52 protein-coding genes and 1 pseudogene (1 of these 53 only partly in view) are annotated in these 57,509 nt (G+C 62.6%); 28 read left to right on the top strand and 25 right to left on the bottom strand.

All coding sequences use genetic code 11. The annotated features are described in order from the left end of the window. From EN955_RS35240 to EN955_RS02215, 4 genes and pseudogenes are all read left to right on the top strand, one after another. Positions 1–421 (top strand): annotated as a pseudogene (locus EN955_RS35240) (ornithine cyclodeaminase family protein); the annotation flags it as partial. Between the two features lie 130 nt (positions 422–551). After that, positions 552–1,730 (top strand): ectoine hydrolase DoeA, encoded by a 1,179-nt coding sequence (gene doeA, locus EN955_RS02205; protein WP_024502316.1) that lies wholly within the window; start codon positions 552–554, stop codon positions 1,728–1,730. Positions 1,731–1,735: 5 nt separating this feature from the next. After that, positions 1,736–2,734, top strand: a complete 999-nt coding sequence (doeB, locus tag EN955_RS02210; protein WP_024502317.1) for a N(2)-acetyl-L-2,4-diaminobutanoate deacetylase DoeB — start codon at positions 1,736–1,738, stop codon at positions 2,732–2,734. 414 nt (positions 2,735–3,148) lie between these two features. Beyond that, positions 3,149–3,460: a hypothetical protein gene (locus EN955_RS02215; RefSeq protein WP_224675447.1), complete on the top strand. Its 312-nt coding sequence runs from the start codon at positions 3,149–3,151 to the stop codon at positions 3,458–3,460. 70 nt (positions 3,461–3,530) lie between these two features. Here the strand turns inward: EN955_RS02215 and EN955_RS02220 are convergent, their stop codons facing one another. The 3 genes from EN955_RS02220 to EN955_RS02230 all read right to left on the bottom strand — a co-directional run bounded on the left by EN955_RS02220 (position 3,531) and on the right by EN955_RS02230 (position 7,325). Next, positions 3,531–4,649, bottom strand: a complete 1,119-nt coding sequence (locus EN955_RS02220) for a P1 family peptidase (RefSeq protein WP_024502318.1) — start codon at positions 4,647–4,649, stop codon at positions 3,531–3,533. A gap of 4 nt (positions 4,650–4,653) precedes the next feature. Next, positions 4,654–6,285: an exodeoxyribonuclease VII large subunit gene (gene xseA, locus EN955_RS02225; RefSeq protein WP_024502319.1), complete on the bottom strand. Its 1,632-nt coding sequence runs from the start codon at positions 6,283–6,285 to the stop codon at positions 4,654–4,656. Between the two features lie 83 nt (positions 6,286–6,368). Further along, entirely contained in the window at positions 6,369–7,325 is a 957-nt protein-coding gene (locus tag EN955_RS02230; protein WP_013530338.1) for a LysR substrate-binding domain-containing protein, read from the bottom strand. 178 nt (positions 7,326–7,503) lie between these two features. Between EN955_RS02230 and EN955_RS02235 the strand changes: the two genes are divergently transcribed. Then, positions 7,504–7,794, top strand: coding sequence for a DUF1127 domain-containing protein (locus EN955_RS02235; RefSeq protein ID WP_013530339.1), 291 nt, complete (start codon positions 7,504–7,506; stop codon positions 7,792–7,794). Positions 7,795–7,954: 160 nt separating this feature from the next. Here the strand turns inward: EN955_RS02235 and EN955_RS02240 are convergent, their stop codons facing one another. The 4 genes from EN955_RS02240 to EN955_RS02255 all read right to left on the bottom strand — a co-directional run bounded on the left by EN955_RS02240 (position 7,955) and on the right by EN955_RS02255 (position 12,133). Then, positions 7,955–9,001 (bottom strand): DUF937 domain-containing protein, encoded by a 1,047-nt coding sequence (locus tag EN955_RS02240; protein WP_024502320.1) that lies wholly within the window; start codon positions 8,999–9,001, stop codon positions 7,955–7,957. A 100-nt stretch (positions 9,002–9,101) separates the two neighbouring features. After that, on the bottom strand, positions 9,102–10,475 hold the full coding sequence (locus tag EN955_RS02245) for a glutamate--cysteine ligase (RefSeq protein WP_024502321.1): 1,374 nt from the start codon (positions 10,473–10,475) through the stop codon (positions 9,102–9,104). 244 nt (positions 10,476–10,719) lie between these two features. Then, positions 10,720–11,454, bottom strand: a complete 735-nt coding sequence (locus EN955_RS02250; protein ID WP_024502322.1) for a 16S rRNA (uracil(1498)-N(3))-methyltransferase — start codon at positions 11,452–11,454, stop codon at positions 10,720–10,722. A gap of 31 nt (positions 11,455–11,485) precedes the next feature. Then, positions 11,486–12,133: a hypothetical protein gene (locus tag EN955_RS02255; protein WP_024502323.1), complete on the bottom strand. Its 648-nt coding sequence runs from the start codon at positions 12,131–12,133 to the stop codon at positions 11,486–11,488. Positions 12,134–12,221: 88 nt separating this feature from the next. Between EN955_RS02255 and EN955_RS02260 the strand changes: the two genes are divergently transcribed. Then, complete coding sequence (locus EN955_RS02260) at positions 12,222–12,920, top strand: type 1 glutamine amidotransferase (protein WP_024502324.1); 699 nt, start codon at positions 12,222–12,224, stop codon at positions 12,918–12,920. A gap of 293 nt (positions 12,921–13,213) precedes the next feature. Further along, positions 13,214–13,345, top strand: coding sequence for a hypothetical protein (locus EN955_RS35835; protein ID WP_013893872.1), 132 nt, complete (start codon positions 13,214–13,216; stop codon positions 13,343–13,345). A 38-nt stretch (positions 13,346–13,383) separates the two neighbouring features. Here EN955_RS35835 and EN955_RS02270 read toward each other — a convergent pair whose 3' ends face one another. From EN955_RS02270 to EN955_RS02280, 3 genes are read right to left on the bottom strand one after another with little or no spacing between them, the layout of a single operon-like run. Further along, positions 13,384–14,157: a metallophosphoesterase family protein gene (locus EN955_RS02270; RefSeq protein WP_024502325.1), complete on the bottom strand. Its 774-nt coding sequence runs from the start codon at positions 14,155–14,157 to the stop codon at positions 13,384–13,386. Positions 14,158–14,184: 27 nt separating this feature from the next. Further along, the gene (locus EN955_RS02275; protein WP_013530347.1) at positions 14,185–15,330 is read right to left on the bottom strand and encodes an alpha-hydroxy acid oxidase; all 1,146 of its coding nucleotides are present in this window, start codon (positions 15,328–15,330) and stop codon (positions 14,185–14,187) included. A 19-nt stretch (positions 15,331–15,349) separates the two neighbouring features. Further along, the gene (locus tag EN955_RS02280) at positions 15,350–16,153 is read right to left on the bottom strand and encodes an FCD domain-containing protein (RefSeq protein WP_032808722.1); all 804 of its coding nucleotides are present in this window, start codon (positions 16,151–16,153) and stop codon (positions 15,350–15,352) included. Between the two features lie 206 nt (positions 16,154–16,359). Between EN955_RS02280 and EN955_RS02285 the strand changes: the two genes are divergently transcribed. The 4 genes from EN955_RS02285 (at position 16,360) to glcF (ending at position 22,066) form a co-directional block, all read left to right on the top strand. Then, positions 16,360–17,682 (top strand): DUF3422 family protein, encoded by a 1,323-nt coding sequence (locus EN955_RS02285; protein ID WP_024502328.1) that lies wholly within the window; start codon positions 16,360–16,362, stop codon positions 17,680–17,682. A 128-nt stretch (positions 17,683–17,810) separates the two neighbouring features. After that, on the top strand, positions 17,811–19,307 hold the full coding sequence (locus EN955_RS02290; RefSeq protein ID WP_013530350.1) for an FAD-linked oxidase C-terminal domain-containing protein: 1,497 nt from the start codon (positions 17,811–17,813) through the stop codon (positions 19,305–19,307). A gap of 217 nt (positions 19,308–19,524) precedes the next feature. Further along, the gene (locus EN955_RS02300; RefSeq protein ID WP_024502329.1) at positions 19,525–20,730 is read left to right on the top strand and encodes an FAD-binding protein; all 1,206 of its coding nucleotides are present in this window, start codon (positions 19,525–19,527) and stop codon (positions 20,728–20,730) included. A gap of 10 nt (positions 20,731–20,740) precedes the next feature. Then, on the top strand, positions 20,741–22,066 hold the full coding sequence (glcF, locus tag EN955_RS02305; protein WP_024502330.1) for a glycolate oxidase subunit GlcF: 1,326 nt from the start codon (positions 20,741–20,743) through the stop codon (positions 22,064–22,066). Between the two features lie 18 nt (positions 22,067–22,084). Here glcF and EN955_RS02310 read toward each other — a convergent pair whose 3' ends face one another. Further along, a complete protein-coding gene (locus EN955_RS02310; RefSeq protein WP_013530353.1) occupies positions 22,085–23,005 on the bottom strand; it encodes a bifunctional 5,10-methylenetetrahydrofolate dehydrogenase/5,10-methenyltetrahydrofolate cyclohydrolase in 921 nt (306 codons plus the stop codon). A 260-nt stretch (positions 23,006–23,265) separates the two neighbouring features. Further along, positions 23,266–24,012: a L,D-transpeptidase gene (locus EN955_RS02315; RefSeq protein ID WP_024502331.1), complete on the bottom strand. Its 747-nt coding sequence runs from the start codon at positions 24,010–24,012 to the stop codon at positions 23,266–23,268. A 214-nt stretch (positions 24,013–24,226) separates the two neighbouring features. Here EN955_RS02315 and EN955_RS02320 point away from each other — a divergent pair, with 214 nt between their 5' ends. Further along, positions 24,227–24,865, top strand: coding sequence for a DNA-3-methyladenine glycosylase I (locus tag EN955_RS02320; protein ID WP_013530355.1), 639 nt, complete (start codon positions 24,227–24,229; stop codon positions 24,863–24,865). 2 nt (positions 24,866–24,867) lie between these two features. Here EN955_RS02320 and EN955_RS02325 read toward each other — a convergent pair whose 3' ends face one another. Next, positions 24,868–25,119, bottom strand: coding sequence for a hypothetical protein (locus EN955_RS02325; RefSeq protein WP_024502332.1), 252 nt, complete (start codon positions 25,117–25,119; stop codon positions 24,868–24,870). Positions 25,120–25,367: 248 nt separating this feature from the next. Here EN955_RS02325 and hisS point away from each other — a divergent pair, with 248 nt between their 5' ends. The 5 genes from hisS to EN955_RS02350 all read left to right on the top strand — a co-directional run bounded on the left by hisS (position 25,368) and on the right by EN955_RS02350 (position 32,025). Further along, positions 25,368–26,870 carry a histidine--tRNA ligase gene (hisS, locus tag EN955_RS02330; RefSeq protein ID WP_024502333.1) on the top strand — a complete coding sequence of 501 codons (1,503 nt, stop codon included), beginning with the start codon at positions 25,368–25,370 and terminating at the stop codon, positions 26,868–26,870. Positions 26,871–26,930: 60 nt separating this feature from the next. Continuing rightward, positions 26,931–28,052, top strand: coding sequence for an ATP phosphoribosyltransferase regulatory subunit (locus EN955_RS02335; RefSeq protein WP_024502334.1), 1,122 nt, complete (start codon positions 26,931–26,933; stop codon positions 28,050–28,052). After that, positions 28,049–28,747: an ATP phosphoribosyltransferase gene (hisG, locus tag EN955_RS02340; RefSeq protein WP_024502335.1), complete on the top strand. Its 699-nt coding sequence runs from the start codon at positions 28,049–28,051 to the stop codon at positions 28,745–28,747. The genes EN955_RS02335 and hisG overlap by 4 nt, the downstream gene beginning before the upstream one ends. Positions 28,748–29,079: 332 nt before the next feature. Then, positions 29,080–30,852 (top strand): AMP-binding protein, encoded by a 1,773-nt coding sequence (locus EN955_RS02345; protein ID WP_024502336.1) that lies wholly within the window; start codon positions 29,080–29,082, stop codon positions 30,850–30,852. Between the two features lie 69 nt (positions 30,853–30,921). Next, positions 30,922–32,025 carry a calcium:proton antiporter gene (locus EN955_RS02350; protein ID WP_024502337.1) on the top strand — a complete coding sequence of 368 codons (1,104 nt, stop codon included), beginning with the start codon at positions 30,922–30,924 and terminating at the stop codon, positions 32,023–32,025. 65 nt (positions 32,026–32,090) lie between these two features. Here the strand turns inward: EN955_RS02350 and EN955_RS02355 are convergent, their stop codons facing one another. Together EN955_RS02355 and EN955_RS02360 are read right to left on the bottom strand one after the other, a co-directional pair. Further along, positions 32,091–32,414 carry a LysR family transcriptional regulator gene (locus EN955_RS02355; RefSeq protein ID WP_081714226.1) on the bottom strand — a complete coding sequence of 108 codons (324 nt, stop codon included), beginning with the start codon at positions 32,412–32,414 and terminating at the stop codon, positions 32,091–32,093. 316 nt (positions 32,415–32,730) lie between these two features. After that, complete coding sequence (locus EN955_RS02360; RefSeq protein ID WP_032898864.1) at positions 32,731–34,371, bottom strand: sulfatase-like hydrolase/transferase; 1,641 nt, start codon at positions 34,369–34,371, stop codon at positions 32,731–32,733. A gap of 229 nt (positions 34,372–34,600) precedes the next feature. Here EN955_RS02360 and EN955_RS02365 point away from each other — a divergent pair, with 229 nt between their 5' ends. Next, entirely contained in the window at positions 34,601–35,605 is a 1,005-nt protein-coding gene (locus EN955_RS02365; RefSeq protein WP_024502339.1) for an acyltransferase, read from the top strand. Positions 35,606–35,940: 335 nt separating this feature from the next. Here EN955_RS02365 and EN955_RS02370 read toward each other — a convergent pair whose 3' ends face one another. Beyond that, the gene (locus EN955_RS02370) at positions 35,941–36,618 is read right to left on the bottom strand and encodes an MIP family channel protein (RefSeq protein ID WP_013530368.1); all 678 of its coding nucleotides are present in this window, start codon (positions 36,616–36,618) and stop codon (positions 35,941–35,943) included. 181 nt (positions 36,619–36,799) lie between these two features. Here EN955_RS02370 and EN955_RS02375 point away from each other — a divergent pair, with 181 nt between their 5' ends. The 7 genes from EN955_RS02375 to EN955_RS02410 all read left to right on the top strand — a co-directional run bounded on the left by EN955_RS02375 (position 36,800) and on the right by EN955_RS02410 (position 42,993). Beyond that, the gene (locus EN955_RS02375; RefSeq protein WP_024502340.1) at positions 36,800–38,089 is read left to right on the top strand and encodes an RsmB/NOP family class I SAM-dependent RNA methyltransferase; all 1,290 of its coding nucleotides are present in this window, start codon (positions 36,800–36,802) and stop codon (positions 38,087–38,089) included. Positions 38,090–38,229: 140 nt separating this feature from the next. Continuing rightward, on the top strand, positions 38,230–38,688 hold the full coding sequence (locus EN955_RS02385; RefSeq protein WP_013530371.1) for a PaaI family thioesterase: 459 nt from the start codon (positions 38,230–38,232) through the stop codon (positions 38,686–38,688). A gap of 141 nt (positions 38,689–38,829) precedes the next feature. Next, entirely contained in the window at positions 38,830–39,498 is a 669-nt protein-coding gene (locus EN955_RS02390) for a 5'-methylthioadenosine/S-adenosylhomocysteine nucleosidase (RefSeq protein ID WP_024502341.1), read from the top strand. Between the two features lie 48 nt (positions 39,499–39,546). Beyond that, a complete protein-coding gene (gene guaA / locus EN955_RS02395) occupies positions 39,547–41,109 on the top strand; it encodes a glutamine-hydrolyzing GMP synthase (protein WP_024502342.1) in 1,563 nt (520 codons plus the stop codon). Between the two features lie 322 nt (positions 41,110–41,431). Then, a complete protein-coding gene (locus EN955_RS02400) occupies positions 41,432–41,635 on the top strand; it encodes a CsbD family protein (protein WP_013533227.1) in 204 nt (67 codons plus the stop codon). 538 nt (positions 41,636–42,173) lie between these two features. Next, positions 42,174–42,497, top strand: a complete 324-nt coding sequence (locus EN955_RS02405; protein ID WP_013533226.1) for a hypothetical protein — start codon at positions 42,174–42,176, stop codon at positions 42,495–42,497. 70 nt (positions 42,498–42,567) lie between these two features. Continuing rightward, the gene (locus tag EN955_RS02410; RefSeq protein WP_024502343.1) at positions 42,568–42,993 is read left to right on the top strand and encodes a c-type cytochrome; all 426 of its coding nucleotides are present in this window, start codon (positions 42,568–42,570) and stop codon (positions 42,991–42,993) included. On the opposite strand, the gene EN955_RS02415 is transcribed toward EN955_RS02410, so the two are convergent. The 8 genes from EN955_RS02415 to EN955_RS02450 all read right to left on the bottom strand — a co-directional run bounded on the left by EN955_RS02415 (position 42,965) and on the right by EN955_RS02450 (position 52,392). Then, entirely contained in the window at positions 42,965–44,203 is a 1,239-nt protein-coding gene (locus EN955_RS02415) for a cytochrome c (RefSeq protein ID WP_164753038.1), read from the bottom strand. The genes EN955_RS02410 and EN955_RS02415 overlap by 29 nt on opposite strands. Positions 44,204–44,436: 233 nt before the next feature. Continuing rightward, positions 44,437–44,778 (bottom strand): hypothetical protein, encoded by a 342-nt coding sequence (locus EN955_RS02420; RefSeq protein WP_024502345.1) that lies wholly within the window; start codon positions 44,776–44,778, stop codon positions 44,437–44,439. Position 44,779: 1 nt separating this feature from the next. Continuing rightward, on the bottom strand, positions 44,780–45,382 hold the full coding sequence (locus tag EN955_RS02425; RefSeq protein ID WP_013533222.1) for a cytochrome c oxidase subunit 3: 603 nt from the start codon (positions 45,380–45,382) through the stop codon (positions 44,780–44,782). After that, a complete protein-coding gene (gene ctaD, locus EN955_RS02430; protein ID WP_024502346.1) occupies positions 45,379–47,319 on the bottom strand; it encodes a cytochrome c oxidase subunit I in 1,941 nt (646 codons plus the stop codon). Before ctaD ends, EN955_RS02425 begins: the two co-directional genes overlap by 4 nt. After that, positions 47,316–48,359 (bottom strand): cytochrome c oxidase subunit II, encoded by a 1,044-nt coding sequence (coxB, locus tag EN955_RS02435; RefSeq protein WP_338101678.1) that lies wholly within the window; start codon positions 48,357–48,359, stop codon positions 47,316–47,318. Before coxB ends, ctaD begins: the two co-directional genes overlap by 4 nt. A 185-nt stretch (positions 48,360–48,544) precedes the next feature. After that, entirely contained in the window at positions 48,545–49,426 is an 882-nt protein-coding gene (locus tag EN955_RS02440; protein WP_024502348.1) for a cytochrome c oxidase assembly protein, read from the bottom strand. A 94-nt stretch (positions 49,427–49,520) separates the two neighbouring features. Then, the gene (locus EN955_RS02445) at positions 49,521–51,275 is read right to left on the bottom strand and encodes a thiamine pyrophosphate-dependent enzyme (protein ID WP_024502349.1); all 1,755 of its coding nucleotides are present in this window, start codon (positions 51,273–51,275) and stop codon (positions 49,521–49,523) included. Positions 51,276–51,381: 106 nt separating this feature from the next. Then, on the bottom strand, positions 51,382–52,392 hold the full coding sequence (locus EN955_RS02450; protein WP_024502350.1) for an ATP-dependent DNA ligase: 1,011 nt from the start codon (positions 52,390–52,392) through the stop codon (positions 51,382–51,384). Positions 52,393–52,615: 223 nt separating this feature from the next. Between EN955_RS02450 and EN955_RS02455 the strand changes: the two genes are divergently transcribed. The 3 genes from EN955_RS02455 to EN955_RS02465 all read left to right on the top strand — a co-directional run bounded on the left by EN955_RS02455 (position 52,616) and on the right by EN955_RS02465 (position 55,337). Then, complete coding sequence (locus tag EN955_RS02455; protein WP_127368134.1) at positions 52,616–53,206, top strand: LysE family translocator; 591 nt, start codon at positions 52,616–52,618, stop codon at positions 53,204–53,206. A 253-nt stretch (positions 53,207–53,459) separates the two neighbouring features. Further along, the gene (locus EN955_RS02460; RefSeq protein ID WP_024502351.1) at positions 53,460–54,755 is read left to right on the top strand and encodes an Nramp family divalent metal transporter; all 1,296 of its coding nucleotides are present in this window, start codon (positions 53,460–53,462) and stop codon (positions 54,753–54,755) included. Positions 54,756–54,842: 87 nt separating this feature from the next. Then, entirely contained in the window at positions 54,843–55,337 is a 495-nt protein-coding gene (locus EN955_RS02465; protein ID WP_013533214.1) for a hypothetical protein, read from the top strand. Positions 55,338–55,411: 74 nt separating this feature from the next. Here the strand turns inward: EN955_RS02465 and EN955_RS02470 are convergent, their stop codons facing one another. Then, on the bottom strand, positions 55,412–57,509 hold the 3' portion of the coding sequence (locus EN955_RS02470; protein ID WP_024502352.1) for a catalase. Its footprint extends 14 nt past the window's final position; 2,098 of the gene's 2,112 nt are visible here — the last part of the coding sequence; the start codon falls outside the window, past its right edge; it ends in the stop codon at positions 55,412–55,414.

The following is a 57,509-nucleotide window of genomic DNA, read 5'->3' on the forward strand; positions in this document are numbered from 1 at the left end:
GGCAAACGCAGTTGTCGGCGCCGACATCATCGTCACCACCACGCCTTCGACCGAGCCGCTGATCAAGGCGGGTTTCGTTTCCGCCGGCCAGCACATCACGGCGATGGGCTCCGACGCCGAGCACAAGAACGAGATCGCGCCGGCAATCCTGCGCATGGCCGACCTCTATGTCGCCGACAGCGCCCGTCAGACGCGGCGGCTGGGTGAGCTGCATCACGCCATCGCGGCGGGCGTGATGGCCGCTGAGGAAGAGGTGACCGAACTTGGCCAGATCATCGCCGGTAAACGGCATGGTCGGCGCTCGGCCAGCGACATCACCATCGCCGATCTGACCGGCACCGGCGTTCAGGATACGGCGATAGCTACGTTCGCCCGCGATCGGGCGCGGGTGGCCGGTTCCGGGGCCATTTTCGAAAGCTGATGCTGGCCAAGGCGTGATCCGGAAACGTGGGAACCGGTTTTCCGAAAAGATCACGCTCAAAAAAGAATGACGGGCCGGTTTCAACGAAGTTGAAACAGGCTCAAGGCCCAACAAACGAGGACCAAGAACAATGCAACCGAACCTGAGATTCTCGCGCGGCGAATATGCGGATCGCCTCGCCAAGACACGCAAAGCCATGGAGGTGAAGGGCGTCGATCTTCTTGTTATCAGCGACCCGTCCAATATGGCCTGGCTGACCGGCTATGACGGCTGGTCGTTCTACGTGCATCAGGCGGTTATCGTGCCGCCATCGGGCGAGCCGGTCTGGTACGGCCGTGGCCAGGACGCCAACGGTGCCAAGCGCACTGCCTATCTCGCGCATGATAACATCGTCGGCTATGCCGATCACTATGTGCAGTCGACCGAGCGCCACCCGATGGATTTTTTGGCCAGCGTGCTTGCGGATCGCGGCTGGGGCAAGCTGACAGTCGGCGTTGAGATGGACAATTACTGGTTCTCGGCCGCCGCCTTCGCATCGCTGCAGAAGCATTTGCCCAATGCCCGCTTTGTCGATGCCACCGCGCTGGTCAACTGGCAGCGCGCGATCAAGAGCCCGACCGAGATCGACTATATGCGCAAGGCGGCTCGCATCGTCGAGGCGATGCACCAGCGCATCTTCGACAAGATCGAGGTCGGCATGCGCAAATGCGATCTCGTTGCCGAAATCTATGATGCCGGCACGCGCGGCGTCGATGGCATCGGCGGCGACTATCCGGCGATCGTGCCGCTGCTGCCGTCGGGTGCCGATGCCTCGGCGCCGCATCTGACCTGGGACGACAGACCGATGAAGCGGGCCGAGGGCACCTTCTTCGAGATCGCCGGCTGCTACAACCGCTATCACTGCCCGCTGTCGCGCACCGTCTTCCTAGGCAAGCCGACGCAGGAATTCCTCGATGCCGAGAAGGCGACGCTGGAAGGTATGGAAGCGGGGCTGGCCGCGGCCAAACCCGGCAACGCCTGTGAGGACATCGCCAACGCCTTCTTCGCCGTGCTGAAGAAGTATGGCATCGTCAAGGACAACCGCACCGGCTATTCGATCGGACTGTCCTATCCGCCGGACTGGGGCGAGCGCACGATGAGCTTGCGTCCCGGCGACCGCACCGAACTCAAGCCCGGCATGACGTTCCATTTCATGACCGGCCTGTGGCTGGAAACGATGGGACTGGAGATCACCGAGTCCATCCTGATCACCGAAACCGGTGTGGAGTGCCTGGCCAATGTGCCGCGTAAGCTGGTGGTGAAGGATTGAGACCGATGTCGAATCTACGCTCATCACCGGTCGCGCCGACCGTCGATTTCGACCGCGACGGCGTCCAGCACGGCTTCCTGCGCTTGCCCTACAGCCGCGACGATTCCGCGTGGGGCTCGGTGATGATACCGATCTGCGTCATCCGCAACGGCAACGGACCGGCAGCTCTGCTGTCCGGCGCCAACCATGGCGACGAATATGAGGGGCCGCTGGCCCTCTACGATCTCGCCAGGACCCTCGATCCCAGGCAAGTCAGCGGCACGGTGATCATCGTGCCGGCAATGAACTATCCGGCCTTCCGCGCCGGCACGCGCACCTCGCCGATCGACAAGGGCAACATGAACCGCAGCTTTCCCGGCCGGCCGGACGGAACGGTGACCGAAAAGATCGCCGATTACTTTCAACGTGAGCTGCTGCCTCGCGCCGACATCGTGTTCGACTTCCACTCCGGCGGCAAGACGCTGGACTTCGTGCCGTTCTGCGCGGCGCACACTTTGCCCGACAAGGCGCTGGAACAGAAAGCCTTTGACGCGGTCGCGGCCTTTGCCGCTCCGTTCTCGATGCGCATGATCGAGATCGACGCCGTTGGCATGTACGACACGGCAGCCGAGGAGATGGGCAAGGTCTTCGTCAGCACCGAACTTGGCGGCGGCGGCACGTCGCGCGCGCAAACCGTGCGGATCGCGAGGCGCGGCATTCTCAACGTGCTGCGTCATGCCGGCATTGTAGATGGTGCGGTCGAGAAGACTCGAACCCAGTGGCTCGACATGCCGTCGGGCGATTGTTTCTCGTTCGCCGAAGACGACGGCATGATCGAAACCATGGTCGATCTCGGTGAGCCCGTCAAAGAAGGCTCGGTGCTGGCGCGCATTCATTCCACCGGCCGCACCGGCGTCGCTCCGCAGGAGATCCGGGCAAAAATGTCGGGCATGCTTGCGGCGCGGCATTTCCCCGGGCTGGTTAAGGCCGGCGACTGCGCGGCGGTGGTGGCTGTGCACGTCTGAGCGGCTCCGCCGGGGCCTGCTCCACCCGGTTCGGGTCCATCGTCACTTGTTCTGCGTCCGTCGCGGAGCCCTTCGGCGCGGCGGAAAGAAGCAGGATAGCGGGCGGAGTCGACATTGCAGGAGGATGTCACTATATAGCGGCGGCTTCGACCCGCGCGCCCGAGGGCAGCACCTCGAAGCAACTGTGAATGTGTAGTGTTTTGCGCCATCTATTGTGACGGAAATCGGCTCGGAAACCGGAAAAAAGCAAATAGAAACAGTGGCGCAGCGCTGGGTGTGACCCAGCCAACGGTACCGACCCCTCCAGAATCAGAAAATGCCCTTGACCCCTCGATTTCCTATGGCTCTGTGGACCTTGGACGGCATTGGCTTGCCGGCTGACCGCGACTCGGCTGGAATGGGGACATGCATCCTTTGCGGGATGTCGACGTTTATGATTACCAACCGGCTTTGCCGCCAGGGAACAGCAGTATGAGCGAACACGCCATCGAATTCTTGCGGGGATGGATCGGCGAAAAGGTCCATTGCCAATCCTCCCAGGCAAGGATCGACAAGCAGGCCGAAACCTTGGCCAAGGAGTGCGCCGCCGAGGCGGCCGAGGTCGGCATTCCGCTGGAGGATATCCAGGAAGAAGTCGGCGATATCCAGGAACTTATCGCATCCCGGCTTGAGGAAGCGGCCGAGGCCGAAGAAAGCCAGCAGGCCCCCAGAAAAGCCGCGGAATGATCAAAGCCGCCGAATGATCGCATAGCGGCGACATTGTTGCAGCGCGGGCTTCTGGCCCGCGTTTTTGTCTTCAGCCAAAGGTCTCCTTCAGCCACGTCTTCGGCAGCGCCGGCACGAAATTCCCGTCGCGTCCGGTCATATCGTCATTGGCAACCAGCGCGTTGAGGATTGCTTCCTCCACGGTCTGGATCACCGCATCGAAAAACGGATCGATGTCGGTATCGGGAATAAAATCGGCACTGGCGATGCGGCCGGATGGCGCCCGCGCGGCGCTCGCATTGGCGGTCGAGAAGGCGATGAAAATGTCGCCTGAACTGTGATACCCGAAGCCTCCGGTCATGGCGACGCCAAGCGGCACCCGTCGGGCCAGCCGCTTCATCTGATGCGGCAGGAACGGTGCGTCGGTGGCGATGACGGCGATGATCGAACCCTTTTCGGCGCGCGGTGTGCCTTCGCGGACAGCCGGTTCGACGAGTTGCGGCCCGGCGCGCAGGCCGCGAATGGCAATATTGCGCCGTTTGCCAAAATTGGACTGCACGAAGGCGCCGACCGTATAGGCACGGCCGTGCCATTCGACGATGCGCGATGCCGTGCCGGAGCCGGCCTTGAAGCCGAAGGTGATCATGCCGGTGCCGCCGCCGACGCTGCCTTCCTCGATCGGTCCGCCGGCGGCACCGTCGAGGACCTGTGCAACATGCTCCGACGTCAAATGGTGGCCGTTGATGTCGTTGAGGAAGCCGTCATAGGTCTCCGCCGCCACCGGCAGTCCCCAGCCGCTGTCAAGCGCCGCCGGCAGCACGCTTTGCATCCAGCGCAGCGTGCCGTCGCGGGAAACACCGCAGGAATGCGTGTTGGTGATGGTGATCGGGAAGTTGAAAGCGCCGGTTTCCTCGACGATGTGCGAGCCGGTCAGTTCGCCGTTTCCGTTCTGGCTGAAGATCCCGGCGAAGACCGGGTTGGCGAGGTCGGCAAGCGGCCTGGGCAGGATCGCGGTCACGCCGGTGCGAACCGGTCCCTCGCCGACGACAAGCGTGCCATCGCCCGAGATCAGCGTCGCATAGCCGACCGCGACGCCGGGCACATCGGTGATCGCGTTGAACGGTCCAGGCCGTCCGTCGAAGCCGATGCCGAAATTTCGCGCGCGCGGTTTGCCTGAGGGCGTTGCCAGATGATGCGGATTGTCGGTCATGGTGTCAGAATAGGGATCCCTGATTGCCAGGCTCTTTGGCCTTGGCCGCCGGCTTGGCCACGGCTTTCGGTTTTGCCGTGCCGCTGATTGCCACCGCATCGGCGGTCCCGTCGGCGAACTCGAGCGAAAGCGCCATTCCCGACGCCACGTCGGCAGCCTGCTTGACGACGGCGCCGTCCGCATCCCTCACCAGCGCAAAGCCGCGGGCCAGGACGGCCTTGTGCGACAGCGACGCCATCAACCTGTCGGCCTGGACGACGCGGCCGCGCAGGCGCTCCAGCCTGAGCACCACTGCTTGCGTGCCGCGTCTTGTCAAAGCTGTCAGCAAATCCCTCTGCACGCGTTGCCGCCGTGCCGTCGGCTCGATCGTGATGCGGCCTTGCAGCATGGCCAGTTGCTGCTTGTGCCGCTGCAGCGATGCCCTTGCACATTTTGGCAATTGATCCGCCGCCCGGTTAAGCTCCGCACGCCGGGCTCTTGCCGTCGCACGCAGTGCCCCTTGTGCTCGCAAAAGATTGCGTTCGTTGGTGCGCCGGGCCTCTGCAATGCGCTGCGACAGCATTGCCGGTGTCAGTTTCACGGCAAAAAACCTTGCACGCTTGCGTTCGGTGGAGACGAACAGGCCCCGGCCCAGCCTGGATGTCGCCTCATCGAGGCGCCGGCGCGGCAGCGCCAGCAATTGATCGGGCGAGGGCAGAGCCCGGGCGGCGGCACGGGCGGCCTGCCGCTTGCGCTCGAAATTGCGCAGCACCGCCGCTTTCAGCCGCGCACCGAGGCTGGCAAGCGTTGCTTCGAGGTCGGCCTTCACCGGCACAGCGATTTCGGCCGCGCCTGTCGGTGTCGGCGCCCGCACGTCGGCAACGAGGTCGATCAGCGTCCAGTCGGTCTCGTGGCCGACAGCCGAGATCACCGGAATGCCGGAAGCGGCAACCGCGCGGGCGAGCGCCTCGTCGTTGAACCCCCAGAGGTCTTCGAGGCTGCCGCCGCCACGCGCCACGATCAACAGATCGGGCCGCTGGATGGCGCCATCCCATGCCAGCGCGTTGAAGCCGTTGACCGCGGCAGTCACTTCCGCGCCTGACGTCTCGCCCTGAACACGCACCGGCCAAACCAGGATGTGCAGCGGAAAGCGGTCCTTGATGCGGTGGATGATGTCTCGGATGACGGACCCTGTCGGCGAGGTGACGACGCCGATGACGCGCGGCATGAACGGCAGCAGTCGCTTGCGGCCGGTGTCGAACAGACCCTCGGCCTGTAGCCGCCGCTTGCGCTCTTCCAGCAGCGCCATCAGGGCGCCGGCGCCGGCAGGCTCCAGATTGTCGATGACGATCTGGTAGTTGGATTTGCCGGGATAGGTGGTGAGCTTGCCGGTGGCGATCACCTCCATGCCCTCTTCGGGACGGAACTTCAGCCGGCTCATCGTGCCTTTCCACACCACGGCGTCGAGCCGCGCGCGGTCGTCCTTCAGCGCGAAATAGGCATGACCTGAGGAATGCGGCCCGCGATAGCCTGATATCTCGCCACGCACCCGCACATTGCCGAAAACGTCCTCGACCGTGCGCTTCAGCGCGCCGGAAATCTCGCTCACCGTATATTCGGCGGCGTTGGTGCGTGATTCGGATGCTGCTTCGCTCATCCGTCGATTGGGGAACGGTTGGGCGCCCGCGTCAAGGCGGTTGCGTCGGGCCAGCCGTTCATAACCCGCACACCTGGCCCTGCCTACCAGCCGGGCAGGATCTGGTTCGGCTTGGTTCGCCGCAGCTTGGTGAAGGCGAGCGCTGCGAAATCGAACGTTCCGGGGTCTTCGCCGACCGGCACGGAGATATTGTCCAGGCTTTCCGAAATATGGCGGGCGAGCGCATCGACGATCTCCGGCCGCGACGTCTGGCCGCGCATGATGCCGATGCGGCAATCGGGCAGGGCGCCGAAGCCGTCGGCTTCGCCCAGCACCCGCATGCCGGGCCTGAGCGCGCATTCCGGCAGCACCGAGATTGCCAGCCCGGAAAGCACCGCTGCGGTGATGACGGTGGCCGAGAAACTGGTGAACAGGATGCGATAGTCGCGGTTCTGCTGGTCGAGCACATCGACCGCGGCGCGCCGCCAGATGCAGTTCGGCCGGCCGAAGGCCATCGGCAGCGTTTCCTGCTCATGCGTGGCATGATTGGCCGAGGTGACCCACAGCAGCGGTTCACGCCGCACCACCTCCGATTGGCCTCGTACGTCGTTGTGCGTCACCAGCGCGAGGTCGAGATTGCCGCGCTTGATATGCTCGACCAGACCCGGCGTCGGCTCGCAGATGACGGTCAGTTCGACGCGCGGATTGGAGCGCGTGAACCGCGCCATGATCTCCGGCAGGAAACGGTCGGCGTAGTCGTCGGGCGTGCCGATGCGGATCGTGCCTTCGAGCCGCCGGTCGTCGAAGGCCGCCAGGGTCTCGCGGTTGAGATAGAGCAGCCGCCGCGCATAGGAGAGCAGCTTGTCGCCTTCCTCGGTCAGCCTGTTGGTGCGCCCGTCCTTTTCGAACAGCGGTTTGCCGATCCGCTCCTCCAGCCGGCGCATCTGCATCGACACCGCCGACTGGGTCCGGTGCACCTCTTCGGCTGCCCGCGTGAAGCTGCCGGTATCGGCGATCGAGATGAAGGTCTGCAATTGATCGAGATCGAGCGGCGATTTCATCGATATGATCCATCACTGGTGTTGATGTTAAAGATTAGAAACATTCGTTGGATTAATCAATCGGCCGATGGCAAATTGGCATTGTCCACATGAAGGCATGTGAATTGGGACCGGAACGGCCGCTGACGCCAGCGCCGATTGCTTGGTCTCGCCCGTTCGAGTCTGAAGGAGACCGACAATGACCACGTTTGATTTCGCCACCGAGACCTCGCGCATCACCTCGCGTCCGGCCGTTGCGACGCGCGTGGCCAACACCGTCTCCAACATCTACCGCGCCTGGAAAAACCGCCGCGCCTTCTATCGCCTTGGCGAGATGTCGGACGCCGAACTCGCCGATATCGGCCTGACGCGCGCCGACCTGCATGTCGCCATCGACGTGCCGTTTGGCCGCGACCCGACGGCGATGCTGCGCGAGATCGCCAGTGATCGCATCGAAACGATCGAGGATTTCGCTCGCAAGGTGGCCTGATCGGTTGCTTGTTGTTTAGGTTGCCGTGAACCTTTTCAGGGTTCGACGCGACTGACGAGTATGCAGGCTCCCACTCCCTGCCGGATCCCCCCGGCCCGCCTGCACTCTGCCCGGTCCTCCCAGGACCGGGCTTTTCTCTTTCTACCTCAGCGAAGACCGCCTACCGCCGGTCCATGTCCCGCTTAAACTGGTCGAAGATCGTCTCCACGCCCTTCTGGTAGTCGTCACGCTGCTGGGCGCCGGTTTCGAACATCTTGCCGAACAGGTCGTCGAACGGGTTTTTCGGACGGCCGCTCGGATTGGCCTGTGGCTGCGGTGCCTGACGTTGCGGGGGCGCTTGAGGCTGTTGCGGCGCCGGCTGTCCGCCGGGGATGCCGCCTAAGCCACCGCCACCTTGCCGCAGCATCTCCTCGAAGATTTTCCCCAGCGGATTGTCTCCGTAGGGGCTTTGCGTCTGCTGGGGCTGCGGCTGCGCCCGCCCCTGCGGCTGCGGCTGAGGCGCGCCACCGCCGAACATGTCCTGCAGCACCTTGCCGAGCGGATTGTCGCCGTAGGGATTGGGTGCCGGCTGCGTCTGGCTTTGCGGCTGTGGCTGCGCCGCGCCGCCGCCGAACATGTCCTGCAACACCTTGCCGAGCGGGTTGTCCATCGGGTTCTGGGGCGGCGGCGCCTGGCGCGGCTGCGGCGCCGGGGCCTGCATGCCGCCGCCTTGCCGCATCATCTGCTCGATGATCTCGCCGAGCGGATTGTTGCCGCCGCCGCCAAAACCACCGGCGGCCTGCATCTGGTTTGCCGTCTGCTTGAACAGCCCGCCCATGACCATCGAGGCGATCGCCGGCAGCATCTGCTGCAGGATCTGCTGATTGACGCCGCTGGCTTGCGCCGCCTGGCTGGCCACGGCGCGAGACAGATCCTTCGAACCGAACAGGTGCCCGAGAATGCCGTTGCCCTCATCGACGCCTTGCGGCGAGAAGGCCCGGGTTGCGTCCTCGAAATACTTGGCGTGCTGGCCGCTGGCCATCGCCGTCATGAAGGCGCCGAGCCCATAGGGGTCGGCGGTGTTGCGTTGCAGCCCCTGCGAAAAGGCCGGCAGCAATGCAGCGACCGCGGCTTGCGTCTGCTGCATTGAAAGCCCGTATTGCTGGGCAAGGGCCTGCATGCCGTTGCCGTTCTGGGCCTGCGTCAGCATGTCGAACAAGGTGGGCATCGGCGTCTCCTCCGGAAATCCTCGCCGAAGAAGCCTAGTTTGTTTCCACTTCCGATTGAAGCGACTTTTGCCGGCCGGTCAGCTTTGCCAAATCCGAGGGTTAATAGGCGTATTCCATGAAAACCGGCTCGATCGAGCCGCCCCAGCGCGTGTGGTAGGCCGACAGCATCTCCTCGGCGCTGGTGGTGCCCCGCGCCACCACTTCGTCCAACGTGTTGAGGAAGGAGGTCTCGTCGTAGCCGTCGCGGTTCTTCTTGCCACGGTTCTTCAGTCCCATGCGGGAAATGACCATCACGTCACGCGCGATCTCGCGCAGCGTGGTGTTGCGGAACGGTGCGGAGATGCCTTGTTCCGGCACGGCATTGCGCATCGCCAGCGTTTCTTCATACGTCCAGCTCGAGGTCAGCGCCTCGGCGGCATCGAGTGCGGCCTCATCATAAAGCAATCCGACCCAGAAGGCCGGCAGCGCGCAGATGCGCCGCCATGGCCCGCCATCGGCGCCGCGCATCTCGAGGAAGCGCTTCAGCCGCACATCCGGGAACAGCGTTGACAGATGGTTCGCCCAGTCGCCCATTGTCGGCAGCCCGTCCGGCACTTCATTGCGCGCGGCCCCGGCCATGAACTGGCGGAAGGTGATGTGGGTCATGTCGTGATAGCGCTCGTCGCGGATGACGAAATACATCGGTACGTCGAGCGCCCATTCGACATAGTCGGCGAAACCGAAATCGGGCGAGAAGCAGAATTCGAGCAGGCCCGAGCGCTGGTTGTCGGTGTCACGCCATATGTCGCCGCGCCAGCTCTGCAAGCCGTTCGGGTGGCTTTCGGTGAAAGGCGAATTGGCGAACAAGGCCGTCGACAGCGGCTGCAGCTTCAACGACACCTGCATCTTGCGGCGCATGTCGGCCTCGCTCTCGAAGTCGAGATTCACCTGGATCGTGCAGGTGCGGTACATCATGTCGAGGCCCTTGGTGCCGACCTTGGGCATGTAGCGCGTCATGATCTCGTAGCGCGATTTCGGCATTTTCGGCGTCTCGGCAAGCGACCATTTCGGGCTGCCGCCGAGGCCGAGGAAGCGGATGCCCATCGGTTCGGCGATCTCGCGCACCTGCGCCAGATGGGCATTGCCCTCGCGGCAGGTCTGGTGGATCGTCTCCAGCGGTGCGCCGGAAAGCTCGAACTGGCCGCCGGGTTCCAGCGAAATCGCACCCTGGCCGGTCGGTTCGACCAGGCCGATGATGCGGCCGTCATCGACGATCGGATCCCAGCCGAGCTTTTCCTGCATGCCTTCGAGGATGGCGCGGATGCCGCGCTCGCCGCCATAGGGGACCGGTGCATTGCCGTCGACATAGAAGGGGAATTTCTCGTGCTCGGTGCCGATGCGCCATTTGTCGCGCGGCTTGTTGCCTTCGGCCAGGTGCTCGACGAGTTCGTCGACACCTTCGATCGGGCGGAAATCGGTCGTATCGCGCGCCATTTATGAACCCTCTGCACATGGCCCCGAAAATCGGCTTTCGACTTTCGCCGGGATCATGTGCCCCAATGGAATGCTACAGTGTCCTTTGCACGTCCGAAAGGAGGCGGGCGCTGTAGGACGATCGGACGATCGCCGGCGCTAAATGGACGAAATGTCAGCATACGATCAAGCGAAAAATCCTGAGCCAGAGGTCAACAGGAATTGAACGTTACTCCGCTCTCCGTCCCTTGCAAGGGATGACGTCTCACCAGTCTCCGACCGTTGCCTGCATCACCGCGAGCGCGGCCACCGCCGCCGTATCGGCGCGCAGGATACGCGGGCCGAGCGGAATGGCGGTGACGAAGGGCAGGGCGCGCAGCATCTTACGCTCATCGTCGGAAAAGCCACCCTCCGGCCCGACCAGCAGCCCAAGTTTCTTGTCCTTGACCGCCTGCAGCGCGGCCAGCGGATTGTTGGTCGAAGCATCCTCGTCGCAGAAGATCAGCCGTCGCTCTGTGTCCCAGCCGGTCAACAGGCGGTCGAATTTTTCGGCTTCGCGCACCTGAGGCACCGCCAGGATGCCGCATTGCTCGGCGGCTTCGACGACATTGGCGCGCAGGCGATCGATCGACGGCTTGGCCACTTGCGTGTGCTGGGTAATGACCGGCTGCAGGATGCCGGCGCCCATCTCGACCGCCTTCTGCACGAGATAATCGAGCCGGCCCTGCTTCAGCGGCGCAAAGCAGTAGACGAGATCGGGCAGAGGCGGCTGCGGCCGCTGCAGCGCCGACACCTTCAGCCGCACCGCCCTTTTCGTCTTCGCCGATATGGCCGCCGACCACTCGCCGTCGCGGCCATTGAACACCAGGATTTCGGCGCCTTCGCCAAGCCGCAGCACATGCAGGAGATAGTGGCTCTGCTGTTGGCCGGCCTCGAATTCGATGTCCGGCGCGAGATCGTCGGTCACGAACAGACGTTGCATTTTGTAATTGGCGCGCATCGCCGAGGAATGAGCGAGCCGGCCGCCGGCGTCAAGCCTCGGCGGTCGGATGCCACACCGGCCGAAAGCCGTGCCGCAGCACGCAGAGCGTCGTGGCCGGCGTCAGTAGCGAGAGTGTCTTGCTTTTGAGCATGTCGAAATCGTTGGGGTGCTCATATCCCGCAAAGGACCAGCGCAGTGCCTTGCCGCTACGCAGGGCATAAACAGTGCCGCCATCCGCAACCACGACGCCGTCCGGCAGGCCGGCAAGGTCTTCAACCGCAATCACCGGCGGCTTGCCGCCTGACGCCAGCCGCTCCTTGTGCAGCCGCTTGTCGACCATCGGCGCGCGCGGTTCGGCGATGCCGAAGGCTTCGCCGAAGCGGCCGACGAAATCCCTGGCCCGTTCGCGCTGGCAAAAGAAGCAGGGGCGATGCCCGGCCGCCAGTGCGGTCACCTCGTCGAGGAAGAACAGCTCGGTCCAGCCCGCTTTACCGCCCTTCCGGTTGCGGCCCATCGGTTCGCGCCGCACATTTCGGAATTGGCAGACGCAGACGATCCAGGCTTGAAGCGCCCAGCGCTTTTTCTTGAGCGTCTTCGTCTCGGGGTCGTGGATGATGCCGCGATTGCCGGTGAACATGCCGCGATCGGGCACCGCGTGGATGATACCGAACGGATCGACCCGGTTCTGCAGTGGCATAGTTTTCTCTCCGGACACGCATCTTGGCTGCAATGCGAGCGGCATGATATCGCTCGTCGCAGCTTTTTCATGTCAGCAGGGTTTTGCGATGCGGGTGCTGGTGGTCCAGAATTACGACAATACCGGCCTCGGCCAGGTCGGCGCAGCACTTGCGGAAGCGGGCGCCGATCTCGACCTGCGTCTCCCTTACAAAGGCGATCCCCTGCCGGATGACGCGGCCGGGCATGATGCCATGGTGGTGCTCGGCGGGGGCCAGAATGCACTGGCCGACGATGAGTACCCCTATTTCCCGGCACTGCTCGAACTGACCCGCGACTTTGCCGACAAGGATCGGGCCGTGCTCGGCATCTGCCTGGGCAGCCAGCTCGTCGCTCGTGCCTTTGGTGGCGAGAACCGTATCGGCGGCGCCAATGAGTTCGGTTGGCACGGCGTGTCGCTGACGCCTGACGCCAAGGCCGATCCGGTGCTGGGCGCTCTGCCGGCAAAGTTCCCGATCTTCCAATGGCACGACGACACCTTCGTGTTGCCCGAAAACGCCGTGCGGCTTGCCGGCAACGATGTCGCCGAGAACCAGGCGTTTCGCGTCGGCCGCGCCGTGTACGGTTTCCAGTTTCACTTCGAGGCCGACCGGCCGATGGTCAAGGACTGGAGCGCGTCCTTTGCCCCGACCATCGCTGCGCGCCATCCCGACTGGGCCGGCAAGCTCGATGGCGAAATGGCCCGCAACGGGCCCGATGCGGATGCCGCTGGCCTCGCCATTGCCCGGGCCTGGGTAGCGACCATCTGAGCGTTGGTCTCTCCGTACCCTCCAGCGTGACATAATTGGCACGCGGCGGTGAAACCGCCTGGGGAAAACGGTTTCATTCTTGGCTTGTGTCCGCCCGCCATCCTAGAAGGCGCGCGCTCTGCATCTTCTGTGCAACGGCTATGAACCTTTTGTGTGACCCGCGCGACACACCGTTGATACAGAACATGCCTAGAAGCGCAAAATCGTCGAAACTTTGAAGCGAATTCTCCGTTTCAACGCATTGGTAACCGCCTGGTGCACAGATGCAGAAAGCTCAACAAGAGATGACCTCCGTGAAAGCAGCGCTTCTGTCCTTTGCCATGTTGTCCGCCATCGTGCTGTGCGGTCTCGGCATCTATGCCGCCGACGCAGCCAACAACCACAACGCCGTCGACGGTTACGGCGTCACCGCCTCGCTGCGCTAAAGCGGGAAGCGTCTTTCGCGTCCTCCGACGCGCGGCGCTCAAGCTTCCTTGATCGTCATTGTCAGGATGCGTTTGTCCGCGTCGTCGACGACGAGCGCGCTCAGCATGCCTGATTGCCAGGCAAGCGTGTCGACATTGACGCGATTTGCCATCACTTCCGCCTCCGGCACCGGCGTGTGGCCGTGCACCACGATCTTCGGATAGAGGTCGGGGTGGTTGTGGAAGACGTCGCGGATCCAGATCAGATCCTGCGGGTTTTGCTTCTCCAGAGGAATGCCCGGCCTGATGCCGGCATGGCAGAAGAAGAAGTCCCCGAAAGTCACGGAAAACGGCAGCGATCGCAGGAAGTCGATGTGGCTTTGCGGCACGGCCTCGACCAGTGCCTGATGTCCTCTGCGCACGGCCGATTCGGCCTTGCCGAACCACACGCTTGTGCCTTCACTGATCGTTACGCCGTAAGACTGTGCCGTCTGGATGCCGCCGAACCGGATGAAAAGCCCTTCCGGGTCAGGGGTCTTGAGAAAATCGAGAAAGCCGATGTCGTGGTTGCCGGCCAGCATCAGGTGACGAGGGTCTCGCTCTTGCGCTTCGATCAGGAAATCGATGACGTCCTTCGAGTCCGGCCCGCGGTCGACATAGTCGCCAAGATGGATGACGCGCCAGTCGGCAGGCGCCTCCTGCTCGATCTCGGCCCTGATGCGCAGATGCATGGCGGCCAGCAGGTCGAGCCGGCCGTGGATGTCGCCGATCGCATAGAGACGGATGCCGTCCGGCCCATGCGCGTCGAGAAAATGGATGCCGGATTCTGCCAACTTTTCGGTGTCTCCGTGGTCAGGCGGTCACGGGACCTGGCGCCGGAGCTGGTCCTTGCCCATGTCGGTGACAAGACGCTTTCCGCACAGCGCCAGCGTGATGTCCATCTCCTTGCGGATGATTTCCAACGCCTTGGTAACCCCTTCCTTGCCAAGCGCCCCCAGGCCGTAAAGAAACGGCCGGCCTATATAGGTTCCCTTGGCACCGAGGCAAAGCGCCTTCAGGACATCCTGGCCGGAGCGGATGCCGCCATCCATATGCACTTCGATCGTGTCGCCGACCGCGTCGGCAATCTCTTCCAGCACGCCGATCGACGACGACGCACCATCGAGCTGGCGCCCGCCATGGTTGGAAACGATGATCGCGTCGGCGCCGGTCTTGGCCGCCATCAGCGCGTCCTCCTTGTCGAGAATGCCCTTGAGGATCAGCTTGCCGCCCCAGCGCTCCTTGATCCAGGCGACGTCCTTCCACGACAGATGCAGGTCGAACTGCTCCGTCGTCCACGATGCCAGCGAGGCCATGTTGCCGACGCCCTTGGCGTGGCCGACAATGTTGCGGAAGGTCCGCCGCTTGGTGCCGGCCATGGCGGCGCACCAGCGCGGGCGGATGGCCATGTCGACGATGTTGGTCAGCGTCAGCTTGGGTGGCGCCGAAAGCCCGTTGCGGATGTCCTTGTGACGCTGACCGAGAATCTGCAGGTCGAGCGTCAGCACGAGCGCCGAGCATTTCGCCGCCTTTGCCCTGTCGATCAGGTTGAGCACGAAATCCTTGTCACGCAGCACATAGAGCTGAAACCAGAACGGCTTCGTGGTAACCGAGGCGACATCCTCGATCGAGCAGATGCTCATCGTCGACAAGGTAAACGGCACGCCGAATTCCTCCGCCGCCTGCGCCGCCAGCATCTCGCCATTGGCGTGCTGCATGCCGGTCATGCCGGTTGGCGCCAATGCCACCGGCATAGACACTTTTTCGCCGATCATCGTCGATGCCAGCGAACGGTTGTCCATGTCGACGAGGACGCGCTGGCGGAACTTGATCTTCTGGAAATCCTCCTCGTTGGCCCGATACGTGCTTTCGGTCCACGAACCGGAATCGGCATAGTCGAAGAACATCTTCGGCACACGCCGGCGTGCGAGGTCCTTGAGGTCGGCGATGGTCAGGATCTGGCTCATGGGCTTCCCGTTTCGATAGCTAGGAGCGTTTGCGTGCTGGTTCTGTATCGGTGGCGTCAACGCGCTGTTTCAACCTCAGCCGCGAGACGCGCTGCCAGTCGCCGCTGCGCTCGGCCTCCGCCATCGACCGTTCGACATAGGTGATGTGGTCCATCGCCGCCTGGCGGGCGGTGGCCGGGTCGCCGGCCTTCACCGCCGCATGGATCGCCCGGTGCTGCGCGAGCAGGGCGTCGCGCGCGCCGGGTACGGTGAACACCAGCAGCCGGTTCTGGAACACGCCCTCCGACAGCAGCCGATAACAGGAGCGCAGCGTGTGCAAAAGGATGATGTTGTGCGCGCATTCGCAGATCGCGTGGTGGAACTCGACGTCGATCTCGGCCTCGTCGTCGAAGTCGCCGGTCCGGTGCGCATCGTCCATGCGTGCCATGATCTTATCGAGCAGCGCCATGTCGTCTGGGGTGGCGCGCCGTGCCGCATATTCAGCCGCAACCCCTTCGATCTCGCGGCGGTATTCCAGATAGTCGGTCACTGCCTTGCGGTGCATCGAGATCAGGTCCGTCACCGGTTTGGTGAAGAGCTGGCCGATGACATCGGCGACATGCGTGCCGCCGCCGGGCCTTGTCGTCAAAAGGCCGCGTCCTTCCAGTGCCTTCAGGGCGTCACGCAGGATCGGCCGGGATACGTCGAACTGGCGTGCAAGCTCGCGCTCGCCCGGCAGCCGGTCGCCGGTGCGCAGCACGCCTTCGAGGATGAGGCTCTCGATCTGCTGCACCACCTCGTCGGCGGTGCGCGAATGCTCGATCCTGGAAAAAATGTCGCTCAACAGAATGCCTGGAAGGTGAACCGGTGCCGCAGAATAGAGCCTGCCTCGCCAACTGGTCAAATTATTTATCCAATTGACAAAAAGCTGGCCGATTTCCCGCCCGATCCCGTGATCTTCGGCTAACTTTGCCGTTTGCGTCGTCAGGCCATTGGCACTAGAGGGACGCGAGTGCAAGCGGGTTCAAGGAAACCCCCGGGGAACAAGCCGTGTCAGACGACCCGTCCGATCTCGAATTCCAGCCGCGCGCCAAGGGCAGCGTCATGGGCTTTCCCGCGCATGAGGGCCGGCCCGGCGCACTCGGCGAGGTTCATGCCCGGCCGCATCCGCTGATCGAAAAGCCACGCGTCTTGATGCAACTCGCCTTCATGACGGAGGGCGGCTCCGGCGTCGACCACGCGGTGCTTTCCGAACTGTCGCGGCGCCTCGGCATCGCCGCGCCCGACCGCCAGGCCCGCCACCATGCCATGAAATGGGGCAAGGGCTCGCTGCGCTGGGAGCGGCACACCGAATTCTCGACCTATTTGTGGGAAGGGCCGCTTTCCGAAAGCGGCAGGACGCAGGAGGACTCACCCTTCGGCAACGGGTTTTCCCCGCCGGGAACCTGCATCTCCGGCATCAGGCTCGAAATCCGCAAATGGACGCAAGCAAGCGAGCAACTGATAGCCGGTTTCGATCCGACCAGCCTGTGCTACTCGCTGGTCGAGCGCGGAAACGCCGCCATCGTCACCGATTTTCGCCAGGATGGCGATGGCCTGACGCGCATGCTGCTGCTCGATCGCGGCTTGACCCCGGCGCGCACCGGCGCGTTGTCGCAGCGGCTTATCGACATCGAGACCTATCGGACGCTGGCCATGCTCGGCCTGCCGCTGGCGTTGACCTTGTCCGGCCGCGCCCGCCGCATCGAAGACCGGCTGGCGCAGACCACGCTGGAGATGAAGGTCGCCGGGACACGGGACAGCCAGACCTTGCTGGCCGATCTGACCGAACTTGCGGCGGAGCTGGAGGCGGACGCGGCGTCGAGCCTTTACCGTTTCGGCGCCAGCCGCGCCTATGACGGCATCGTCGGCGAACGGCTGGACGCACTCGAGGAAGAGGCTGTGCCCGGCTATGACACATGGCGCGGGTTCCTGCAGCGCCGTGTGGCGCCCGCAATGCGCACCTGCCGCTCGGTCGAGGAGCGGCAGGAAAATCTATCGCGAAAACTGACCCGCGCCACGACGCTGCTGCGCACCTGGGTCGATGTCGAGGTCGAGAAGCAGAACCGCGACCTGCTTGCCTCGATGAACAACCGGGCCCGCCTGCAATTGCGCCTGCAGCAGACCGTCGAGGGGCTCTCGGTCGCCGCCGTCTCCTATTATGTGGTCGGCCTTGTCGGCTATGTCGCCAAGGGCGCCTCGATCTTCGGCCATGCCTTCGCCCCGGAGATCATTACCGCTGCTTCGGTGCCTGTCGCCATCCTGCTGGTCTGGTGGAGCGTGCGCCGCGTGCGCCGGATGCACTCCGAACCCGGCAAGCCGCCCGGCGAATAGCAGCGGCAGATTGCCGCTGCGTAAGCCTGTCTCTGCCTTGAAGTTGGATTCGCCGCCATTACAGGATTTGCACCCAACGCGCTTCACTGGTAAAAGATTTTGACCAGTCAAGCGAAATGAGGCTGCTGATGTCCGGCCTGGCCATGCCGAAACCAGACGATGCCACGATGCGCCGGCGCGACGAGATCGTCGCCGACATGCGCATCATCGTGCCGGGTGAGGGCGTTGTCGACGCCGCCAATTCCATGCGCGCCTTCGAGAGCGACGGCCTGACCGCCTATCGGCAGCTGCCGCTGGTCGTCGTGCTGCCGCAAACGGTGGCGCAGGTTTCGCGCGTGCTGAAATACTGCAACGACCGCAACATCCGCGTCGTGCCGCGCGGCTCCGGCACCTCGCTGTCGGGCGGGGCGCTGCCGCTCGAGGACGCGGTGCTGCTGGTCATGAGCCGTTTCAACCGTATCCTCGGGATCGATTTTCCCAATCGCGTCGTCGTTGCCCAGCCGGGCGTCACCAATCTCGGCATCACCACCGCCGTCGAGCAGGAGGGCTTTTACTACGCCCCCGATCCATCCTCCCAGATCGCCTGCTCGATCGGCGGCAATGTCGCGGAGAATTCCGGCGGCGTGCACTGCCTGAAATACGGCCTCACAGCCAACAATGTGCTCGGCATCGAGATGGTGCTGATGAATGGCGAGGTGGTGCGGCTGGGCGGCAGTCACCTCGATGCGGAAGGCTACGACCTGCTCGGCGTCATGACCGGGTCCGAAGGGCTGCTCGGCGTCGTCACCGAGGTCACCGTGCGCATCCTGAAGAAGCCGGAGACGGCACGTGCACTGCTGATCGGCTTCCCGACCAGCGAGCAGGGCGGCCAGTGCGTTGCCGACATCATCGGCGCCGGCATCATCCCGGGCGGCATGGAGATGATGGACCGGCCGGCGATCCATGCGGCGGAAGATTTCGTTCATGCCGGCTATCCCCTCGATGTCGAGGCGCTGCTGATCGTCGAGCTCGACGGGCCCGGCGTCGAGGTCGATCATCTGATCGGCCTTGTCGAGGCGATCGCCTACAAGAACGGCTCGACCACCTGCCGCATTTCGCAGTCCGAACAGGAACGGCTGAGCTTCTGGGCCGGCCGCAAGGCGGCGTTTCCGGCCGTCGGCCGCATCTCGCCCGACTACTACTGCATGGACGGCACCATCCCGCGCAAGGAGTTGCCGCGCGTGCTCGCCGGCATGCGCGAGCTGTCGGAAAAATACGGTCTCGGCGTCGCCAATGTCTTTCATGCCGGTGACGGCAATCTGCATCCGCTGATCCTCTACGACGCCAACGTACCGGGCGAACTCGACAAGGCCGAAAGTTTCGGCGCCGATATATTGCGGCTCTGCGTCAAGGTCGGCGGCGTCTTGACCGGCGAACACGGTGTGGGCGTGGAGAAACGCGACCTAATGCCGGAAATGTTCACCCAGATCGATCTCGACCAGCAGATGCGGGTCAAATGCGCCTTCGATCCCAACCATCTGCTCAACCCGGGAAAAGTATTTCCGCAGCTGCGGCGATGCGCCGAGCTCGGGCGGATGCATGTGCACCGCGGGCAGGTGGCGTTTCCGGACATTCCGAGGTTTTGAGGGTGATTACGGCGCGTGTACACCCCCCTCTGTCCTGCCGGACATCTCCCCGGGGGAGATTGGCAGCTTGCGCGCCTCGCCCTTCCGTCATCATTGAAGATTGGCGAAGCCATATGCGACATCCGATCTCCCCCCTTGAGGGGGAGATGTCCGGCAGGACAGAGGGGGGCGCCAAGGAACTCGGCATATCCGAACTCGCATCTGGCGCGGTCTCTTCATGACCACCTTCACCCCGACCACCCCATCCGAAGTCCTCTCCACCATAGCCTGGGCCGTGGCGGAAGAGGCGCCGCTCGAACTCCTCGGCCATGGCTCCAAGCGTGGCATCGGCCGGCCGCTGCAAACCGAACACACGCTCGACCTGTCGAAATTATCTGACGTCACGCTCTATGAACCGGCTGAACTGGTGCTGTCGGCCAAGGCAGGCACACCGTTGGCCGAGATCGAAAAACTGCTGGCGGAAAACGGCCAGCAGCTCGCTTTCGAGCCGATGGATTACGGCCCGCTGCTTGGTGGCGAACCGGGCAAAGGTACGATCGGCGGTGTGCTCGGCGCTAACCTCTCCGGTCCGCGCCGGCTCAAGGCGGGGGCCGCGCGCGACCATGTCCTGGGCATCAATGTGGTGTCCGGTCGTGGCGAGGCCTTCAAGTCGGGCGGTCGCGTGGTCAAGAACGTCACCGGCTATGACATGTCGAAGCTGATGGCCAACAGCTGGGGCACGCTGGCCGTCTTCACCGACGTCACCTTCAAGGTGCTGCCGGCAGCCGAGACCGAAGTCACGCTCGCCATCCGTAGCCTGCTCGACGATGCCGCGGCCGCCGCCATGGCCCTGGCGCTTGGCTCGAGTGCTGAAGTATCGAGTGCCGCCCACCTGCCGGAGCGGATCGCCGCGCGCGTCGCCAGCGGCAGTCTCGGCAGCGAGGCCGCCACGCTGCTGCGCGTCGAGGGTTTCGGCCCGTCGGTCGCCTACCGCATCGCCGCGCTGAAAACGCTGCTCGGCAATGCCGGCCCGCTGGAGGAGATTGGCGGCGAGGTTTCGCGGCTGATCTGGCGCGACGTTCGCGATTGCAGGCCTTTCGCCGACGGCAGCGAGAAGCCGGTCTGGCGCATCTCGATGACGCCTTCTCAGAGCCACCAGATGGTCCTGACGCTGCGCATGCAGGCCGCCGTCAGCGCCTTTTATGACTGGCAGGGCGGACTGGTTTGGCTGCGCATGGAACAGGGCGATCCGGAAGCCGCTCTGCTGCGCGGGCTGTTGAGGAAACATGGCGGCGGCCATGCGACGCTGGTGCGCGCCGCACCCTCGCATCGCGCCGCTCTACCGGTGTTCGAGCCGCAGCCGCCCGCTCTTGCTGCACTATCGGTCCGCCTGAAACAGGAATTCGACCCCAAGAATATCTTCAATCCCGGCCGCATGGCCTAGGACATCAGCGATGCAGACCAATTTTTCGCTTGCCCAGCTTGCCGATCCGCATGTCGCGGAATCGGAAAAGATCCTGCGCAAATGCGTGCATTGCGGCTTCTGCACCGCGACGTGCCCGACCTATGTGACACTCGGCAACGAGCTCGATTCACCGCGCGGGCGCATCTACCTGATCAAGGACATGCTGGAAAACGGCCGTCCGGCCGACAAGCAGATCGTCACCCATATCGATCGCTGCCTGTCGTGCCTTGCCTGCATGACCACCTGCCCGTCGGGCGTCAACTACATGCATCTGGTCGACCACGCCCGCGCCCATATCCAGGAGACCTATAAGCGGCCACTGCTCGACCGCCTGACCCGCGCCATGCTGGCCTTCGTGCTGCCCTATCCCCAGCGGTTTCGCGCCGCGCTCAAGCTGGCGAAGCTGGGCAAACCGTTCATCGGCCTGTTCGACAAGGTTCCGGCGCTGAAGCCGCTCAGTGCGATGCTCAAGCTCGCACCGGCCTCGATCCCGGCAGCTTCGCCGATGGCCTCGCCAGGCATCCATGCCGGGCAGGGGACCAAAAGAGGCCGCGTCACCATCCTCACCGGCTGCGCGCAATCGGTGCTCGATCCCGCCATCAACGAGGCGACGATTTCGCTGCTGACACGGCTCGGCGTCGAGGTCTTGGTGCCGCCGGGCGAAGGCTGTTGCGGTGCGCTGGTCCATCATATGGGGCGGGAACAGGCCGCGCTTGCCTCGGCGAGGCAGAATGTCGACGCCTGGACACGCGCCCTCGACCAGGGCGGGCTCGATGCCATCGTCATCACCGCCTCGGGCTGCGGCACGACGATCAAGGACTACGGTTTCATGCTGCGGCTCGACCCGGCCTATGCCGACAAGGCCGCGCGCGTCTCGGCACTGGCCAAGGACGTTACCGAATATCTCTCGACCCTCGACCTGCCCGAACCGGTTCGCAAGCCGGGCACTGTCGTTGCCTATCACTCGGCCTGCTCGATGCAGCACGGCCAGAAGATCACCCGCCAGCCGAAAGAACTGCTGGCCAAGGCCGGCTTCATCGTGCGCGAGCCGCGCGAAGGGCATCTCTGCTGCGGCTCTGCCGGCACCTACAACATCCTGCAGCCCGAGATCTCGGCCAAACTGCGCGACCGCAAGGTGAAAAACATCGAGGCGACGGGGGCCTCGATCGTCGCCACCGGCAACATAGGCTGCATCATGCAAATCGCTTCCGCCGCGAAGATGCCGGTGGTGCACACGATCAAGCTACTCGACTGGGCCTATGGTGGGCCGAAGCCGGAAGGTGTTCTGGAAGAGACCCTGATCGCGGCGGAATAGGACGACCTTGGCGGGCGCTTACTCCGCCGCGAGCCTGTCCGCCGTGCCGTAAGTCGCCTCGTAGAGCGCGCGCTGGCGGCTGAGCGCGACCATGGTGTTGCGCAGCAGGATGGCGACCGTGATCGGGCCGACGCCGCCCGGCACCGGGGTGATCCAGGAGGCGACCTCGCGCACGCTTTCAGTGTCGACGTCGCCGACGATGCGGCTGGAGCCGTCGGGGGCGATTTCGGAATTGATGCCGATGTCGATGACGGCAGCGCCCGGCTTGACCATGTCGGCCTTGATCAGCCGCGGCTTGCCGACGGCGACGAACAGCGCATCGGCGCGCCTTGCATGGGCGGCGACCGATCGCGTCATGTGGTGGCAGACCGTCACCGTCGCGCCCTCGCTCATCAACAGGAAGGCGATCGGCTTGCCGACGATTTCCGAATGGCCGACGATGACGACTTCCAGTCCCTTGAGGTCGAGGCCGGTTTCCTTCAGCAGCTCGACCGAGGCGGCCGCCGTGCAAGGCGCGAGATCGAGCTGGTTGTAGACGATGTTGCCGATTGAGGCCGGATGCATGCCTTCGACATCCTTCAGCGGATGCACCGCCGCTTGCAGCGTCTTGATGGGGATATGCGCTGGCACGGGCCGCTGGATGATGATGCCGGTAACGCGCGGATCGGCATTCAGGCCGTGGATCGCAGCTTCCAACTCGCCTGCTGTGATGGTGGCGGGAAAGCGCCGTTCCTCGAAATCGATGCCGGCGAGCTCAGCCTTGGCGCGCTGGTTGCGCACATAGACGTCCACCGCATCGGTGTCGCCGACGGTGATCGAGATCAGCTTGGGCGGAAAACCCTCGGCTTTGGCGATCGCTGCGTCCTCGCGAACGGCGGCGATGATGCGCTGGGCTACCGGGCCGCCCTTGAGATAACGGCTGTCTTCGGACAGAGGCATGGGTGAACTCTTTTGTGGAACTTGCCACCGAGATAGCAAAAGAATGCGGCAAAGGGCAGCATGAAAGCGAACCGCTATGCCCGTTGCGCGACGCGTGGGTGGCCTTTTGCCCTCGATTTCTGCTCAAAACGGAAAGGGCAGCGCGGTTTCCCGTGCTGCCCTTCCTGACCGGCCGCATCCCCATACGGCCCGTCCCCCGTATCCCTAAACTGGCCTCGAAAAGCGGACTGCTTTGCCGGCCAGGTGATTCGCAAGGACTATTATATCACCTCGACCGTGGTTCCGACATTGACCCGCTCATAGAGATCGACGACGTCCTCGTTGCGCATGCGGATGCAGCCCGATGACACCGCGCCGCCGATCGTCCACGGCTGGTTGGTGCCATGGATGCGGTATTCGGTGGTGCCGAGGTAGAGCGCGCGGGCACCAAGCGGGTTCTCCATGCCGCCGGCAAGATAGGTCGGCAAATAGCGGCCCTTGGCGGCTTCGCGCTTGATCATCTGCGCCGGCGGGCGCCAGTCCGGCCACTCGCGCTTGTTGGTGATCTTGTGCGTACCCGACCATTCGAAGCCCGGCTTGCCGGTGCCGACGCCATAGCGCCTTGCCTTGCCGTTCTTCTCGACCAGGAAGAGGAAATTCTGCGTGGTGTCGATGACGATCGTGCCCGGCTTCTGGCCTCCGTCATAGTCGACTTCCTGCGGCAGGTAGATCGGGTTGATCTGAGGACGCGCGACCATGCGCTTGGCCGGCGGCTGCACCGCCGCCGTCTGCACCCGGTCGGGCTGCGCCGGGCGCAGGAGACGCCTCTGTTGCTGCTGCTGCACCACCTGCCGGTTCTGGCGCACGATGCCGGGCGCATGGCCAAGCTGCAGCACCCAGGGTGCGGAAAGGTCGGGGCTCACCATCACCGGCGGCCTGTCGGCATAGCGGTCGCCGGCGATTGAGGGTGTGACGCCGGCGGCAAACACAGCCACGGCGCCGAGCACGGGAAACAACACTGTCTTCATCGTAACGCACCTTGATCGTCTGATACAAACGGGTGGAAACGTCCTCCCGGTTCGGCGATCATTGGCGCGCAAGCAGCAACCGAAACATGAATCGGAATGCGTAAAATGCGGCTTTGTCAGTAAACCTTTTGGTGTGGTTACCGCCGGGTTCAGGAATCTGGTAAAGCCGCAGTAAATGCCGCGCAAAAGCGCGTTAACGAACGGATTTTGGCCTATGGACAAGGAACACACCGGCCTGCTCGCCGGCCCCGACGGTGTCGCGCGCTGCTTCTGGCACGGCAATCTGCCCGACTATCTGCACTATCACGATCATGAATGGGGCCGGCCTGTGGCCGACGACCGCAGGCTGTTCGAAAAGATCTGCCTGGAAGGCTTTCAGTCGGGCCTGTCGTGGCTGACCATACTGCGCAAGCGGGAGAATTTTCGCGAAGCCTTCGCCAATTTCGAATTCGACAAGGTAGCAAGCTTCACCGACAAGGATGTCGAGCGCCTGCTCGGCAATGCCGGCATCATCCGCCATCGCGGCAAGATCGTCTCGACCATCAACAACGCCAGGCGCGCCCGCGAAATGGTGGACGAATTCGGCTCACTGGCCGCCTGGTTCTGGAAGTTCGAACCCGGCAAGGACGAGCGGCCGCAAATCGTCGACCTCGCCCATCTGCGCGCGAACCCGACAACGGCCGTCTCGGTGCGGATTTCGAAGGAGCTGAAGAAGCGCGGCTGGAGCTTTGTCGGCCCGACCACGGTCTACGCTTTCATGCAGGCCATGGGCCTGGTCAACGACCACCTCGAGGGCTGCGCCTGCCGCCAAGAGGTCGAGAAGCAGCGGAAGGCTTTCAGGCGGCCGAAATAGGCTCAGGTGCCGTTGGCGCTGGCCAGCACCAGGCCGGCGACGATCGCCACCACCGTGGCCAGGGTCGGATAGATCACCAGCAGGCCGGTCATCAACGCGTCGCGCATGGATGGTCCCTTGCCGGTGTCGGCGGGTACTTCGAACGGTCCGGCAGCCTGGCTGACCATTTTCGGGACGTTGATGTCGGCCGGGCGCAAGCGTGCGGACAATCCGGCATCGCTGTCGATGGCATGGAATCTTGCTGTGCTGGTCATGGCCGCGGACCCCTCATTTCCCGCGCTTTATCGGCGGCGATTGTGTCGGCACGATGCCGCACGCATGGCGGGATTGTTTCATTTGCGGTCCGGATTGGTTTCAAGGAGGTGCGGCGTCGCCTTCTCTCATCGGCAGCGCCAGAGGTCTGACCCTTGCCGCATCCGACCTCTTCGGTTAGGACACCCGCGTTGCGAAAATCGCAACATTGCCGACCTGCAAGCATCATAAAACGCCGAGCAAACACCCCATGGCCGATAAATCGGAAAAGACGAAAGCGCGACTGCCGCGCGGCTTTGCCGACCGCAGCGCCGAGGACATCCGCGCCGTCGAGAAGATGATGGCGACGATCCGCTCGGTCTATGAGCTTTACGGCTTCGAACCGGCAGACCAGCCGCTGATCGAATACACCGATGCGCTCGGAAAATTCCTCCCCGACCAGGACCGGCCGAACGAAGGCGTGTTCTCCTTCCAGGATGACGACGACCAGTGGCTGTCGCTGCGCTACGACCTGACCGCGCCGACGGCGCGTTATGTCGCCGAGAATTACGAGCGGCTGCCAAAACCTTACCGCAGCTATCGCTCAGGCTGGGTGTTCCGCAACGAGAAGCCCGGCCCCGGCCGCTTCCGCCAGTTCATGCAGTTCGATGCCGACACGATCGGCACGCCGGGTGTGGCCGCCGACGCCGAAATGGCCATGATGATGGCCGACGTCATGGAAGCGCTGGGCATCAAGCGCGGCGACTACGTCATCCGCGTCAACAACCGCAAGGTGCTGGATGGCGTGCTGGAGGCGATCGGCCTTGGCGGCGAGGAGAATGCCGGCCGCCGGCTGACGGTGCTGCGTGCGATCGACAAGCTCGACAAGCTCGGGCCGGAAGGCGTGAAGCTTTTGCTTGGCCCGGGCCGCTGGGACGGCGGCAAGGAGGGCGAAGGCGACTTCGCCAAGGGCGCCGGGTTGAACAACGGGCAAGCCGAGGCGGTTCTTCTCGCGACTGCGAGGACTATACAGGCCGGCCAGGATTCCATGGTCAGTTCGAACGCGATCTACCAGGAAGGCGTCGGCGAACTCGCCACGATTGAAGCGCTGGTCAGGGCGGCCGGATATGGCGAGGACCGTATTGCCATGGACCGCTCGGTCGTGCGCGGCCTCGAATACTACACCGGCCCTGTCTTCGAAGCCGAGCTTCTGGCCGAAATCCCCAACGAAGACGGCCAGATCGTGCGCTTCGGTTCGGTCGGTGGCGGCGGGCGCTATGATGGCCTCGTCTCGCGCTTCCGTGGCGAGCCGGTGCCGGCAACCGGTTTTTCCATCGGCGTCTCCAGGCTGATGACCGCGCTGAAGAACCTCGGCAAGCTTGATGCCTCGGACGTGATTGCGCCGGTCGTCGTGCTGGTGATGGACAAGGACACCGACAGCCTCGGCCGCTACCAGAAGATGGTGGCGGAGCTGCGCGCCGCCGGCATCCGTTCCGAAATGTATCTCGGCGGCGCCGGCATGAAGGCGCAGCTCAAATATGCCGACCGCCGCGGCTGCCCGGTCGCCATCATCCAGGGCGGCGACGAGCGCGCCAAGAGCGAGCTGCAGATCAAGGATTTGATCGAAGGCGCGCGCATGTCTGCCGAAATATCAGACAACGCCGAATGGCGCGCCGCACGCCCGGCGCAGATGACGGTGGCGGAGGGCGAGCTGGTCGTCGAGGTGAGGAAGATATTGGCGGCGCAGGCTGAGGAGAGGGCGCGTGGCAAGTAGAGGCCGCGTTGGCGCCTCTGGTTTGGGACCAGAGGGTCGTGCAGCACTGAGGTCAGCAAGTTGACCTCCCGCACCCCCGCCATCTCCACCGACATCACCAACCTTTTCGCCACGCGCAACACGCACGCCGTCGAGGTCGCCATATTGCAGCCGGCGGACCCCTTCCTCGACATGGCCGGCGAGGATTTGCGCCGCCGCATCTTCCTGACCGAAAGCGAGACCGGCCAGACATTGTGCCTGCGGCCGGAATTCACCATCCCGGTCTGTCTCGACCACATCAGCTCGCAGGCCGGCACGCCGCGCCGTTATTCCTATCTGGGCGAGGTGTTTCGCCAGCGCCGCGAAGGCGGCAACGAGTTCTTCCAGGCCGGCATCGAGGATCTCGGTGACCGCGATACCGCTGGAGCCGATGCCCGCTCGGTGGCCGACGCGCATGCGCTGCTGTCGCTGGTGCTGCCTGGCCAGGCATTGGCGATCACGCTTGGCGACCAGACCATTTTCGAGGCGGTGCTGGCCGCCCTTGGCCTGCCGCGCGGCTGGCGCATGCGTCTTGCCCGCGCGTTCGGCTCGGCGCCGATGCTTGAGGCGGCACTCGCCGATCTCGCCAACCCGCCGCGCAACAGCCAGCTCTCAGGTCCGGTCGCCGCTCTGGTCCTCGACGGTGATCTGGACGGTCTTTCCGCCCATATCGCCAGCGGCATGGAAGAGGCCGGCCTGTCGGCGTCCGCCGGACGCTCGCCATCCGACATTGCCCGGCGGCTGATCGAGAAAGCCGAATTGCGCAGCGTTCGGCTGTCGAGCGAGGCGTTTTCCGCGCTGAAGGATTTTCTGGCGATCGACGTTCCGCTAGATCGCGCGGCCCAGGCGCTGGAGACCTTCGCCACCGACGCCGGTCTGTCGCTCGATGTCGCGCTGGAAAAGTTCGCTGCCCGCGCCAAGGCGATCGAAGCGCATGGCTTGCCGGCCGATAAAATCCGCTACGACGCCGCCTTCGGCCGCCCGCTCGACTACTACACCGGCCTGGTTTTCGAAATCGCGGCCGACAATGGCGACCGGCCGTTGGTCGGCGGCGGCCGCTATGACCGGCTGCTGACCTTGCTTGGCGCCAAGACGCCGATCCCCGGCGTCGGCTTTTCGGTCTGGCTCGACCGCATCGAGGCATTGCGGGAGACGGCGCCATGATCACGCTGGCGATCCCGTCGAAAGGCCGCCTGAAAGAGCAGGCGCTGGACGTGCTGGCCAAAGCCGGGTTGGCCGTCAGCCTGCCCGGCGACGAGCGCAAATACCACGCCCGCGTCGAGGGCCTGGACGATGTCGAAGTGGTGTTCCTGTCGGCTTCCGAAATATCAGGCGAGATCGGCCAGGGCGCAGTCGATCTCGGCATCACCGGCGAGGACCTGGTGCGTGAAAACCTTGCCGACTGGGAGAGCCGCGCCGAAATCGTCGCCCGTCTCGGTTTTGGCCATGCCGATGTCGTGGTGGCCGTGCCGGACATCTGGCTCGACGTCGACAGCATGGCCGACCTCGACGACGTCGCCGCCGATTTCCGCCAGCGCCATGGCCGGCGGTTGCGCATCGCCACCAAATACTGGCGGCTGACCCAGCAATTCTTCTCGCAGAAGCATGGCATCCAGGTCTACCGCATCGTCGAGAGCCTCGGCGCCACCGAAGGCGCGCCGGCGGCGGGGCTGGCCGATGTCATCGTCGACATCACAACCACCGGCTCGACGCTGCGCGCCAATCATCTCAAGGTGCTGGGCGATGGCCTCGTCCTGCGCTCGCAGGCCTGCCTGGTGGCGTCGAAGAAGACACGGGCGGCGGCCGATGAAGCGGTCCTGCGCGACATCGCGGCGAAGATGGCGGCTGCGGTCGGATAGCGGCGGGCCTTCGCCCGCTGCCCCTCAGGGCTCCGAACCGGCTTGAAAACCCTGACGGCGGCCGTCCCGCGGTGTCGGTAGCCTTGCGCCGGGGTCTTCCCGTATAGGAATTATTTCCTTGACTGGTGAGGGCAGCTATGCTACATTTTTGCCTATGGTGCTGATTTGCGCCAGTGACCCGCCGCCCATGCGGGTTTTTGCGTTTGATGTTCATCAACCAACGAAGGCCCCGAAGCGTCGTGGGCCGGATCGTTGCCCTGCCACGACCATCGGCGGGATTTTCACCACCCCCTCAGGCTGATAGGCTCGGCCAATCCCGGGAGGAGAGAGCGATGCCGGTCAATCTCGACGAGCTGAAGAATGCCAGCAATCTGCGCGGACGCGGAGCGCGAGCGGGCGGTGTCTTCGTCGCACCCGTCGATGGTAGGGCGCATGTCTCTGGCGAACGCAGCGTGCCGCTGCTCGACAAGACCATCCCCGCGCTGTTTTCCGAGACGGTCAGCAAATATGGCACGCTCGACGCCGCCGTCTTCGTCGACCAGAACAAGCGCTTCACCTGGAGCGAACTTTCGGACACGGTGGATGCGCTGGCCGCCGGCTTCCTGGCACTGGGCCTGGCAAAGGGCGATCGCGTCGGCATCTGGTCGCCCAACCGCTGGGAATGGCTGGTGACGCAGTTCGCCACCGCCCGCATCGGCCTGATCCTGGTCAACATCAACCCGGCCTATCGGTTGACCGAGCTCGACTATGCGCTGAACAAGGTCGGCTGCAAGGCGCTGGTCACCGCTGCCAGGTTCAAGACGTCAGATTATCTCGGCATGATCGAGACGCTGGCACCCGAGATCGCCAAGGCCACGCCGGGCAAGCTCAAGGCACAAAAACTGCCGGCGTTGAAGATCGTCATCCGCATGGGTGACGAGAACTCGCCCGGCATGTTCAATTTCGGTGATGTGCTGGCCATGGCCGGGCGTGACGAGCATGACAGCCTCGACCGCATCTCTGAGAAGCTGAAGCCGGGCGAAGCCATCAACATCCAGTTCACCTCAGGCACCACGGGAGCCCCCAAGGGCGCGACGCTGACCCACGGCAACATCGTCAACAACGGCAACTTCGTCACTTCGGCGATCAAGCTGACCGCCGACGACCGGCTCTGCATACCAGTGCCGCTCTACCACTGCTTCGGCATGTCGATGGGCACGATGGGTTGCGTCTCGAAAGGCGCCACCATGGTTTTCCCGGGAGAAGGGTTCGACGCCGGCGCCACGCTGAAGGCGGTGGCTCAGGAACGCTGCACCGGGCTCTATGGCGTACCGACCATGTTCGTTGCTCTGCTGGATCATCCGGATTTTTCCGCCTTCGATCTCTCCAGCCTGCGCACCGGCATCATGGCCGGTTCGCCATGCCCGATCGAGGTGATGAAAAAGGTGGTGTCGCTGATGCATATGGAACAGGTGACCATCGCCTACGGCATGACCGAGACCAGCCCGGTGTCGTTCCAGAGCGGCGTCGACGACCCCCTGGAAAAGCGCGTCTCGACCGTCGGGCGCATCCACCCCCATGTCGAGGTCAAGGCGGTCGATGCCGACGGCGCTACAGTTGCGGTCGGCGTACCGGGCGAGCTTTGCACGCGCGGCTATTCGGTGATGAAGGGTTACTGGGACGACGACGACAAGACCCGCGAGGCGATCGACGCCGACGGCTGGATGCACACCGGCGACCTCGCCACCATCGACGCCGAGGGCTATTGCAACATCGTCGGCCGGGTCAAGGACATGGTCATCCGCGGCGGCGAGAACGTCTATCCCAGGGAGGTCGAGGAATTCCTCTACCGCCATCCAAAGGTCAAGGAGGTGCAGGTGTTCGGCATTCCCGACGCCAAATATGGCGAGGAGCTGTGCGCCTGGATCGTGCTCAAGCCCGGCCAGATCGCCACCGAGCAGGAGGTCAGAAACTTCTGCGCCGGCCAGATCGCCCATTACAAGATCCCCCGCCACATCCGCTTCCGCACCGAATTGCCGATGACGGTGACCGGCAAGCCGCAGAAGTTCTTGATGCGCGAGGCGATGGTGGAGGAGCTGGGCTTGGTGACGCAGAAGACGGCGTGAACGGGTGAACGCTTCGATCTGTCGGTGCGCGAATGCAGCCACGGTTCGCAGCAGCGTGCAGGGGCTTGCATGAGCGGTTTCGGACGTTCGATGACTTCATATGCGATGCCGCTGGCCGCCTTGGTCATGGCTGTCGCCGTCAGGGCAGGCGGGCTGTCGGCGGACGAAGGTTCGCTGGGCGTCAGGATACTCGTCGGAGCGCTTTCGAGTGCGATCATGTTCACCACCATTTTCGTGGTGCTCGACCACGCCGAGGCGGTGGCTCGGCGTGTAGGAGAGCCCTACGGCACATTGGTGCTGACTTTTGCCGTGACGGCAATCGAGGTGTCGATCATCGTTTCCATGATGCTGCATGGAGAGAACAACCCTACGCTTGCACGTGAGTCCGTCTTTTCAACGGTGATGATTGCATCTACCGGCGTCGTCGGCACGTGTCTCGCGCTTGGCGGCTGGCGCCATCGCAAGCAGGCAATTGTTCGACAAGGGACCAGCGCATATTTGGCGGTTCTGATCGCGCTGACCATCATGACGCTTATTCTGCCAACCTACACACAAGCTACGGGGCCGGGCACATTTTCGGCAGCTCAACTTGGCTTTGTGAGCGTGCTTTCGGTGCTGCTTTATGCAAGCTTCGTGTTCGCGCAGACCGTCCGCCACCGGGAAGACTTTGTCGAAGGGCAGGCCCACGGCGTTTCGCTGCGGACTGCCCCTCACGAAAGCGTCTTTGCCGGCGCATTGCTGCTTTTGATCGGCCTGATCGGCATTGTCATGCTCGCCGAGCAGGTCGCGGCAAGCGTCGAAGATACGCTCGTTGCCTACCAAGTGACCCAGGCTGACAGCATTGTGGGGGCAATGATCGCCGGGCTGGTGTTGATGCCGGAGGCCATTTCGGCGGTTCGCGCTTCACTCAACAATGAGCTGCAACGCGGTTTGAATGTCGCGATGGGTTCCGCTTGCGCCACAATCGGTTTGACAATACCGGCGGTCGCAGCCGCCAGCCTGCTGACGGGCAGAGGGTTAACCCTGGGGCTTCCAGCGACTGACACAGTGCTTTTGATTTTAGCGCTCTTCATATGCAATGTGAGCTTTAGTACTGAAAGAACAACATTCTTGACGGGCGCTGTCCATATCGTGGTATTTCTTACATATATATTTCTTATATTTGTGCCATGAAAATTTGGCTCGGGCTGGCAATTGGATGCGGCACGAGACAGCCGCCAACGGACTGCTTGGGTTCATCAGCCTGGAAGCCGACAGCGAGCTGCAGACGACCGCCCTTTGCCTGAGATGACGTTTCCGCTTCCGCGCCGAATTGCCGGTGACGGTGACCGGCAAGCCGCAGAAGTTTTTGATGCGCGAGGCGTCGGGATCATTCCCCGTCCAGACGCCGCCATTGTGAAGAGTGGGTCGTTCAGCAAGTGACGCAGACGCGTCAGGCGGGCCGACAAGGCCGATTGGGTAATGTTCAGTCTCGACGCCGCATGGGTGACGTTCCGGTGCTTCAACAGCGCGTCGAGTGTCAGCAGCAAGCCAATGTCGAAATCCGATAGCCGTTTTGTCAATGGGACCTCGAACCAGCAGGGGGGACCTCGAAACAGCAGGCGCTATTCAATCGGTGGCAATCTCTAGCACGGTTCCGGAGATTGAAGGACATGCGGCTCCAGTCAATCCTGCAATGGCTTCGAAGTTTCTTTCCCGCCCGGTCGGGTTATTGAGGTGACGGCAATCGGGACGGCTGGTCCGGGTAGCCTTGACGACAACAAGACCCGCGAGGGGATGATGCCGACGGCTGGATGCACATCGTGGAACGTCCGGTTTCGGTACGGGGAGACCAAGAAGCGAACCGGTGTCGAGTGCTCAGCCGGCATATGCTTCGCATTAACGAGGTTCAGCCTCGGACGCCGCAGCCGTCCGTGCCGGCTTCAGTTGCCAGAATGATCTGACGAGAACATCGTCGGCATAGATCGCGTCATCGAATTGGGCCTGCCCAAGCGCTTGGACCATTGTCGGTCGATCCCCGAGCAGCGAGACGCCAAATGCAGCCTTGCCATTCGGGAGCGGCACGCCTAGAGCGTCCAAAATAGTCGGGAATATATCGACCACGCTCGAAAGTCCGGCATATGTGCTGGGGCGAATGCCATCGCCCGACAGGGAGAAAAAGTTGCGTCTTTCAAACCTGTTCAACTGATCCGTCACCGTGCTCGGCGCGCTGAGGTGATCGCTTTGCAGCACCAGAACGGTATTCGCCATCAGCCCTTCTGCCTCGGCTTTGTGAATGAAGTCCGCGATGAGCATGTTCGTGCATTTGACGGCATGGAGAATATTGGGGGCTTGCGGAGAAAGTCCGGTCTTGCCGATGCATTTGTCCGTCAGATAGCCGTCCATCGCGTGCCCACCACTGACGGCGATCGTCAGCGCGAGCGGTTTGCCGTCTCGCTGCGCGCGCCGCAAAATGTCGAAACTCATATCCAGAACCTGGGCGTCGCTGGCGCCAAAAGTGCTGCCAGACCCGGCGACGGCAGCGACCACTTCCGATCCCCCAAAAAGCGATGAGTAGCCATGGGTGGCATAGAATGCCCCCTGACCGGTGAAGCCGAGTGGCCAACCGGAAACGAAGCTCTGCCGATAGCCCCGCGACTTCAGGACGTCGCCCAAGCAGGTCAAGCCTGGCAGGAACTGCGAATTCTCCTCCAGATACTCGCGGGTTGTGAAATACGACATCAGCAGCGGCGTTCCACAATTCGCGGCGACCATGCCCGCGATGGAATTGTTGGTGTAGGCCAGCTGCACCATGTTGGTCGCTGAGAGGCTACGCCTGTCGAACTCGAGCAGCGGACCCATGACATCGCCAAACGTCGCCTCGTTCATGTAGGTGCGTTCGGCGCTCTCGATGAAGATATGTATGAGGTTCTTCGGCACGGCGGTTACGGACGCCCCCGCGGCCGGTTTCGTCAACGAGGTAATATCGACGAAGTGCTTGGACAGGAAATCATGCAGCGGGTTGAGATGGACCGCCGCCGCGATCGGGCGCGTCAGCATCGGGTTTGCCGCCAGGAAGAACGCCATCAGGGCGACGTCTAATCCCCTTGTCAGTGTGCCGCGCGCCTTTAGCGCGCCGAGACCGAGAAGCACGACCAAGATGACCAGTATCGTGTTTCCGGTGTTCATCAAACATTCAAGAACGACGCCGGGGGTAAGAACCCCGGCACCGACATGCATGAACATCGCGGCCCAATCGAAATAGCCGAAAACGCTTTCGAGATAGACATAGAAAAGAAACAGGAAGCAGGGGATGAGCGATAGATAGATGCTGAACCACCTGCGTCTTGGCCAATTTGTCTTGGCGCTTTGCTGACAATCCAGCAACAGAAGCGCCCACAGAGCGCAAAGGCCAAGGATGACAAGCAGCCTTTTCTCCGAGAGATTGATTAGCGATACGAGCCAGGTGAGCGAGCCCACCGTCGCGGCGCTAACCAATGATGCGATTGGCCTGGAAGAAACCGCAGGAATTCCGCGCATGCCTTGCACTCGAACGGTGATGTCCGAAGTGAATATCGAGAACCATTTAAAACTATACTAAGGAGATGCAGAAAATTTTTCCTCATTGAACGATCTGTTAAGTTAGAAAAAGCTAATGTCGTAGGGCGAAAGCAACCTGCCTTTTAGGGTGCCGGACAGCCATAGAAGGCTGGTCCGCCGTGATGTTCTAAGGTAGGATTAAAGCCTTCTTGGCGGGAGTAATGCTTGAGTGATACGAAATCCGGCTTTAGACGGCGTCAGGGCACTCGCCGCGATGCTGGTTGTCGTGCATCACTCCCAGAGCCCATGGATGCCTGGCGGCTTCATCGGCGTTGACATCTTCTTTGTCTTGAGCGGATTTTTGATCACGTCGCTCTTGATGCGAGAGGCCGACAGTACGGGCACCATCGCGATCGGAGCGTTTCTGCTGCGCCGCTCAGTTAGGCTGATGCCGCCCCTTGTTATGTTGCTTGCCGCAGCCCTGATAATTGGGCCGCTATTCTGGCCGGACGTCCCTATTGGGCTGATCGTCGCTATCTCGATTCTGTATCTCGCGGACTATGTAAGTGCGCTCCATGGCGTCATTCCCCTGCTTGGTCACACATGGTCGCTTGCGGTCGAGGAGCATTTCTACCTGATCTGGCCGATGGCGGTGCTGGGGCTGGCAAAGCTCGCCCAAAGGTCAAGGATCAAGGCGCTTGCGATAGCGTTCGTCGTGGCAACGCTTTGGCGGCTGGGCAATGCTTATCACTACACCGAGTTCGAGATGACTGCTTTCCGTTTCGACACTCGGCTCTCTGGTCTGCTGTTGGGCGCATTAGTGTCCGTTTCGGGCATCAGCCTCAAGGGTCGGCACGCCAATATCGTAGGGCTGTCGTCTTTGGGTGCGCTTGTGGTTCTTGCGTTCGTGGCAACACAAGAGCCTGTATCGACCGCCTATCTGCAACCGCTTATCGACATGGCGTCGGCCGGCCTCGTCGTGTCGCTGCTCAACAATGAAACGATGATAGCCCGTGCTTTTGCATGGAGGCCGATCGTCTATATCGGCATCATCTCGTATTCGGTCTATCTATGGCACTATCCGATTTCCAGAGCGGCGTTGATGTACACCAACGACTGGCGCATGGTCCTTGTCGTGACGCTTGTACTTTCGCTTGCGATCGCCGCACTGTCTTGGACCTTCGTCGAAAAGCCGTTTCAGTCATGGCGGCGAAATCGCTTCGCTATGGTCTAATCCGGCTTATCCGTCGCCCTACGCAAATGCGGCTTCAACACCTGAAAATCCGGAGCTTCACTTCCGCGATCACGGAAAAGCACATACACGACTGCAACCGAGCATCCGAGCAAGCTCAGCGCCCGTCTGCGGTCCCAATCAATCTGTGGCACAATGGCCGGTTTCAGGAAATGGCAAAGCTGGTCGCAACGTCAGCGATGCTGCACAAAGTTGCCATCTAAGGCCGAGCCTGTTTAAGTCGTCATTGGGGAATAGAAAACTTGGCGGTTCTATTATGCCAATCGCGAAGGCGCGGGCCATGCCCGCGCCTTCGCATATTCAGCCTTCCAAAGAGCTCAGTCCTTCTCGAAGATGCGCGCCTTGGCGACGACGCCGGCAATGGCGCCGCCGATCAATGGTGCCACGATGAACAGCCAGAGCTGGCCGATCGCCGCAGTTCCCGAAAACAGTGCCGGACCGATCGAGCGGGCCGGGTTGAGCGACGTGCCGGTCACCGGGATGATGGCGAAGTGCAGCCCTGCCAGCGTCAGGCCGATGACCAGTCCGGCGAACGCCGTCGAGTGCTTTTCGGCCGTGACGCCAAGGATCACGGTGACGAAGGTGAAGGTGCCGATCACTTCCCACAGGAAGGCCGAACTGACACCCCATTTCGTCACATCCCAGCCATTGGCGCCGAAACCGGTGGTGTGTCCGCCAACCTGGCCGGAGACGATGATCCACAACGCCAGTGAAGCAAGGACGCCGCCGATGACCTGCGCGATCCAGTAGGGGATGACGTCCTTGGCCGGCAGCCGGCCGGCAAGGAAGACGCCGAGCGTCACCGCCGGATTGAGATGCGCGCCCGAAATGGGGCCGATCGCATAGGCCGCGGCGATGAGGCCGATGCCGAACGCCAGACCGATGCCTTCTTGGCCAAGCGGCAGCGCGCCGCCGAAGCCGCCCGTCACCACAGAAGCCGTACCGATGAACACCAATAGAAATGTGCCTAGAACTTCCGCCAGATAAGTCTTCATTGCCCTCTCCTCGTGTCGATCCGCCGGTTCACCTTTTCGCGCCGCGAATCACAATCGGAAGAGTATTCGCAACCAGAAAAGTTGGAAAGCAGAGCGGTTGTGCCGGCCGACCTGCTTGTGCGCGCCGGTTGCGCGCTCTAGAGCAGGGCCGGAATAATTTTCTGCGTGACGGAACAAGACAATGCGACTGGGCGGAAGGCTGGCTGCGGCCATCGAAGTGCTGGAAGACATCGGCCGGCGCCACCGGCCGGTGGCGGACGCGCTGAAGGATTGGGGCCTGTCGCATCGCTTCGCCGGCGGCGGCGACCGTGCGGCCATCGGCAACATCGTCTATGACGCCTTGCGCCACAAGCGTTCCGCGGGCTGGCTGCTGGGGCAGGACACGCCGCGCGCCATTGGCTTCGGCGCCCTGCTGCTCGAATGGGGGCAGACGGCACAATCGCTCAACGACGCGCTGGATGGTGACAAGTTCGCACCGCCGCTGCTGACCGCCGCCGAGCTTCAGGCCATCGCCGACCGTCGGCTCGCCGATGCGCCGGACGCGGTGCGGGCGGATGTTCCCGATTGGTGCGCGCCGCTTTTCGAGCGAGCCTTCGGCCCAAGTTGGGCCGACGAGGGCGCCGCACTGGCGACACGCCCGCCGCTCGACCTCAGGGTCAACACCTTGCAGGCCAACCGCGACAAGGTGCTGGCCGAACTGACGGGAACCGGCGCGAAACCCGCGGCAATCGCCCCGCACGGCATCCGCATTCCGCCGATCGACGGCGATGGCCGGCACCCGAATGTGCAGGCCGAACCGGCCTTCCAGAAGGGCTGGTTCGAGGTCCAGGACGAAGGCTCGCAGATCGCGGCCGCCCTTGCCGGGGCCGAAGCCGGCATGCAGGTGCTGGATTTCTGCGCCGGCGCCGGCGGCAAGACGCTGGCACTGTCGGCTTCGATGGAAAATCGTGGCCAGATCTTTGCCCACGATGCGGAGAAAGCACGGCTGGCGCCGATCTTCGACCGCATCCGTCGTTCGGAAAACCGCAATGTGCAGGTGGTCACCAAGCCCACGGAACTCGCGCCGCTCGGCAACCACATGGACATCGTGCTGGTCGACGCGCCCTGCACCGGCAGCGGCACGTGGCGGCGCCGCCCCGACGCCAAATGGCGGCTGACGCAGAGGCAGCTCGATACCCGCAAGGGCGAACAGTCGGCGATCCTCGATGCGGCCAAAGCCTATGTCAAACCGGGCGGCCTGCTGGTCTACATCACCTGCTCGGTGTTTGATGAGGAGAATGGCGAGCAGATCGCGGCCTTTCGGGACCGTAACAGCGGCTTTGTTCCCGTCGACCACCGCCAGCTCTGGGACAGCCGTTTTCCCGGCCATCCGGCAGCCGCGCGCATCGGCGCCAAAGGCGACATCTCGCTGTCGCCGGCGCTGAGCGGCACCGACGGGTTTTACTTCTGTGCGTTGCGCAGGTCGGCCTGAATCCGATCGGATGTCGCCAATTCCTGACGGATGCGTGGCGCCAGCCGGCAGGCCAGGCCGATTGTGCAGTGCAGCAAAAGCATTTGCCTGCCGTCCATGCCTCTGCAATAAGCTTATCCGCATAAAGGAAGGCAGCGGCCATGGCAGCAAAGATCGTACCCGCCCCGGACTATGAGGATCGCGTCAGGACCTCCTTCGCGCGCCAGAAGGCGATGGCCACGATCGGCGCCGAACTGACGCTGGTGACGCCCGGCATCATCGAGATCGAGATGCCCTATTCGGCGGCACTCACCCAGCAGCACGGCTTCCTCCATGCCGGCGTCATTTCGACGGCGCTGGACTCGGCCTGCGGCTATGCCGCCTTTTCGCTGATGCCGGAAAATTCCGGCGTGCTGACCATCGAGTTCAAGGTCAACCTGCTGGCGCCGGGCAGGGGCGAGCGCTTCCTGTTCCGCGGCTCGGTGACCAAGCCAGGCCGCACCATCATCGTTGCCGACGGCCAGGCCTACGCCTTTGCCGCCGACGGCGAGGCCAAGCTGATCGCCACCATGACCGGAACGATGATGACGGTGGTCGGGCGTGATGGGATAGAAGGGTGAGTGGCCGGTTCGCCGCAGGCGAATTCATCGTGCCGGTGGCACGATGAAAGGCCACGGACGCCGGGAGCTGCCGCAGGCAGCGGGTCCCGGCGAGCGGCGGCGCAGATAAGCAGGTGATCGGGCGGAGAGGAGCAAATCATCATGACCGATAAAATTCGCCGCCTGTCGGGCAAGGACGTTCTCTTCGTCATGGCGGCACAGGCCGAATATGGTCCGCATCTCAAGCAGCTGTTCACGCCATTGATGACAGGTGTCGGTCCGGTCGAGGCCGGCGTCAGGCTAGGCGCTGAACTCTCCTGGCTGAAGTCGCAAAAAACCCTGCCCGACCTCGTCGTGTCGCTCGGCTCAGCCGGCAGCCGGACGCTGGAGCAGACGGGAATCTACCAGGCGGTTTCGGTCAGCTACCGTGACATCGACGCTTCGCCGCTCGGCTTCGAGAAGGGTGCCACACCCTTCCTCGAGCTGCCGGTGACCGTTCCATTGCCCTTCAAGATACCTGATATCAAGCAGGCGACGCTATCGACCGGCGGCGCGATCATCACCGGTGCGGCCTATGATGCTGTTAACGCCGACATGGTCGACATGGAGACCTTCGCCTGCCTGCGCGCCTGCCAGTTGTTCGACATTCCGCTGATCGGGCTGCGCGGCATTTCCGACGGGGCGGCGGATCTCAGGCATGTCGGCGACTGGACCGAATATCTTGAAGTCATCGATGAGAAGCTGGCGGAGGCCGTCATGCGGCTCGAACAGGCCATCGGTTTGGGCACGCTTCTGAAAGATTCGCCGCATGAAGACGCCAGACCGCTCTGAAACTCGCAACCCATTGCGTCGACTCATTTCTTTCTCTAAACGCTCGCCATGAAAACAGCCAATCATCCCGATACCGTCCTGATTGTCGATTTCGGCAGCCAGTTCACCCAGCTCATCGCCCGCCGCATCCGCGAGGCCGGCGTGTTTTCCGAGATCGTGCCGTTCCAGTCGGCCGAAGCGGCATTCAAGCGCATCAATCCAAAAGCCGTGATCCTGTCCGGCGGCCCGGCTTCGACCGGCGATATAGGCAGTCCGCGCGCGCCGCAGATCGTCTTCGACGCCGGCGTGCCGGTGCTCGGCATCTGTTACGGCCAGATGGCCATGTGCGTGCAGATGGGCGGCGTCGCCGAAAGCTCCGACCATCGCGAATTCGGCCGCGCCTTCGTCGAGATCCAGAAGGACAGCCCGCTGTTTGAGGGCCTGTGGGCGCCCGGCCAGCGCCACCAGGTGTGGATGAGCCATGGCGACCGCGTCATCTCCTTGCCCAACGGCTTCGAGGTGTTCGGCAAGTCGGAGGGCTCGCCCTTCGCCATCTTCGGCAACATCGAGCGCAAGATGTACGGCATCATGTTCCACCCCGAGGTGGTGCATACGCCCGACGGTGCCCGGCTGCTCAGGAACTTCGTCCACAACATCGCCGGCATCGAGGGCGACTGGACCATGCGCGCCTACCGCGAGCACGCGGTCGAGGCGATCCGCAAGCAGGTCGGCAAGGGCAAGGTCATCTGCGCGCTGTCGGGCGGCGTCGATTCCTCCGTTGCCGCGCTGTTGATCCACGAAGCGGTCGGCGACCAGCTGACCTGCATCCTTGTCGACCACGGCCTGATGCGCAAGGACGAGGCCGCGGGCGTGGTGGCGATGTTCCGTGAGCACTACAATCTGCCGCTCATTCTGGTCAACGCGTCGGACCGTTTCATCGACGCCCTCGAGGGCGAGTCGGATCCGGAGAAAAAACGCAAGACCATAGGCCGGCTGTTCATCGAGGTGTTCGAGGAAGAGGCCAAGAAACTCGGCGGCGCCGAATTCCTGGCGCAAGGCACGCTCTACCCCGACGTGATCGAAAGTGTCTCCTTCACCGGCGGCCCCTCGGTGACGATCAAGTCGCACCACAATGTCGGCGGCCTGCCGGCGCGCATGAACATGCAACTGGTCGAGCCGCTGCGCGAACTGTTCAAGGACGAGGTCAGGGCGCTGGGCAAGGAGCTTGGCCTGCCCGAAAGCTTCATCGGCCGGCACCCGTTCCCAGGTCCGGGTCTTGCCATCCGCTGCCCCGGCGGCATCACCCGCGAAAAGCTGGAGATCCTGCGCGAAGCCGACGCCATCTATCTCGACGAGATCCGCAAGGCCGGCCTCTACGATGCCATCTGGCAGGCATTCGCCGTGCTGCTGCCGGTGCAGACGGTCGGCGTGATGGGCGACGGCCGCACCTACGAGTTCGTCTGCGCGCTGCGCGCCGTCACCTCGGTCGACGGCATGACGGCGGATTTCTACCACTACGACATGGCCTTCCTGGGGGCTGCTGCCACCCGCATCATCAACGAAGTCCGCGGCATCAACCGCGTCGTCTACGACGTGACGTCGAAGCCGCCTGGAACAATCGAGTGGGAGTAGGGGGATTAGGCGGCGATGGTGTGTTGTCGCCTCCGCTGGAGTTAGCGCTGATTGCCTGACAGCACTCAAACGTGATCGGGCACGAATGTAAAGCATCGTCGGAGCCGTTTAGAGCCTTGGCATATGACGTGCAATACGCGGGTTTGAGCGAGCGACGATGGCTCGGCTGAAAGTTGGCTCGAACGTACTTTGCGGACCGCAAGGGGCGATAACTTCTGGCAACCGATTCGGCATCGGGCAGCGCGTTGGCTGTTTCCAGGAACATCCTTGACTGGATTGCGTTTCCTATTCCGGACCTTTCCAAAACAGGGAGAACGGTGTCATGGACTGGAACCGCGTGGAAGGAAACTGGAAACAGGTGAAAGGCAAGGTCAAGGAGCAGTGGGGCAAACTCACCGATGACGACCTTGACCGCATCGCCGGCAAGCGCGATCAACTCGAAGGCAAGATCCAGGAGCGTTACGGCATCGAAAAGGACCGCGTGCGGCGCGATGTCGATGATTGGTACGGGCGGCAGGGTTGGTAGGCATGTGAGCCCCGGCTGTGGCCATTCCAGGACGCGGCCCAACAGTCCGGCAGGACCATGCGGGCGCTGAGCCTTGTCGTCGGTTGAGTTTTGCAGCAAGGATTTCGTACTGTGGCTGAAAATATCTCTCGCAAGCAGGAGCAACGGGGGACAAGAAGAATTGTCACGTGGGCGATCGCAGTTATCGCCGTGATTTTTCTTGCTCTACTGGCTATATTCGTGTTCGGCCCGTTGCTATGACTTTCATGGCGATGATTGAGCTGTCTCCGATCCGGGGATGATCGGGCATTGGTCGGGGACGCGGGCAGCGGCCACCAGTGAGCAACTATGCTTCAGGCGAGGGCATGCGGCCAGCGCTGCTTCCGCGGCCGGACGACGCCAAGGCGGCGCACCTATATCGACCGCCGTCGCGCGGCTAGCCGGTCTGCAGTGCCGGCACAAAACCTGTTTCACAAGAATCTTGCTGAACACGATTTCGCCGGGAACATATCAGGAAAGGATTGGTTTGGTGGCGGTACACCCAACCAGGAGATCCACCATGATCGTCAAACTTCTGTCCGCCGCTGTGCTCGCGCTCACATTGGCCACATCGGCAGTGGCACAGTCGAACAGTTCCGGCTCCAACAGCGGTTCGGGCTCGAACGACGGCACCGGCGCTACGTCTGGAAATACCGGCGGCAACAGCGGCACCGGCTCTGGAACGTCCGTGAATCCTTCCGATCCGAGCACTACAAATTCGACAAATTCCACAACGAAATCAGGTGGTATGACTGACCGCTGCAAAGATTCGGCAGGCAACGACATCGACAACAACACCGCGACCGGCACGACAACATCGAATGTGCAGAACTGTAATAAATGAGCCGGCTCCTCAATCCGTTGCCGGACCAGTGCTTCGGCAGCGCATTGAGCGCTGAGAGCGGTAAGCGCAGATGAACCGGCAGGCCGCCAAGCAAGCGCCGCCCCGATTCTGGTGGTTGGCAGGAGCATCGGCGGCTGTCGTCATCGGTTTTGCCGTCTTTGCCAGCGGTTTGGTTCGCAGCAACAGTCTGCGAGAAACCACGCTTGTGCAGGCGATCGGCGGCGACCCTCAACGAGCCATCCCGGCCATGATCCGCAACGGCTGTGGCGGATGTCACGAAATCCCGGGGGTGCCCGGCGCCCGTGGTACCGTCGGTCCCTCCCTGCAGGGCGTCGTCGAAAGAGGATATATCGGGGCATCGCGAGCCAGCCCGGATGCGATGATGCGCTGGATCAGCAGAGCGCGGGACGTAGACCCGAACACGGCCATGCCCAATACAAATCTGTCGCCTCAAGAGGCGCGCGACATCACCGCCTATCTCTATGCGCGGACATGAGGCGCACTGAACTGGTCCGACGGCGCAGGCGCCTTGCCAGCAGAAGCAGCAGCCCAAGCATCAACACGGCGGCGCACGCCACAAGTGATTGAGCCGCCAGAACCATGATTGTCTGGCCTGTTGTCGAGCCGGCCCGCATCTGGCGTATATCGGCCGCGGTAACGCTGACGTCGGGATTTCCGAACCGAGCGGTGACGTAATTTGCAAGGGCTGCCACCTGGCCATCGTCCAGCCAGCCACCGAAGGCCGCCATCGATTTACGCCCCGCCACGTCGCCAGCTTTGACGCCTTCAAGGATGGTCATGGCGACATCCTCGGGCGTGGCCGCGCCGGGGGTGCTGTTGCGGGTCAAGGACGGATAGGATCCGTCTGACGATCCGCCTCCGTTCGCCCCATGGCACGTCGAACAGAGCGATCGATAGAGATCATCGCCGGCTGCGGTCCCGCTGCCTTGCGTCATCCCTTCGGTTCCAGCATCGCCGTCGACCGTGGCCGCGTTACCCCATGAGAAACGCGGCTGCTTTTCGTCTCCCGATTGGGCGGGCACGTCCCTGAGATAAGCGACGATGGCCTGGATATCGTCATCGGAAAGATGTTGCAGGCTGTTCATGACCGTTTCCGCCATCGGCCCGCCGGCATAAGCCTTCCCGGGCACGGCGCCGGTTTTGAGAAATCGAGACAGCTCTTCGTTGCTCCAGCCGCCGACGCCTGCGATCTTGTCGCTGGTAATGTTGAAGGCCTGCCAGATGCCGGCGGTGCCGCCGGCAAGCTTGTGGTCTTCATCCATGCCGAACGTCGCATTCCTTGGCGTGTGGCAGGCACCGCAGTGGCCGAGCACCTCGACCAGGTAGGCTCCCCTGTTCCATGCGGCGGTCCGGTTCCGATCGGGCGTGAAACTGCCGGTATGCAGGTTCGCGAGCTTCCACAGTGCAACTGTCCAGCGCTGGTTGAATGGAAAAGGCAGGATGTTTCGCGGCTGCGGCTGGGAGATCGGCGGCTGCGCCAGGAGGTAGGTCCGGATCGCAAGCACGTCCTCGCGGCTCATCGCGGCGAAGCTGTCATAGGGCATGGCGGGATAGAGATCGGCTCCATCGCGCCTGATACCTTTCCGCACGGCCCGCACGAACTCGTCCGCGGAGTAGCGTCCAATGCCCGTGTCAGGATCAGGTGTGATGTTGGTCGAGTATACGTCGCCGAAGGGTGTCGGCACGCGATAGCCTCCAGCGAACGGGCGGCTCGGATTGGACGTGTGGCAGCCGATGCAGTCGGCCGCTCGGGTAAGGTATTCACCCTTCTGGATTTCGCTCGCCCGCAGCTCAGTGCAAAGCGCCAACGATGCCAAGACGAGCGCGACCGCCCGGGAGGTGACGGCCGGGAATGGAATGCCCGCGGCAGGCCAAGGCGGGCACCGGCGGACGGCCAATCTCCGGGTCTTTGACTTCGTCACAGTTCGCACCCGCTGAAGATCAGCCCTGCCATCAGTTGCGCCAGCAAGATGAGCGTGAACAGCGCCCCGATGCCCACGGAAGTCCTGGCAAGGAATGCGCGCGTGCGCGCCTTCAGGGGCGGAACCGTACCATGTCCGCGGTCATGAACGGCGTGCCACGACAGCAGCGCGCCTGCCAAGGCGACAGCGGCGCCTGTCAACGAGAACAAGGCAGTGGGACGAAAGCCGGCGTGGCATTGCCAGGATGCAATCGAATAATCGAGCTGCAGCGTTATTGCCCACGCAACTGGTCCGCTGACCAGGCCTGCCCAGGAAACGCCGGTACGGATCGCCTGCATCTCACATCCTCGGAGCCCAATAGATAACAAGATAGAGCACGACCCATGAGACGACGACGAAGTCCCAGTAGAAGGCGTTGTCCGAGACGTCGCTGAAGCGGCGGCCTGCCTTGCCTTTTTGCGTGAACATGAGAACCGCCAGGACGATCGTGTCGCCGACATCGGTAAGGAGATGCGTCGTATGCAGCCCGAGCAGGAACCAGACGATCGATCCGTAAGCGTTCTGATCCCAGGAAATCCGCAGAGCCGGAAATTCCCAGATGCGAACGATCAGCGGAAGAATGCCGACGATCGACATGACGACCATGCCAAGGCGAACTTTCGCCAGGTCCTGGCGACGTGCCCAAACCTCGATCATGTGGTTGGGCACGACGCTCGCAACCAGAATAACCAGTACTGCCGTCCCCGGCAGCAGATCTGGCGCAGGGGCCCCAATGGGCCAATGCCGGGCCAGCACGGCCAGATAGAAGTAAGTGCCTATCGCCAAGGCAAAACCGGTTGCCTCGAGGGCAATGAAGGCAAGGGTTCCCCACCACATCGGGCTCGCTGACCCGAAATCGTATGTGGGCAGGTGACTGACGTCGGCGACGGGGCGGTGCCTCATTCCTCGTCCTCCGGTTCGCCTTTCGGCCAGAACCAGCAGATGAAGCCGATCGAAACCGGGATCGCTCCCCAGACCACCGCCCACGGCGTGTATATCGAACCGAGAAATGCGCCGCCGACTGCGATGGCCGACAGCAACGGCCAGATCGAGTTGTCAGCCGATGGTACCCTTACTTGCGGCATCGCATCGGCGACCGTACCGGCGAGCACCTCGCGGGCGTCGACACGCAGACCTTCGACCACTGGGAGCACATCGGGCTCGGCCCAAAGCGGTTCGCGGTGAGTTACCACGGGCAGCCGCGAAAAATCGTAGGAGGGCGGCGGCGACGTCGTCGCCCATTCGAGCGTGCTCGCGCCCCAGGGATTGTCTCCTGCAATGCGGCCGTTGCGGAGGCTGAGAAAGAGATTCAGGAAGAAAAGCGCGAAGCCCGCGAACACCACCAGCGAAGAGAGGCTGATGAAGAGGTTCATCTCTCCCCAGCCGCTCGCCGGCGGATATGTATAAACGCGGCGCGGCATGCCTTGCAGACCGAGAATATGCATGGGGAAGAAGGTGAGGTTGAACCCGAGGAAGACGAGCCAGAAATTCCAGCGGCCGAGCCTCTCGGACAGCATGCGTCCGGTGATCTTGGGAAACCAGTAATAAACGGCGCCGAGCAGGGGGAAGACGGCGCCCCCGACCAGCACATAATGGAAATGGGCAACCACGAAATAGGTGTCGTGCACCTGCAGGTCGAGCGGCACCGAGGCGACCATGACGCCGGTCAGGCCGCCGATCACAAAGGTGAAGATGAAGCCGAGAACGAAAAGCATGGGCGTGGCGAAGATCGGCCGGCCGCCCCAGATCGTCGCAATCCAGCAGAAGATCTGAACGCCGCTCGGAATGGCGATCATCATCGAGGAAGCGGTGAAGAAGCTCTCGCCGAGTTGCGGCAGGCCGGTAGCGAACATGTGGTGCACCCACAGGCCGAAGGAAAGAAAACCGATCGCGATCAACGACAGCACGATCCCGAGATAGCCGAACACCGGGCGGCGAACGAAGGTCGGCAGGATCGCGGAAACGAAGCCGGTCGCCGGAATGAAGATGATATAGACCTCGGGATGGCCGAAGAACCAGAACAGATGCTGCCACAGCAGTGCATCGCCGCCTGCTGCGGGGTCGAAAAATTTTGTGCCGACCAGGCGGTCGAGGATCAGCATTGTGCTCGAGACCATCACGGCCGGCATGGCGAACAGGATGACGAAAGCCGTAACGAGGACGGACCAGACATAGAGCGGGATGCGGTCGAGCGACATGCCGGGGGCACGTTGTTTGAAAACTGTCGCGATGATCTCGACCGCTACCGCGAGGGCGGACACTTCGGTGTAGGTCACCATCTGCGCCCAGAAATCGGGGCGCTTGCCGATGCCATATTCGGGTCCGGCGAGCGGCACATAGGAAAACCAGCCGGCATCCGCACCGGTTTCGAAGGCGAAGGCGATCCAGATCATCAGCCCGCCGGAAAGATAGACCCAGTAGCTGAATGCATTGAGCCGCGGAAAGGCGACATTGCGAGTGCCGATCATCAGCGGCACCAGGTAAATGGCGAAAGCTTCCATCACCGGCACGGCAAACAGAAACATCATCGTCGTGCCGTGCATGGTGAACAGCTGGTTGTAGAGATCGGGACCGATATGGCCGGCCTCAGGCTGGGCAAGCTGGAAGCGCATGGCGAGCGCTGACAGACCCGCAAGGATGAGAAACAGGAAAGCCGTCACGATATAGCGCCGTCCGATCAGCTTGTGATCGACCGTGACCAGCCAGCCGTAGAAGCCTTTCGGCGTTCGCCAGGCATGCGCCAGAAAGGCGCGCAGTCTCACCTCTTCGAGACCGGTGTCACGGGTGCCTTTCAGTGCCTCCTGAGTGTGCTCGGTAGGCTTTCCCGCAAGGCCACTCATTCGAGGCTTCCGAGATAGGTGACGACCGCGTTGAGATCGTCGGCGCTAAGGGCAATGCGCGGCATCTTGGCGCCGGGCTTTATCAACTGTGGATCGGCGATCCAAGCGGCGAGCGCGCCAGGGGTCATGGCGAGCGTATCCGCGGCCAGTGCGCGTCGGCTGGCGAGATGAGTTAGGTCAGGTCCCACCGTTCCGCTGGCAGGCGTGCCTCTTATCGTGTGGCAGAGCGCACAGCCGGTGGACAGAAATGCCTGTTGGCCGCGGCGCTCTTCGTCGCCGCCAGGCGCGGATGCGACGGCGTTTTGCCTGGATTGCCATGCTTCGAACGCTTCGCGGCTTTCCGCGATGACGGTGATGGCCATATGGGCGTGCTGATAGCCGCAGAATTCGGCACACTGGCCACGATAGATGCCGGGCTTATCGGCGATGAGTGTGAGCTCACTCGGCCGGCCCGGAATGAGATCGCGCTTGCCGGCAAGGTTCGGCACCCAGAAGCTATGAATGACATCGAGCGAATCGAGTTCGACCTTGACCGGTTCGCCAACCGGGACATGGATTTCATTTGCCGTGACGATCGATTGGGACGGATCATCTCCGGGATACCGAACCTCCCACCACCATTGGTGCCCGGTGATGCGCACGGCAAGCGTTTCCGTTCCGCTCAGCGAAGCAATGGATTTGCCGGCGAAAAAACTCGCTATCGTCATCATGATGAGCACCAGAACGGTCAACGCAATGGCGCTGCCGACAGCGCGGGTAAATCGGCGCTCCTGACGAGAATCGATCTCGAGCGGCGAGCGCGTTGTCTCGGACAGGCGACGACGCAAAAGCGCTGCCGCCAGGATCAACATGACAAGCAGCCACGTGGCCACTGCGATTGCGCTGAAAGACCAGATCAGATCAAGGATTCTCCGGGCATTCGCACCGTGTGCATGGAGGGCCGATTGCCTGTCGCCGCATCCTGCCAAGGCCAATATCGGCGCTGCGCTGATCGCCCTCAAACGCCGTTGCGCGGCCGTTCCCTGAACGGTGCCAGGCAAGATTTGCCTAGGACATGTGGGGGCAAGCGACATTCGCGGTCGTGTCAGCCTGCGAGAGCTGGCCAACGGACTCATGCACCTCGCCATGAAGGATCCACCATCGTTGCCAAGGCCATAACGCGGCTGACTGAAAAAGGATGCTTGGCAACACCGCCCGGCTGAAAACCGACGCGAAGCGGTGCGGGTTAGACGATGCGCAACTGCTGGAAAGCCTGTTGCCGCCGACCGCTCGTTTGAATCCAGAGAGCGACCAGGAGCAGTGCGGCCCCGCCATAGATCAGGCCGGCGGGAATCCACATGACCAAGCCTGCAAGTTGCTGGTCCTCGAGCGGGTTGAGCCCCCATAAATCCGAGCCGATCGCATTATCCGGATACCACAGCCTGGGCGAGACGACGAGCAACACCCCGAGCAGCCCGGTGTGGAGGGAGGTGAAGAAAAGATGCATCACGGCATTGCCGCAAGCCTGCTCGCGGCCAAGGCCAGGCAGCAGCACCCACCAGAACAAAAGCCCGCTACCGAGGAAACTCGCGTGCTGGGCATAATGCAGGAAGCCCTGCTGGAGGGCAGCCTCGAACAGCGCCGGGACATGCCAGATCCATATCGCGGCTCCGTGCAGGACGGTCGCGACCACAGGACGGCTGATGAACGCCCAGACCGCCCGAAGCGCATTTGCATGTCCGGCCGCTCCGAATATCTGGCGCAGCTGTACCGGCAGGGCCCACATCATCGCCGCCGTCGGGCGGGAGGCAACCAGCAGAGGCGCTGCGACCGCCATCAGCAATTCGTGCTCGATCATGTGCGCCGCAAACACATGTTCGCCCAATGCATGGATCGGGCTTACAAGGGCGAACGCCAGGACGGACCAGCCGGCAGCAAACAGCAAGGCCTGCCGCGATCGCAAGCGACGTCCACGTCCGCTCCGTCGCCACAGCCGGCCAGCGCCGGCAACATACAGCAAAAGGATTGCCGCCAGTGGCAATGTGATGGGTAGCGCCAGAGTCCAACCAGCCTGCGGAGCGCCGTTGCCATAGCAAATCGAGGTCGAAAAGAGCGCGTCGAAGCTCATGATCCGCATCCGTCATCCGGAAGAGCGCGGGTTCATCTGGAAAGATTCAGAATGAAGCCACTGAGGCGCGCTGTTCCACCTCCCTGCGCCGCCTCTAGGCATCCATCATCGATTTCGCCGGCTCACGGGCGATATTTTCTTCTATGCGTTCGTGTCCCGGCGTCCGCGGCAGGGCCTGGCGGAAGTTCTTGGCGTAGTCTGCCGGCATTTTGGGCGGCATCAGCGGCTCATAGGCATCTACCAGCGCTTCGATCACGACAGGGCCTTGCGTGGCGAAAGCCTGGTCGAGAACCGTCTCGATCTGATCGGGCCGCTCGATGCGAAAACCCTTTGCGCCCATTGCTTCTGCCGCCTTGGCAAAATCGATCGGCTGCAGTTCGCAACCGAATTGCGGGTTGCCCAGAAACATCATCTGCTCCCAGGCGATCTGATTGAGCATGTTGTTCTTGATCACCAGAACCTTCAGCGGGATCTTGTAGCGCACCGCCGTCGAGAATTCGCCGAGCTGCATGGCAAAGCCGCCATCGCCGACGATAGCGGCGACCGGTCGACCGGGAAAAGCTATGCCGGCAGCGATGGCGTAGGCCAGACCGCACGCCATCGACGCCAGCGATCCGGACACCCCGAATGCCTGGCCGCTGCGAAGATCGACATGGCGGGCGGCCAGCTCCGTATTCTGACCGGAATCCGTGGCCAGCACTGTGTCGTCGGCCAATCTTTGTCCGAAAGCCCGGGCAATCGCTTGTGGCTTCAATGGTTGCGCCTGCATGTCTTCCGACTGCCGCATCATCTCGCGCCATTTTCTCATGGTCTCCTGGGAACGGCGCAGGAATTCATCCGAGGGCTTTTGCGTCAGGCGCCGGTTGAGCGCGCGCAATGTCTCTGCCGCGTCGCCGACAAGGCCGGCCTCGACTGGAAAGCGCAAGCCGATCCGTTGCGCATCGCAGTCGATCTGGACGCCACGGGCCTGTCCGGGCTTCGGGTAGTATTCGATGTAGGGAAAGGTCGAACCGATAATCAGCACCGCGTCACAACTCTCCATCGCTTCTTGCGAAGCCAGGGTTCCAAGAATACCGATCCCGCCGGTGGTGTAGGGATGATCGTCCGGCAGCACCGCCTTGCCCAGCAAGGCCTTCGCGACAGGCGCCTGCAGCAGGCGCGCCGTATATTCGAGTTCGGCTGCCGCGCCGATGGCGCCGCGTCCGGCCAGGATCGCAACCCGCGAAGCGTCATTGAGAATGGCGGCGGCTTTGTCGAGCTCAACGTCCAGCGGTACGCTGTGACCGGCGAACATATCCTGCGGCGTGTGCGCCGGGCGATTGCGCTTGGAGCGCTTCGACGGATCACGCTCCTGCTCCTGGATGTCGCTGGCAATCGAAAGATGGGCGACGCCCTTGCGCGCCAGCGCCGTTCGACAGGCAAGGCTGGCGACGTTTTCCATATGCGCGGCGTCGGCAACATGGGCGTTATAAACGGAGACATCGTTGAACACGCGCGTCAGATCGACATCCTGTTGCGTGAACGTCTCGATCAGATCGTGGAACTGCATGCCCGTAATCGCCAGCACTGGAGCCTGGTCGAGCTTGGCGTCATAGAGGCCGGTCAGAAGATGTGTTCCGCCGGGGCCGGACGTCGCAAGGCACACGCCCAGCTTTCCTGTCCACTTGGCATACGCACATGCCATGAAGGCAGCCGACTCTTCATGCCGGACCTGAACGAAGGCAATTTTGTCGCGCCGCGTCCGCAACGCTTCCATGACCCCGTTTATGCCGTCTCCCGGCAAGCCGAACACCACCTCCACGTCCCAGGCGACGAGTGTGTCGATCAGAATTTCTGCTGCATTCGGCATGTCAGGGTAGCTCCGGGTGGATGGTGTCCGAACCGGTGAATCCCGAGTTGGTTCCTTCGTCGCAATAAATCGTGACAGGTTTCTGGGGCGATCTTCCTGGGGCGGTCTATTCGATCTGCTCGAACGTGCATTGCCGTGGCGCCTTGTCGGGGCGCCAGCGCAGCAGTTTGGTGCCATGGCGAAACCGATTGCCGGTGACGTGGTCGAAGCGGACCTCCACCACCAGTTCAGGTTCCAAAGGCTCCCATTGTCCGCTGCGCTCCGTGCTCCAGCGGCTCGGGCCGCCGGGCGCCTTGCCGGTGAATCCGGGCTCTGACCGCAGCCCTTCCAGCCGGCGCGTGAGCGCTCCTCTGTCGGTCCTGGCGATGGTCGACGTGAAGCCGACGTGATCGAGCTTGCCGTCGTCATTGTAGAGGCCGAGGAGCAGTGAGCCGACCTCACGGCTATCCGCGAGATAGCGGAAACCGCCGACAACGCAATCGGCGGTGCGCCTCGGCTTTACCTTCACCATCGCACGTTCGCCGCACAGATAATGCTCGTCGAGCACTTTGGCCACGATGCCGTCGGTCGATGCATGGCCGGCCCCGTTCAGCCATCGAGCCGCCGTCGCTGCATCATAAGTGCACTTCGACAGGCGAAGATCCGGACTGTTCGAGGAGGTCACGAAGTCCTCGATCGCTCGCCGCCTTTCGACAAGTGGTTTGCCCGTGATGACCTCGCCGCCCGGCCTGGCAAGCATGTCGAAGAGGATCAGACTGGCAGGCGTCTGCGAACTCAGTTTGCGGATTCTGCTTTGTGCCGGGTGAAGACGCATCTGCAGCGCCTCGAAGGAAAGCTCACCGTCCACCTCGATGACAATCTCGCCGTCGATGACGAAATGCCCGCGCTTGAGGTCACGCAGGATCTCCGTGATTTCCGGAAAATAGCGGCCGAGCGGCTTGCCGGATTTGGCGCGCAGGTCAACGGTGTCGTCGCTCTTGAAAGCAAGGCAGCGGAATCCGTCCCATTTAGGCTCATACTGCCAGCGGTTCCCATCCCTTGGGATTGCATCGGCAAGCCTGGCCTCCATCGGAGACGTATCCAGCGGGAGCGGGAAGGCGTTTATCGGTTCATGCACGGATCAGGCCTCCAAAACCGGTTCAGGAACGGCTCCGGCTTTTCAACTTCCAGGACAGCACCGCGTTCCATCTGACGGGTTCATGGCAGGTCCTTCGCGATGGACATTTTCATTTGCCGCCGGAACCCGGTGACGGCTGGCCGCTTTGATGTCATCGGCGGCGCGAAAGGAGATGCCCATCGACCTCTCATTGTGGACAGCTTTTGTCGGAACCGTCATTCTGATGCAGGTGCCGCCAGGCCCCGACAGCATGCTGGTGATGGCCCGCGGCATCGGACACGGGCGCGGCGTGGCGTTGTTTACGGTACTCGGCATGACGCTGGGCGCCGGACTGGTGCAGCTTCCGCTGATTGCATTCGGCCTGTCTTCGCTTGTCCACGCCTCGCCGGTGGCGTTCAATCTGCTTCGATGGGCCGGGGCGGCCTATATCATGTGGCTGGGTTTCCGGCTGCTGCTTTCAGCCTCGGCAACCATTCCCACAGGTGACATCAAGGCCCTGCGGCCGCTCGCCGCCGCCCGGGAAGGAATGATCGCCAATCTGAGCAATCCCTGGCCTTTGATGTTCATGGTTGCGTTCCTGCCGCAATTTGTCGACCCGCATAGGGGCTCCGTCACGTTGCAACTGGTGCTGCTTGGCGCAACACAGAAGATAACCGGTGTGCTGGTGCTGGGAGCCTACGCCTTGGCATCGGGCGCGGTCGGCGCATGGGTCATGCGGCACCCTCGCGCAAGGCTTTGGCAGCAGCGGCTCGCCGGCTGTCTCATCATCGGCCTCGGCGTGCGGATGGTGATCGGCGGCAGTACGAGCCGCTGACTTCAAGAAATAGCTTTTGTGCCACGTCGCCTGAAGGACTGGCTTTGACACATGCATTCTCTTCTTCAGGCAAACGGAGCATTCGCTTTGACGTTCGGCTCCGCCGCCGTCGCGGGCCGGGACCGTGTCCAGGAACAAAAAACCTGACCGGAGGTTCGAACCTCGATCTCAATGCAGCTGCAACGCTTCATCGCCGTCCGATTGGAATGTTCGTCATGATTTCTTGCGTGGCCTCGGTAAAGACGCGCCTTCAATGAACAAGCCGCCTGAGAATGCTGGCCAAAGGGAAAGCAGGCGAAAAGGGGGCGACGTCGTTCGGGCGCTTGGGCTTGGCCTGATCACCGGCGCGGCCGATGACGACTGCTCGGCCATCGGTACCTACGCAAGCGCCGGAGCGCGGTTCGGCCCCGACCTGCTGTGGACGGCACCTGTCACGCTGCCGATGATGTATCTCGTCGTCTACCTTTCATCCAAACTTGGCCAGGTTTCGGGTCGCGGGCTTTTCCAGGTCATATCGGACTTCTATCCGCGTTGGCTGCTATGGTCCGTGCTGGTGGGCGTGCTGATCGGCAACACGATCGAGGCAGCCGCCGACCTTGGCGCCATGTCGGCGGCTATTGTGCTGTTCGTTCCGCTGCCTGCTCCGTTGGTCGTCACTGCCGTTGCGGTCGTCATTTTTGCCCTGCAGGTGCTCGGGTCGTACAAATTGATCCGAAATGTGTTCCGGTGGCTGGCTCTGGCTCTGCTTGCCTATGTGGTCTCCGCAGTGCTTGCCAAACCGGATGCCGCTTCCGTCCTGCGTGGCACGCTGTTGCCACAAATCGAGTTCAGCCGAGAGTACCTGTCCATCCTCGTCGCCATCGTCGGGACCACTCTCTCCGCATACCTTTACACGTGGCAGTCCAATCAGGAGGTGGAGGAGGAGATCGCCAAGGGTCGAACGAGCCTCGAAGAGCGCAAAGGCGCCACCGAGGGTGAACTGCGCCGATCCCGCCGCGATATCCTGATCGGCATGACGTTCTCCAATCTGATCATGTATTTTATCATCCTTTCGACCGGGTCGACGCTCTACAAGGCCGGACACACGCAGATCGAGACAGCGGCACAGGCGGCCGAAGCGCTGCGGCCGCTTGCCGGCGACGCTGCCGGCATTCTCTTTGCGGCCGGTGTAATTGGCGTCGGCTTCCTGGCCGTGCCGATCATGACCGCTGGCGCTGCTTTCGATTTCGCCCAGGCGATGGGATGGAAGAATAGCCTGCATGCCAAACCCCGGCAGGCTCCCAAATTCTACATCGCGATCGGGGTCATAACGCTGGTGGCGGTGGGTCTCAATTTCTTCGGCTTCAACCCGATGAAAGCTCTCGTCTGGTCCGGCATCGTGCAAGGATTTTCAACGCCGCCGCTGCTGCTTCTCATCCTCATCATGACCAACAATCGCAAGATCATGGGCGACAAGGTCAACAGCACAAGCACGAACATCCTGGGCGGCGTGACGACCTTGGCGATTTTTGCGGCGTCGGCGGGATTGGTGGCAAGCTGGTTCTTGTAGCTCGCATGGCATGACAGATGTTCAGGCACGGTGGAACATCGGCGGTCAAATCCCGTTGAGACGCTTGTGGGAGAAAGGAGGTTGTCCATGTCAAAGTTGCAGGCCGCAACTCCGGACCGTTTAAGGCAACTCAGGCTTGAAGCTTCAGCACATTTCGCTCCGTTGATGCTGAACGAAGCCCTGTTGCGCCTTTCCCATGCCTGCGGAGGCGACAGCCTCGACCGCTTCGAGAAAGCCATGGTTGATCAAATCGAGGCTGCCAAGGACGATCGGGCCGATTTCGAAACGATCAAGGAACTCGCGATCGAGCAGCTTTACGCCCTGGTCCGGAACGCCAACGATTCGCCGAAAAAGAAACAGTCGCTGGAGAAGATCGACACGCGCAGAACGCCCGGCCGGTCCGAAGAACCACGCACGCTCGAGGACCAACTGCAGGCGGGGTTGGAGGATTCCTTTCCGGCGAGCGATCCGCCTTCGGTGGTGTCCACGACCATTTCAGGCGGAGCAAAGAAGCTGGTCGGGACCGACGAGGTCCTGGAGAAGCAGCGGCGACAAGCGTCCAGCAAGGAAGATCGCTCGTAGACCGCGGTGCCGGCTGGGTTGGCGGCAAACCAAAGAGTGCGGACGCGCCAACGGAAACAGCTGACGCCATCGCATCAAAGTTTGACAGCCGCCTCCCGCGCCCAGAGCCGCAGTTTGCGGCATGACTGCACAAACGCAGCTACCGAAGCTGCCGAATCCAGCCGCCTCAGCCCCTCATCGGCATCGGGAGCGACGCCTGCTTTGATCAGGAGCGGCTCGGCCCCGGAGGTGAAGCCGATGAACTTGCAATGCGCAAACGCATCAGACACGAAATCCTTCGCAGCGGCCTCCTTGACCAGTAGCCCGGCGCCCGCCTCGGAGAGGAGCAGCACCACCGCGTCGAACAAAACGGATGGACCGCCGTCGATCATGTGCCTTGCTTCGATGTGGGTGCCGTCGGCGGCTTCGACGCCGCCCACCTTGGGCGCAACCACCTCCATCACCGCGCCTTCCGCTTCGATGGCGGAACGAAGTTCCTCGAACAGCGCGACATCGGCTCCATCGCTGAGCATGACACCGACTTTGCGGCCTTCGAAACTGTCGGGCCCGTTTTGGATGATGCTGAGCGCCGGCGACGGCGGCAAGTCATCGCGCGGTGGAACGGCGGCTTCGGCAGGTTCGGGCATGTCACGGATGCCGAGCTTGTCGGCGACCGTGGTCGCCAGCGTTTCATCGATGTTCAACAAATGCGAAACCATGCGTTCGCGGATCGCCGGTGCCTGGACCTTGCTCAGTTCAAACGTCAGCGCCATCGCGATGTGACGCTGCTCCGGTGGTGTCTGGCTGTTGAAGAATTGCCGGGCCTGGCTGTAGTGATCGGCGAAGCTCTCCGCGCGCAGACGTACTTTCTGCCCTTGTTCGGCATCGGAGAAAGAACGGAAGCCACGCTGCGGATCCTCGCGCGGTCCCAGTCCCCATGAGTTAGGTTCATAGTTGGCGCGACCGGCCGGATTGCGCATGGCCATGTGCCCGTCCTGTTGAAAATGGGCGAACGGGCACTTCGGTGCATTGATCGGCAGATGGGTAAAGTTCGGGCTGCCCAGTCGTTTCAATTGGGTATCGAGATAGGAGAAGTTGCGGCCCTGCAGAAGCGGATCGTTGGAGAAATCGATTCCGGGCGGCACATTCTGCGTCATGAATGCAACCTGCTCGGTCTCGGCGAAGAAATTATCCGGCATCCGGTCGAGCACCAGCCGACCGACCGGAATTGGTTCGAGAACCTCTTCGGGAATGATCTTCGTTGCGTCCAGGATATCGAAGTCAAAACTGTCGGCAAACGCCTGATCGAACAGTTGCACCGTCAACTCCCATTCCGGGAAATTGCCGGCCTGTATGGCCTCCCACAGATCGCGGCGATGGAAGTCGGGATCGGCGCCGTTGATCTTGACCGCCTCGTTCCAGACCACCGATTGCATGCCGAGCTTGGGTTTCCAGATGAACTTGACGAAGGTGGATTCGTCCTTGGCGTTGACGAGGCGGAACGTGTGCACACCGAAGCCTTGCATGAAGCGGAAGGAACGCGGGATGGCGCGATCCGACATGATCCACATGACCATGTGCATCGATTCCGGCATCAGGCTGATGAAGTCCCAGAAATTGTCGTGCGCCGTCTGTGCCTGCGGAAAAGCACGGTCGGGCTCCTGTTTGGCGGCGTGGATCAGATCGGGAAACTTGATGGCGTCCTGGATGAAGAAGACCGGAATGTTGTTGCCGACCAAATCCCAATTGCCTTCCTTGGTGTAGAGCTTGACCGCAAAGCCGCGCACGTCGCGGGCGAGATCGAACGAGCCCTTGTTGCCGGCAACCGTCGAGAAACGAACGAATGCCGGCGTCTTTTCACCAGCTCGCTGGAAAATGTCGGCACGTGTGTATTTGGCCAGTGAGTCGTAGGTCTCGAAATAACCATGCGCGCCATAGCCGCGGGCATGGACGACCCGTTCCGGGATGCGTTCGTGGTCGAAGTGGAAAATCTTCTCGCGAAAGTGAAAGTCTTCGATCAGCGATGGTCCGCGTTCACCGATCCGCAATGTGTTTTGGTCGTCGGAGACAGGCGTTCCGAGCGCCGTGGTAAGGACAGGCGTGTCGTCTCCCGCGATCTGGTGCAACTCGCCGCCATTTCCGCGCGCGCTATTCTGATCCAGTCCACTTGCCGATTGGCGAGCGGAGGGGCGA

The organism is Mesorhizobium sp. M7A.F.Ca.CA.001.04.2.1 (assembly GCF_003998485.1).
Lineage (GTDB): Bacteria > Pseudomonadota > Alphaproteobacteria > Rhizobiales > Rhizobiaceae > Mesorhizobium > Mesorhizobium ciceri.

Excerpts from the sequence above, each read along its gene's own strand:
- EN955_RS02235 (WP_013530339.1), top strand. The coding sequence starts at position 7,504 with ATGACCACGTTTGATTTCGCCACCGAGACCTCGCGCATCACCTCGCGT.
- EN955_RS02390 (WP_024502341.1), top strand. The coding sequence starts at position 38,830 with ATGACCGATAAAATTCGCCGCCTGTCGGGCAAGGACGTTCTCTTCGTC.
- EN955_RS02260 (WP_024502324.1), top strand. The coding sequence starts at position 12,222 with ATGCGGGTGCTGGTGGTCCAGAATTACGACAATACCGGCCTCGGCCAG.
- hisG (WP_024502335.1), top strand. The coding sequence starts at position 28,049 with ATGATCACGCTGGCGATCCCGTCGAAAGGCCGCCTGAAAGAGCAGGCG.
- EN955_RS02325 (WP_024502332.1), bottom strand. The coding sequence starts at position 25,119 with ATGACCAGCACAGCAAGATTCCATGCCATCGACAGCGATGCCGGATTG.
- EN955_RS02320 (WP_013530355.1), top strand. The coding sequence starts at position 24,227 with ATGGACAAGGAACACACCGGCCTGCTCGCCGGCCCCGACGGTGTCGCG.
- doeA (WP_024502316.1), top strand. The coding sequence starts at position 552 with ATGCAACCGAACCTGAGATTCTCGCGCGGCGAATATGCGGATCGCCTC.
- EN955_RS02425 (WP_013533222.1), bottom strand. The coding sequence starts at position 45,382 with ATGAGGCACCGCCCCGTCGCCGACGTCAGTCACCTGCCCACATACGAT.
- EN955_RS02245 (WP_024502321.1), bottom strand. The coding sequence starts at position 10,475 with ATGGCGCGCGATACGACCGATTTCCGCCCGATCGAAGGTGTCGACGAA.
- EN955_RS02345 (WP_024502336.1), top strand. The coding sequence starts at position 29,080 with ATGCCGGTCAATCTCGACGAGCTGAAGAATGCCAGCAATCTGCGCGGA.
- EN955_RS02350 (WP_024502337.1), top strand. The coding sequence starts at position 30,922 with ATGAGCGGTTTCGGACGTTCGATGACTTCATATGCGATGCCGCTGGCC.
- EN955_RS02465 (WP_013533214.1), top strand. The coding sequence starts at position 54,843 with ATGTCAAAGTTGCAGGCCGCAACTCCGGACCGTTTAAGGCAACTCAGG.
- guaA (WP_024502342.1), top strand. The coding sequence starts at position 39,547 with ATGAAAACAGCCAATCATCCCGATACCGTCCTGATTGTCGATTTCGGC.
- EN955_RS02455 (WP_127368134.1), top strand. The coding sequence starts at position 52,616 with ATGCAGGTGCCGCCAGGCCCCGACAGCATGCTGGTGATGGCCCGCGGC.
- EN955_RS02460 (WP_024502351.1), top strand. The coding sequence starts at position 53,460 with ATGAACAAGCCGCCTGAGAATGCTGGCCAAAGGGAAAGCAGGCGAAAA.
- EN955_RS02315 (WP_024502331.1), bottom strand. The coding sequence starts at position 24,012 with ATGAAGACAGTGTTGTTTCCCGTGCTCGGCGCCGTGGCTGTGTTTGCC.
- xseA (WP_024502319.1), bottom strand. The coding sequence starts at position 6,285 with ATGAGCGAAGCAGCATCCGAATCACGCACCAACGCCGCCGAATATACG.
- EN955_RS02420 (WP_024502345.1), bottom strand. The coding sequence starts at position 44,778 with ATGCAGGCGATCCGTACCGGCGTTTCCTGGGCAGGCCTGGTCAGCGGA.
- EN955_RS02240 (WP_024502320.1), bottom strand. The coding sequence starts at position 9,001 with ATGCCCACCTTGTTCGACATGCTGACGCAGGCCCAGAACGGCAACGGC.
- EN955_RS02230 (WP_013530338.1), bottom strand. The coding sequence starts at position 7,325 with ATGAAATCGCCGCTCGATCTCGATCAATTGCAGACCTTCATCTCGATC.
- EN955_RS02300 (WP_024502329.1), top strand. The coding sequence starts at position 19,525 with ATGACCACCTTCACCCCGACCACCCCATCCGAAGTCCTCTCCACCATA.
- EN955_RS02255 (WP_024502323.1), bottom strand. The coding sequence starts at position 12,133 with ATGCCACTGCAGAACCGGGTCGATCCGTTCGGTATCATCCACGCGGTG.
- EN955_RS02405 (WP_013533226.1), top strand. The coding sequence starts at position 42,174 with ATGATCGTCAAACTTCTGTCCGCCGCTGTGCTCGCGCTCACATTGGCC.
- EN955_RS02400 (WP_013533227.1), top strand. The coding sequence starts at position 41,432 with ATGGACTGGAACCGCGTGGAAGGAAACTGGAAACAGGTGAAAGGCAAG.
- EN955_RS02410 (WP_024502343.1), top strand. The coding sequence starts at position 42,568 with ATGAACCGGCAGGCCGCCAAGCAAGCGCCGCCCCGATTCTGGTGGTTG.
- glcF (WP_024502330.1), top strand. The coding sequence starts at position 20,741 with ATGCAGACCAATTTTTCGCTTGCCCAGCTTGCCGATCCGCATGTCGCG.
- EN955_RS02375 (WP_024502340.1), top strand. The coding sequence starts at position 36,800 with ATGCGACTGGGCGGAAGGCTGGCTGCGGCCATCGAAGTGCTGGAAGAC.
- EN955_RS02250 (WP_024502322.1), bottom strand. The coding sequence starts at position 11,454 with ATGCGCGCCAATTACAAAATGCAACGTCTGTTCGTGACCGACGATCTC.
- hisS (WP_024502333.1), top strand. The coding sequence starts at position 25,368 with ATGGCCGATAAATCGGAAAAGACGAAAGCGCGACTGCCGCGCGGCTTT.
- EN955_RS02440 (WP_024502348.1), bottom strand. The coding sequence starts at position 49,426 with ATGAGCTTCGACGCGCTCTTTTCGACCTCGATTTGCTATGGCAACGGC.
- ctaD (WP_024502346.1), bottom strand. The coding sequence starts at position 47,319 with ATGAGTGGCCTTGCGGGAAAGCCTACCGAGCACACTCAGGAGGCACTG.
- EN955_RS02290 (WP_013530350.1), top strand. The coding sequence starts at position 17,811 with ATGTCCGGCCTGGCCATGCCGAAACCAGACGATGCCACGATGCGCCGG.
- EN955_RS02275 (WP_013530347.1), bottom strand. The coding sequence starts at position 15,330 with ATGAGCCAGATCCTGACCATCGCCGACCTCAAGGACCTCGCACGCCGG.
- EN955_RS02385 (WP_013530371.1), top strand. The coding sequence starts at position 38,230 with ATGGCAGCAAAGATCGTACCCGCCCCGGACTATGAGGATCGCGTCAGG.
- EN955_RS02220 (WP_024502318.1), bottom strand. The coding sequence starts at position 4,649 with ATGACCGACAATCCGCATCATCTGGCAACGCCCTCAGGCAAACCGCGC.
- doeB (WP_024502317.1), top strand. The coding sequence starts at position 1,736 with ATGTCGAATCTACGCTCATCACCGGTCGCGCCGACCGTCGATTTCGAC.
- EN955_RS02310 (WP_013530353.1), bottom strand. The coding sequence starts at position 23,005 with ATGCCTCTGTCCGAAGACAGCCGTTATCTCAAGGGCGGCCCGGTAGCC.
- EN955_RS02370 (WP_013530368.1), bottom strand. The coding sequence starts at position 36,618 with ATGAAGACTTATCTGGCGGAAGTTCTAGGCACATTTCTATTGGTGTTC.
- EN955_RS02360 (WP_032898864.1), bottom strand. The coding sequence starts at position 34,371 with ATGCGCGGAATTCCTGCGGTTTCTTCCAGGCCAATCGCATCATTGGTT.
- EN955_RS02445 (WP_024502349.1), bottom strand. The coding sequence starts at position 51,275 with ATGCCGAATGCAGCAGAAATTCTGATCGACACACTCGTCGCCTGGGAC.